The sequence below is a fragment of the Pseudotenacibaculum sp. MALMAid0570 genome, from assembly GCF_040151415.1.
Taxonomy (GTDB): Bacteria; Bacteroidota; Bacteroidia; order Flavobacteriales; family Flavobacteriaceae; genus Polaribacter.
Genome location: NZ_JBDKWF010000045.1, coordinates 230,686 through 288,356, shown reverse-complemented (window position 1 = coordinate 288,356; position 57,671 = coordinate 230,686). Strand labels below are relative to the sequence as shown.

The window sequence follows — 57,671 nt, the reverse complement described above, 5'->3', positions numbered from 1 at the left end:
GGTTTATGGAGTTATTAGAGGAAATGATCTTTCATCTTTATTTCAAGAATACTGGACTTCTCTGGTAATATTGCTAGCATATAAAATCTCATCAGAAGATTATATATGGAAAATGTTTGAAGGAAAACTTAGAATAACATTTTTTGTATTTGCAGGATTAGTGTTTTTAGGGAGGTCATATACATTAGAGCACCTATCTGTATTAGGTTATGATGCATTAGAGACAGGAAATACAACAGCTGTTTTGTCATATACAATGGCTCCTATGTTAGATTTTTGGCCTTTTCTATTTCTTCTACCTTTTTTTAACAAAGAGAAAAAAGTTAGGAATAAAATTTTAATATTCTTACCTCTAATTGTTTATTTAGGTTTTCAACTATATTTCCTTAAAAGAGCTCCATCTGCAAGAGCTATTTCTTTTTTAATATTAGCTACGGCAATAAATATGAAAATAACGGGGAACTCAAAGATTTTTATAAGACAAATATTTCTTTTAGGTACAATAGCTAGTTTGATGTTCGTTTTTACACCAGAAGCTCTTGTGAAACGTTTTCAGACTAAAGATACAGCCAGACAAGATGAAGCAGTACAAATGATTTCCCAGTTGTCGGTTTATGAATTATTAATTGGCCGTGGTTTGGGGGGAGATTATGTTGTAAATCAAGGAGGAATAGTACAATTCATAGATAATAAGGGAAAACCTGTAAGTACTAGTGTACATATTGGAGCGGTATACCCAATACTGAAAGGAGGATTTTTCTTCTTCTTTTTAGTATTATTCCATATACTATCTACAGTATATAAATCTGCTATAAGAATTAAAGAGTTGTCAAGTAGAGAATTAAGTTGTTTAGTTTTTCTAATAATATATAGTTTATTTCGATTAATTGAAGGACCTTTGACACCAGGTTCAGTTTTTGATGCTCTACTATTTGGAATGTCTTTAGGGTATCTTAACAGAAAGAGTGAAAACATTAAGCCAAACATTATTTAGTATAATGAAAATAGCAATAGATGCATCAAGGAATAGATCAGGAGGAGCAATTGTACATGCAGTAAATATATTAAAGCATTTTGACCCTATATATTATAAGAATATAAATGAAATACATTTGTGGTCGTATGACAGTTTGTTAAACAAAATTCCTGATTATCCTTGGTTGGTGAAGCATTCTCCAAAAGCATTAAATAAAAACATCACTCATCAATTGTATTGGCAGTATTATAAGTTGCCAAAAGAAATACGAAAAAATGAATGTGCATTGTTATTTAGTTTAGACGCAGGAAGTGTTTGTAGATTTAGTCCATACATAACAATGAGTAGAGACATGTTGTCTTTCGAAAAAAAAGAATTTTATCGTTATTTTTTTTCTGCTGCTTGGGTGAGATTATATCTTTTAAAATTAATCCAATTATCGTCCTTTAAAAAATCTCTAGCAACTATTTTTCTTACAGAGTATGCAAAAGATGTGATTTCGAAATATCAAAAAATCGATTATGAAACTGTAGTCATTAATCATGGTATATCTGATCAGTTTAGAATTCTAAAAAAAAACAAAACTAACTTAATTTTAGAAGAACAAATTGTTATATCTTACGTCTCTAATTCGGGTTTATATAAACATAATTGGAATGTGATAGAGGCGGTAGCGATGGTAAGAAAAAAATATAATTATAATATTCAGTTACAGCTATTAGGTGCTGAAGAAGGAGATAGAAAATCTTTGAATAAAACCTTTGCGGCTGTTGATAAGTTTGACTCAAAAAGAGAGTTTGTAACATTAACACCTAGAATAAGTCATCCACAATTGGTAGATTATTTAGAAGAAACAGATGTGTTTCTTTTTGCTTCAACCTGTGAGAACATGCCAAACACTTTAATTGAAGGGATGAGTACCGGACTTCCAATAATTACATCTAATTATGGGCCTATGCCAGAAATTGTTGAAAACGCTGCATTATTTTTTGACCCTGAGAATATAGATACAATTTCAGATGCGATTCTTAGAGTTGTAATTGATGATAAGTTAAGACTAGATAATTCAAAAAAGTCCAGCGAAATATCGAAAAACTTTTCATGGAAGAAATGTTCAAAGTTGACTTTTGATTTTTTAAATAGCAAAATAGTAAATGAAAAAAACTAGAGAATATCAAATATGTTCTAAAACAATAATGGATACAACGGATCCTAAAATTGTTTTTGATGAAAACGGAGCTTCTGATTATTACCATAATTTTCAAAATAATATCTTGCCAAATTGGCATCCGAATGAAAAAGGAAGGAAAGAGTTAATGAGAATGTCGGATAAAATAAAAAAGGAAGGAAAAGGAAAAGATTTTGACTGTATTATTGGATTAAGTGGAGGCTTAGATAGTTCTTATGTAGCTTACATAGCTAAAGAGCAAATGGGGCTTAGACCTTTATTATTTCATGTTGATGCAGGTTGGAATACCAGACAAGCAGTTAGTAATATTGAAAAATTAGTAGATGGATTAGGTTTAGATTTATATACTGAAGTTATTAATTGGGAAGAGATGAAAGATTTGCAAGTGGCATATTTTAGATCACAGACAGCAAATATGGATGATCCGCAAGATATTGCTTTTTTCTCAGCATTATATAGATTTGCTAGAAAACACAAAATAAAATATGTTCTTACTGGAGGTAATTATAGTACGGAATGCTGTAGGGAACCTGAAGAATGGGGGGCGTACCCTGGTATAGATAAAACTTTGATAAAAGATATTCATCAGAAGTTCGGAACTAGACCCTTGAAAACATTTCCTATCATAGATATTTTTAACTATAAAATTTTATACAAATATGTTTATGGTATGAAGATTTTCAAGCCTTTAGATTATGTTCCATATGTCAAAAAAGATGCAGAGAATTTGCTAAAGGAAAAATTTGAATGGGAAAGCTTTAAGCATAAACATCATGAGTCTAGATTTACAAGATTTTATGAAGATTATTGGTTGCCAAGAAAGTTTGGTGTAGAGAAAAGAAGAGCTCACTTTTCCAGTCTTATATTAACTGGCCAAATGACCAGAGATGAAGCATTAGAAAGAATCTCAAAACCAGAAATGGATGAGCAGTTTTTAAAACAAGAGTTTGAATATGTTGCTCACAAATTGGATTTAACAGTAGAAGAGTTTCAAGAATTATTTGATGGTGACAATAAGACCTTTTACGATTATAAAAATAAAAAGTGGTTAATAGATTTTGGAGCTAAAGTCATGAGAGCTCTAGGATTAGAAAGGAGATTATTTAGATGATTGCAATAGTAGATTATGGTGTAGGAAATATTAGTGCATTTGTTAATATATACCATAAGTTAAACATAGCTATAAAAATAGCTAAAGAACCTGAGGATCTTGAGGGAGTAACCAAATTGATTTTGCCAGGTGTTGGGGCCTTCGACCATGCGATGCAAGAATTGAATAATTCTGGCATGGTAGATAAGTTGAATGAATTAGTTTTGAGTAAAAAAATACCAGTAATCGGAGTTTGTGTTGGTATGCAAATGATGGCAAAAAACAGTGATGAAGGAGAATTACCCGGTTTGGGCTGGATAAATGCGGAAGTAAAGAGATTTGATGAGAAAAATATCAATTATAAAACTCATTTACCACATATGGGATGGAATGATATACATACCGTGAAAAAAAATCCAATTTTAAAAAACCTTGAAGAAGACTCTAGATTTTACTTCTTACATTCTTATTATTTTGAATGTAAGGAGCAAAAAGACTCAATAGCAGTGGCTAATTATGGTATTAATTTTACTTGTGCGATTAATCATAAAAATATTTATGGAACACAGTTTCATCCTGAAAAAAGTCACCAATTTGGAATTCAATTATTAAAAAACTTTGCGCTATTATAAATTATGCTAAGACCAAGAATTATTCCATGCTTATTAGTGCATGATAAAGGACTTGTAAAAACAGTGAAATTTAAATCTCCTAGATATGTTGGAGATCCTATTAACGCAGTTAGAATCTTTAATGAAAAGCAAGTTGATGAACTGACGGTTTTAGATATAGATGCTACAAAAGAAAATAGAGAGCCTGATTATAAAATGATTAAAAAGCTTGCCTCTGAATGTAGAATGCCCTTATGTTATGGAGGAGGAGTAAAAACAGTCGATCAAGCACAAAAAATTTTTAGCTTAGGAGTAGAGAAAATAGCAATAAGTTCTGAAGCTGTTAAGAACCCAGAATTGATTACTGAAATATCTAAAAGAGTAGGAAGTCAAAGTGTTGTTGTTGTAATAGATGTTAAGAAGAAAACATTTGGAGGTTATGAAGTTTATACCCATAATGGTAGGAAATCTACTGGGATAAATCCAGTGAAATTCACAGAAAAATTACAAGAACTTGGTGCTGGCGAATTAGTATTAAATTTTATTGATAATGATGGAGTAATGAATGGATATAATTTTAATTATGTGGAGAAAATCAGAGAGGTTACCACATTGCCTTTAACGATATTGGGAGGTGCTGGATCACTGGAACATATAGGGGAGTTAATTAATGAGTTTGGTATTATCGGAGCTTCAGCGGGAAGTCTTTTTGTTTTTAAAGGAGTCTACAAAGCAGTGCTTATTAATTATCCTTCTCAAGCCGAAAAAGATAAATTGATTAAAAATAACTTTAAGTTTTTATAAACTCGTAAAATGAAAAAATTAGAAAATGATGTTTTATTAATTACTGGAGGAACTGGTTCTTTTGGAAATGCAGTTTTAAATAAATTTTTAAAAACAAATTACTTTAAAGAAATTAGAATTTTTTCAAGAGATGAAAAAAAACAAGATGATATGAGAAATAAGCTTAAAAGTGATAAGCTAAAATTTCATATAGGAGATGTAAGAGATTTTGATTCTGTTGAGAAAGCAATGAGAGGTGTTGATTATGTATTTCACGCAGCAGCATTAAAACAAGTTCCTTCTTGTGAATTTTTCCCAATAGAAGCAGTAAAAACAAATGTTATTGGAACAGAAAATGTGCTAGAATCTGCAATTAGAAATAATGTTAAAAGCGTAGTTGTATTAAGTACAGATAAAGCAGTGTATCCTATTAATGCGATGGGAATTTCTAAGGCTATGATGGAAAAAGTATTAGTTGCTAAGTCTAGAAATGCAGGCGAAACAATTATTTCGGGAACTAGATACGGTAATGTTATGGCATCTAGAGGATCTGTAATTCCATTGTTTGTCAATCAAATAAAAGAAAAAAAGGATTTGACCCTTACCGACCCTAATATGACCCGTTTTATGATGTCTTTAGATGATGCAGTAGACTTGGTGTTGTTTGCATTTTCAAATGCTAATCCTGGAGATATTTTTGTACAAAAATCCCCTGCAGCTACGGTAGAAGTACTAGCTAAGGCTCTTTTAGACCTCTATAAAAGTAATAGCAAGCTAAAGACAATTGGCACTAGGCACGGTGAGAAATTATACGAATCATTATTAACTAGGGAAGAGAAAATAAAAGCTGAAGATATGGGGGATTATTATAGAATTCCAGCTGATAATAGAGATTTAAATTATGCTAATTATTACTCAAAAGGAGAAATAGATGTTAATAAAGTAGATGATTATCATTCCCATAACACCGAACGGCTGGATATAGAAAAGATGAAAAAACTGTTACTCAAATTAGAATTTATTACTAACGATATCTCTTAATGGGTAAAGAAATAAAAATAATAAAAGGAAAGAGTTATCAAGACGAAAGAGGGTTGTTGAAATTTTTTAATGATTTTGATATGTCGCAAATTAAACGACTATATTATACAGAGCATTTTTATGAGAATCAAGTAAGGGCATGGCAAGCTCATAAAATAGAAAAAAGATGGTTTTTTTGTACTGAAGGTAGTTTTGTTGTTAAATTGGTTTGTATAGATAATTTTTTAAAACCTTCTAACACTTTAGAAGTGTTAAGATTTGAACTTTCGGCAGATAATCCTACAATTTTATATATACCTAATGGTTACGCAAATGGTTTCAAATCAGTGATGGATAACTCTAAGCTTATGATTTTTTCTGATTTTGTTTTTGGAGTCAATAAAGATGACGATATTAGATACGATAAAAATAAATGGACAGAATGGGGAATAGAAAATTAAAAGTAGGGATTACTGGACAAGCAGGTTTTATAGGAAGACATTTATATAACTTTTTATCAACCAAAGCAGACGAAATAATTCTCATTCCATTTCAAAGAGTTTTTTTTCAAGAACCATCAAAACTTCAAATTTTTGTCTCATCTTGTGACGTTATTGTTCATATAGCGGCAATGAATAGACACGAAGATTTAAATGTAGTTTATAAGACAAATGTGGAGTTAGTGAACCGACTTATTGATGCTTGTAAAAGCATTAAATCTACTCCAAAGATTATTTTCTCTTCGTCAACCCAAGAAAATAGAGATAATTTATATGGTAAATCAAAAAGAGTAGGAAGAGAATTGTTAGAAAATTGGGCGAAAAATGAAAAAGCTCAAGTAACATCATTAATTATACCTAATGTTTTTGGTCCTTTTGGAAAGCCATTTTACAATTCTTTTATCGCTACATTTTGTCACCAAATAATTAAAGGGGAACAGCCAGAAATTATCCAAGATGGGAGAGTAGATTTAATTTATGTAAACGAATTGTCTGAAGCATTTTTTGAAGAGATAATCAAAACGAATCAAGAAAGAATAAATAGGATTGAAGTTTCTTATACTTCAAGAAAAAAAGTTTCAGAAGTACTAGAACTACTAAATAATTTTAAAACTAAATATTTAGAATTCGGGGAGATTCCAGATGTGAAATTAAATTCATTTGAGCTGAATTTATTCAATACTTTCACTAGCTTCATTGCAAAAAATTATTTCCCTAGAGAATTTGTAAAGCATATAGATAACAGAGGTAGTTTTGTTGAAATAATAAGGGCAAATTGTGCAGGTCAGTCCTCATATTCTACAACAGTACCAAACATCACAAGAGGGAATCATTATCATACTAGAAAAATTGAAAGATTCGCTGTGATAAGTGGAAAAGCTTCGATTAAACTTCGAAAAATAGATACAAATGAAGTCTTTGAGTACATTTTGGATGGAGAAAAACCAGCATATGTAGATATGCCTATTTGGTATACCCATAATATTACAAACATAGGTGATACAGAATTAATAACTTTGTTCTGGATTAATGAACCTTTTGATCCAAAAGACGCAGATACTTATTTTTTAGAGGTATAAAAATAAATAAATGAGGAAATTAAAAGTAATAACCGTAGTAGGTACTCGACCAGAAATAATTCGCTTATCTTGTGTAATGCAAGCATTAGATAATAATAAAGCTATAGATCATATTTTGGTTCACACTGGACAAAATTATGATTATGAGTTAAATGAGATATTTTTTAATGACTTAGAAATTAGAAAACCTAATTATTTTTTAGAAGCTGCTGGAAAAAATGCGACAGAAACAATAGGAAATATTTTAATTAAAATAGATCCAATTTTAGAAAAAGAAAACCCAGATGCTTTTTTAGTATTAGGAGACACAAATTCTTGTTTATGTGCCATTCCAGCTAAGAAAAGAAAAATTCCTGTTTTTCATATGGAGGCAGGAAATCGTTGTTTTGATCAAAGAGTACCTGAAGAGACCAATAGAAAAATAGTTGATCATATTTCTGATATAAATTTAACATATAGTTCTATTGCAAGAGAATACTTGTTAAGAGAAGGTTTATCACCAGATAGAGTAATAAAAACAGGAAGCCCAATGTATGAAGTTTTGAGTAAATTTAAACAAAAGATAGAGGGTTCTAATGTTCTTGATAAACTAAAATTGGAAAAGCATAAGTTTTTTGTAGTATCATCTCATAGAGAGGAAAATATAAACAACTCTGAAAATTTTAAAGGCTTTATAGATTCTTTAAATTTTATAGCTGAGAAATATGAATACCCTATTATTGTTTCTACACATCCTAGAACAAGAAATATGCTTAATGATCAAAATATAATTACTCATAAGAATATTCAATTTTTAAAACCCTTAGGTTTCTATGACTACAATGCATTACAGATAAATGCATTTGCTGTACTATCTGATTCTGGAACTATATCCGAAGAATCCTCAATCTTAAATTTTCCAGCTCTTAACATTAGAGAAACGCATGAAAGACCTGAAGCTATGGAAGAAGCTTCTGTGATGATGGTTGGATTAAAACCTGAAAGAATTCTACAAGGTCTTGTGGCTTTAGATGTTCAAAAGAAAAACCCGAAGAGGAATTTTAGAAAAGTATATGATTATTCTATGCCTAATGTTTCAGAAAAGGTTGTGAGAATTATAATTTCCTATATAGATTATGTAAATAGGGTTGTCTGGAGTAAATAGAAGGTTAGTATACTTAAATTAATAACATGAGTTTTTAGTATGAACATACTATTTTTAACTTTAGTAAAGATAAGCTCTTTAGAAGACGGTGGGATTTTTCCAGACCTTCTCCTAAAGTTTAGGCAAGAAGGGCATAACATCTACATTATTAGTCCAACTGAAAGAAGAGATAAGCTCAAAACACATATAATTGAAGAGAAAAACACTAAAATACTACGTGTAAAAACCCTCAATATTCAAAAGGCAAATTTTATAGAAAAGGGTTTGGGTATATTGGCTGTTGAAAATCAGTATTTTAAAGCTTTAAAATCATACTTTTCATCAGTAAAGTTTGATTTAGTATTGTATTCTACGCCCCCAATAACCTTTTCTAAGATTATACAATTTGTAAAGGAAAGGGATAAAGCCTATAGTTATTTGCTGTTAAAGGATATTTTTCCTCAAAATGCTGTAGACATGAAGATGATTAAAAAAGACGGAGTTTTACATAAGATGTTTCTTAAAAAAGAAAAGAGATTGTATGAAATATCTAATAAAATAGGATGTATGTCTAAAGCAAATGTAGACTTTATAATAAATCACTACCCAGAAGTTGATGTAACCAAATTGGAAATAAACCCAAATTCAATTATTCCTTCAAAAAAAGAAATAACACTTCAGGCAAAAGAATACATTAAGATTAAATATAAATTACCACTTGATAAGAAAATTTTTGTGTATGGAGGAAATTTAGGTAGACCACAAGGACTAGATTTCTTATTGAAAACTATAAGAGAGGTTAAAAATAAGGATGTTTTCTATCTCATAGTTGGTTCTGGAACAGAGTTTTCCAAAATTAAATTATTTTTTGATACTGAAAAACCGAATAATGCTAAATTGTTAAAAGGTTTGCCTAAAAAAGAATATGATGTCCTTCTTAATTCTTGCGATATAGGTCTTATATTTTTACATAGAGATTTCACAATCCCTAATTTTCCAGGAAGGTTTTTGTCTTACCTTGAAATGGGAATGCCAGTTATAGCTGCAACTGATAAAAATACTGACTTAGGAAAAGTAATTGAACAAAATAATTGTGGTTACTGGTTAGAATCGGGAGATATAGAGGCAATGAAAAATATTACGACTAAAATCTTAAGTGACAATAAAAAACTAGAAGAAATGAAAAATAATGCTTGGAGCTTATTGTTGAAAGATTATAATGTAGATAGGTCGTATAATCTTATAATGAAAGAATTTGAACATGTATAGAAAATACTTTAAAAGATTTTTTGATTTATTATTTTCTACTTTAATATTAGTAATCACCTTGCCTATTTTCATTATTGTTATGATTGTTTTAATGATAGCAAATAGAGGGACACCTTTCTTCTTTCAAGCAAGACCAGGTATTAATGAAAAAATATTTCATATCATCAAGTTCAAGACAATGAATAATAAAAAAGATGAAACAGGAAACTTATTGTCTGACGCAAAGAGACTTACCAAAATTGGGTCAATAGTAAGGAAGACCTCTTTGGATGAATTACCTCAATTGTTAAATGTTATAAAAGGGGATATGAGCATAATTGGCCCTAGACCTTTATTAATCAGGTATTTGCCTTATTATACAGAGAGAGAGAGGAAGAGACATTCTATTAGACCAGGAATTACTGGGTGGGCTCAAATCAATGGAAGAAATACTTTATGTTGGGATGAAAGGTTATCATATGATTTAGAATATGTTGAGAAAATAAGCTTTAAATTTGATCTTAAAATTACTTATGGAACTTTTTTAAAGGTGTTAACTTCTAAAAATATTATTATTGATCCAGAATCTATAATGAAAAATTTAGATGATGAAAGAAGAGTATAAGATTAGAGAAATGGTTGAAAATGACGTTCTGGCTGTGGTTGAGTTAGTTAGAAGTTCTTTTCATGGAAATTATTTGATACCATCTATTTATAGAGGTAACGGAATAGATAAATTTATTATAAATGAATTGAACAACCCCTTTTCTCCTTATAATTATACTGTAATATGTAAAGATGAACAAGTAATAGGTTATACCGAATTTAAGTTGTTCAAAGAGGATTTCACTGCTTTTTTAAATATTGTTGCAATTTGTAACGAGTTCAAAGGGAAAGGATTGGGGAGAAATATTTTTGATTACTGTAGATCTAATTTTTTTCAACAAGGTTATCAAAATATTGAACTTGATGTATACGCTACAAATGTTATTGCTTTAAAATGGTATTTAAATTATGGTTTTATTAAAACCAATTTAAAATCATTTTTAAAGCTTGAGGTAAAGAGTGAAAAGATTAATGATTCTGAAATCCTTATAAACAATTATTCACAGTACATTAGTGCAAAAAACACCTTTGGGTTTTATTTTATAGATGTTATTTTGAGAGATACCCCTTATCGATTGGGAATCATTAACAATGATCTTTTTATCAGGGGAAGATTCTATATAGATTTATTTCCTCATATAAATACCATAAAAACTAGACTAGCTCTTAAAAACATATATTTTTTAGGTGTTGAAAAACAATTTGATAATTTTATAGAGATTGATCAAATAATAAGAATGAAATTAAAATTAAAATGATTATAGAAAAAAAAGCATTGAATCAAATGCTTTACAGTAGGAAGTTGATATATACTAATTCAGCCAGGGAAGCTTGGGGAAATATAATCAATATATATAAAGAAGAAAATGCAGGAGGAAAAATATTATTACCATCCTATGTCGGTTGGTCTTCTAATGAAGGTAGTGGAATTTTTGATCCAGTTTCTAAGTCAGGGTTAGAGTATGAGTTTTATGAATTGGATGAGTGTCTTAATATTAATATTGAAGATTTAAAAAAGAAGACTAAGGAAACTGATAATCCTATGATTCTTATAGTCCATTATTTTGGTTTTATAGATACTAACTATGACCAAATAACAGACTGGTTAATTGATAATAAGGTTTTCTTTGTTGAGGATTCAGCACATGCTTGGTTGACTGATTTGCTAGGAGGAAGATGTGGGAGAAAAGGAAATTACTCGTTTTACTCTCTACATAAATTGTTGCCAATTTCTAAGGGAGGTTTTTTGGTGAAAAATACTCCGGAAGATGATATCGAAAAACAAGATGTATCAATTTTTAATTTGAACTATGATTTATTATCCATATATATTAAAAGAAGAGACAATTATAAATATTTATATGGGTTACTGAAAGAAGTAGAAGAAATAGAAATTTTGCATCATTCTCTTGAGGATGGAATTTGTCCACAAACATTTCCAATTATCATTAAAAATTATAATAGAGACAAATTATATCATGAGATGAATCAACGAAGTTATGGTGTTGTAAGTTTATATCATACAATGATAAATCCATTAAAAGCTAGTTCATCAGGTGCTTCTTTTGTTTTATCAAAAAAAATCATGAACCTACCTATACATCAAGATGTAAAAAAGGAACAACTTGATTCAATGGTATCACAGTTAAAAAGAATATTGCATGTTTAGTGTTCTCAAATTAGACACTGAAGTTGGTCAAAAGCAATATAGGCTTTTACTTAAAAAGTATTCAGTTACTGATCCATATTTATTACTTGACTATATTGAAATATTTGATAGAGGTTTTAAAAATCTAGTGTGTTTTTCTTATGAGAATAAAAACTCTAAAGTTTTTGCATTTATGCCAGGTTACTTAAGACTTATTTCAATAGGTGATATAGAAACCCCATATTTTGATTTTATTAGCCCATATGGGTATACAGGACCTTACTTTTCTGATGAAATGGATATAAATCAAAAACTAATTTTTTGGAAGAATATTAATAATTGGTATCTCAAAAACAAGGTTGTTTCTGAATTCATTAGGTTCAATTTATTCGAAAATTATACTGCTTATAATGGAGAGAGAAAACTTACTATGCTTAATATAAAAGGTAATATTATTGGAGAAGATAGTCAATGGAAAGCATTTGATAGGAAAGTAAGAAAGAATGTCAATAAAGCAAAAAGAGAAAACCTTTCTTGCAAAGTCTACTATCAAGATATAACTAAAGATAAAATTAAAGAGTTTTATGATATCTATATCGATACTATGAAACGAACCAATGCCAAAGAAGCATTTTTTTATCACTTTGAAGACTTTTATAGGTTTGTGAACGAAAATAAAAATAACTGTTGTATTTGTATTGTATATTCTGAAGATACTCCAATATCTTCTGAATTGGTATTAAAATCGAAGGACACTATTTATTCTTTTTTAGGAGGTACGAATGAAGAGTTTTTCAGTAAAAGACCTAATGATTTCTTGAAAGTAGAATTAATTAATTGGGCTCGACAACAAGGATTGAAATTTTATGTTTTAGGAGGAGGTTATGGTATGGAAGATGGTATTTTTAAATATAAGAAAGCCTTTTTCCCAAATGATATTGTTAATTTTTATACTGGTAGAAAGATAATAAATGAAAATGTTTATAACGAACTCATAAGAAAAGCGAATAAAATTAGATTGCGAAATGGTTTGGCTGAAATAAATGGAAATAATGACTCATTTTTCCCATTATACAGATGTGTGTTTTAAAGTTTATACTTTACAAATGTGAAACAGTTTTTTGATTTTTTGTTTACTACTTTATCATTATTAATACTCCTTCCAGTTTTAATTATTGTTTGGATATTATGCTCTTTAGATACAAATTCTAATGGTATATTTATGCAAGAAAGAATAGGTAAATATGGAAGGACATTTATGATCTATAAGTTTAGAACTATTTCTATAAGCAGTAATAATATTTCTGAGTTAGGCTATAAAGTTAGACAGTTTAAGTTAGATGAACTTCCTCAATTAATCAATGTGTTAAAAGGGGATATGAGTATAGTGGGGCCTAGACCTGATATACCTGGATTTGCAGATTTGTTGGAAGGTGAAAATAGATTGATTTTGGATTTAAAACCGGGTATTACTGGTCCAGCAAGCCTCAAGTACTTTGATGAAGAAAAATTATTAAAGAGTGTGGAAGATCCAGAAAAATTTAGTAAAAAAGTAATTTTTCCTGATAAAGTAAAAATTAATCTAGATTATTATTATAAGAGAAGTTTTCTAGGAGATTTAAAGATTATTCTACAAACTTTTTTAAGATATATTTCTAAGAAAACAAATTATGAAGAAAAGTAAAATATGGTTATCCTCTCCTCATATGGGAGGAGAGGAATTAAAATATATTAGAGAAGCTTTTGATACCAACTGGATAGCGCCATTAGGTCCTAACGTTTCTGGTTTTGAAAAAGACTTAGAAGAGTATAATGGTCATGGATGTAGAGTAGCTTGTTTATCATCAGGGACCGCTGCTATTCATTTAGCACTTATTTTATCTGGTGTTAAGAGAGGAGATGAAGTTTTATGTCAAAGTTTTACTTTTTCAGCAACAGCGAATCCTATTATTTATCAAGGAGCTAAACCAATTTTTATTGATAGTGAATCTGATACTTGGAATATGTGTCCAAATCATCTTGAAATAGCTATTAAAGATAAGATAGCTAAAGGAATAAAACCTAAAGCAATTATTGTGGTACATCTTTATGGAATGCCAGCTAAGATTGATAAAATACAAGAGATTTCACGAAAATACAACATAACCCTTATAGAAGATGCTGCTGAAGCGCTGGGGTCTACCTATAAAGGAAGACGTTGTGGTACCTTTGGAGACTTTGGGGTTTTATCTTTCAATGGAAATAAGATTATAACAACATCTGGAGGTGGAGCATTGGTTTGTCAAGACGAAATAGTAAAAAAGAAAGCTATATTTCTTTCTACACAAGCGAGAGATAAAGCTCCACATTATCAGCATTCAGAAATAGGTTTTAACTATAGGATGAGCAATATTTTGGCTGGTATCGGTAGAGGACAAATGGAGGTTTTAGATAAACATATTCAGTTAAGAAGAGATAATAATAAATTTTATCAAGATATCTTTTCTAATATTGAAGCAATTAATGTATTTAGAGAGCTGAATGATAATTATTTTTCTAATCATTGGTTGACTTGCATTGAGGTCAAAGAAAGTATTGGTAAAGTTAGCAAGGAAGATATTAGATTATCATTATTAGAGGAAAATATAGAATCTAGACCGCTTTGGAAACCAATGCACTTACAACCTGTTTTTCAAAAATTTGATTTTTATGGAGAAAAGGTGTCAGAAGATCTATTCAAAAAAGGATTGTGTTTACCATCAGGATCTAATTTAACAGATGAAGATCGTAAAAGAATTCAAGATGTAATCACTAAATTAATCAAGTAAGTTAATAGCTTACTTAAATCAAAAAAGTGTATTTTTGACTTTGGAAAATAATTATATGCTTAGAAATTACTTTTTGAAAATACTTAATAAGTATGCATCTAAATGGATTGTTTTATGTATTGATCTTATACTTGTAGGACTGTCATTTGTTTTCGCTTATTTTATAAGATTTAATGCAAGCTTTGATTTTGATCATTCAAATTTAATCAAGCAAATACCAGTTGTTTTAATTGTTGGATTATTTAGCTTTTTAGTAGTAGGATCTTACAAAGGGATAGTAAGGCATACGGGAACTAGAGATGCATTTAATGTATTTGCTGGTACGCTTTTGATTTCTGGTATTACATTGATATTAGTATCTGTTAATAGGGTTTTTGAAATTTATGAACTTTTTACTATTCCTATTTCCATTATAATTATTCATTATTTGGTTAACACTTTTATTTTGATTATCTCAAGATTTGTTTTTAAAGCATTCTATGAGATTATTTCAACAGACCTTAATGATATTAAAAACGTGATGATTTTTGGAGCTGGTGATTCAGGATTAATTACCTACGGAGCTTTAAATAAGGATACTAAAGAAAATTTTGAAGTAATTGGATTTATTGATGATGATGAAAATAAAATTGGAAAAAAAATTGATAGAGTTAGAGTTTATGATTTAAAATCAATTACTCATAAGTTTTTAAAAAAGTACGATTTAGATGAAGTAATTATATCTATCCAAAATTTAAAAGCTTCAAAACTATTAGAAATTACAGATTTTTTCATTGATTTAGATGTAGAAGTAAAAATTGTTCCGCCTTTATCCAGATGGATAGGTGGTGCTTTAGAAGCTAGTCAAATTAAACAGGTAAAGATTGAAGATTTGTTGAATAGGAATACAATACAAATTAACAATCCAATAGTAGAAAGAGAAGTCAAAGGGAAAACTATTTTAGTTACTGGCGCAGCGGGTTCAATTGGATCTGAGATTTCTAGACAAATTTCTAACTATAAGTATGAAAAACTTATATTGATTGATCAATCAGAGTCATCACTTTATGAGATTCAACAAGAATTAAAGAGTAAAAACTTAAGAGATACAATAGTTATTGTTGCAGACATTAGAGATTTAAAAAGTATGGAAAGGATTTTTGAAAAGCATAAACCTCAAAAAGTATTTCATGCGGCAGCATATAAACATGTTCCTTTAATGGAGAACAACCCTTATGAAGCGATTAAAACAAATATAGCTGGAACAAAAATAATAGCCGATTTATCTTTGAAATATACAGTAGATAGATTTGTTATGATTTCAACAGACAAAGCAGTAAATCCAACTAATATAATGGGAGCAACTAAGAGAATTGCAGAACTGTATATTAGTTGTTTGAATAAGCATAGTGAGAAAACAAAATTTACCACTACTAGATTTGGAAATGTATTAGGTTCAAATGGTTCAGTAATACCATTATTCAAAAAACAAATTCTAAAAGGAGGACCATTAACTTTAACACACAAAGATATAACTAGGTATTTTATGACAATACCTGAAGCTTGTAGTTTGGTTTTAGAGGCAGGTACAATGGGAGAAGGAGGAGAAATCTATATATTTGATATGGGTAAGGCAATTAAGATATATGATATTGCTAAAAAAATGATACAACTTTCAGGTTTGCGTTATCCACAAGATATAGATATTAAAATAACTGGCTTGAGACCTGGAGAAAAATTATATGAAGAATTATTAGCCACAGGAGAGAACACAAAGTCTACTTATCATGAAAAAATTATGATAGCTAATGTTAAACAAATAGATTGTTCTTTTATTAAAAGTAATATTGAGAAACTTTGCTATCAAAATAGATGTGATAACAATCATGAAACTGTTATTTTAATGAAGGAAATCGTTCCAGAGTTTATTTCTAACAATTCTATATATGAAAAATTGGACAATAAAGTTTCTTTAGATTAATTCTAATATGTATTTTCGCAAACAACAGAATTACTTTTATTAAAAAGATAAATGAGAGGAGTTATTTACTTATTACTAAGCTTAATTTTTTTAAGCTCTTGTGTGTCGAAAAAGTCTATTACATATTTTCAAAATGATAAAATAGATTTATCTAAAGCTTCTAATAGTTTTAAAACTGTTTTTAAACCTGATGATTTATTAGAAATAACAATACTTTCAGAAAACATAGAGTCTGTAAAGCCATTTAATTTGCCAGCTGCAACATTCTCTGCGGCAACAAATTTAGTAGCTGGTAATCCACAACAGCAAAGATATTTAATAAATAAGAATGGAGAAATAGATTTCCCTCTTATTGGAAAATTGAAACTAGGAGGTTTAACAAGGGAAGAAGCTATAAAGCTTTTGAATATAAAACTTAACCCTGATTATGTCAAAGATCCGACTATTAATATAAGAATAGCCAATTTCAAAGTTACTGTCTTAGGAGATGTACAAAAGCCAGGCACATATACTATACCTAGCGAAAGAATTACAATATTGGAAGCTATAGGTTTAGCAGGAGATTTGAACATTTCAGGACAAAGAAATGGAATTCTTGTTACTAGAGAAGAAGGAGATGAGAAAAAATTCTATAGGGTTGATCTCTTATCTAATAAAATTTTCACTTCGCCTGTTTATTACTTACAACAGAATGATGTTGTGTACATAGATCAGAATAAAGCAAAAGCTCAGTCTGCAGCAACTAACCAAAATACTGGATTATTTGTATCTATTGGTTCAATTTTAATCTCTTTAATTGCTGTTTTAACAAGATAATATTTATAATGCAACAACATCATAATTATACCTCTAATCATTTTGGAAGGGATACAGACACTATAAACTTTCGAGTAGAACTAGAAAAGTACTTTAAACATTGGAAATGGTTTTTACTGGGAGTTGTAATATCATTTACGATTGCATATACTTATTTAAGATACAGTACTCCTCAATTTAGTGCTACAGCATCTATCATGATAAAAGATAATAAGAAATCTGGAATTTCTCCTGAGTTAGAAGCTTTTAAAGATATGGGGATTATTGGAGTTGGTTCTTCAAATAACACTGATAATGAGATAGAAATTATAAAGTCCAGAAAGATAATAGGTAATGTAGTAGATACATTAAATTTAGGAATCTATTATTACGTTTCTGGTAGGGTAAAAGAGACTGAAATTTATGGACATTATTCTCCAATTATAATTGAATTTGAAGAAAAGGATCCGCTTTTTGATAAAAAAGACACAATATTTAACATCAAATTGATTGATGATTATAAATATGAATTTAGAAGTATAAATGATGAATTTATATCTTCTCATACATATGAAGAACTTATCAAAAGTAGTTTAGGTTCTTTTAAGATAAAGAAAAATAAACTTAAGAATAAATCTAAAGATAAATCAGTATCTATTAGAATAAGGCCTAAATTTTCTGTTGTGGCTAGTTACAGAAGTAGAATTAATGTATTTCCAGTAAATAAAAATTCTAGTGTTATAAATCTTTCTCTTGATGATCCTGTTAGAGAAAAAGCAGAAGTCGTACTTGATGAATTAGTTAGGCAATATAACCTTGATGCGATTAATGATAAAAATCAAGTTTCTGAAAAAACCAAAGAATTTATTGATGCTAGATTAAAAAAAGTAAGCTCAGATTTAATTCTTATTGATACAAATGTAGAAGAGTATAAAACGTCAAAAGATTTTACGGGTTTACCTGATGAAGCTAAATTGGTTTTTGAAGCATTAAAGGATAATAATCAAAGTGTTATAAGCATACAAACACAGCTTATTTTATCTAGAGGAATTGAAGAATCCTTGACTAAAGAGTCGAAAGAATTTGATGTACTACCCTCAAATCTAGGTTTTGAAAACGTTAACATTTCGCAATCTATAATAGAGTACAATACTTTTATCTTGAATAGAGAGAAAGCATTAGAGACAGCAGGACCTAAAAATCCTTTATTACGAGGAATAGAATCTCAAATTAAGAGCTTAAGATCAAGTTTACTGAGGAGTTTGTCAAATGTTTCTAGATCATTAGAGTTACAACTAAATGAATTTAAAAAGGAAGAAGCTAAAGTCTTGTCTAGAATTAAATCTATTCCAGCTAAAGAAAGAGGTTATATAGATATTGCGCGAGAACAGGAAATAATTGCGGGACTTTATAGCTATCTTTTAAAGAAAAAAGAAGAAACTGATATTTCGCTTGCTGTGACTGTTCCTAATGCGAAAATAATCGATAGTGCATATAGTTCTAACACCCCAGTTTGGCCAAGTAAAAAAATTATTTACCTAATCTCACTTTTTTTAGGAATAGTAATTCCATTTGTCTTTATTTACATTATTGATATTTTTGATACTAAGGTTCATAATAAACAACATATCGAATCCGAATTGTCCATTCCTTTTTTAGGAGATGTTCCTAAATCGGAAAGCAAAGAGAAAGTTGTTATTGGTCATGATGTAAGATCTAGTTCAGCAGAAGCTTTTCGATTAATTAGAACCAATTTAGATTTTATGTTAGCTAGCAATAGAAAACAAAGTAAATCTATATTCATTACTTCAACTACTAGTGGTGAAGGAAAATCATTTGTTTCTATTAACTTAGCAGCTACATTAGCATTATCAGGAAAGAAAATTCTTTTAATGGGAATGGATTTAAGAGCGCCTAAAGTAATAGAATACTTAGGTGTACAAGACAGAAAAGGGATTACTAATTATATTACTGATGATTCCTTAACATTAGAAGATATTAAGTTTAGTATTCCTCAAGTAAAAGGTCTTGATATTATAGCTTCTGGAGTTGTACCGCCGAATCCAGCAGAATTATTGATGACAAAAAGAGTTGAAAACCTATTTACAATTGTTAAACAAGAATATGATATTGTAATCGTAGATACAGCTCCTGTAAATTTAGTTACTGATACATTATTAATTGCCAAATATGCAGACATGTTTATGTATGTCGTTAGAGCTAACTATCTGGATAAGAGATTGTTAGCGGTACCTCAAGGATTGTATAATGAAAAGAGATTACCTAACATGGCTATTGTATTAAATGACACAGATCCTAAACGAAGCTATGGTTACGGATATGGAGGTTATGGCTATGGTTACGTAGTAGTTGAGAAACCTTGGTATAAAAAGATATTTAGTAGAGACTAAACTACAAGAATAAAAATTATAAGAAGAGCTTAGAATTATTTTTCATGATAGATTCTAAGCTTTTTTTGTTTTTCTCAGTAGCTAATGTTTTTAAAAGGTTAAGATGCTTGAAATGATGTGTGTCACTTCCTGTAAAATCATACATGTTAAGCTTAAGAAGCTTCTGACTGATTTGTTGTACATTTTTCCCATATTGTTCAGTCATTGATAAAAAATTTAACTGAAATAAACACCCTGCTTTTTTTAGTTTGTAATAATTCTCAAAATCATTGTGAAAGAAGTTATACCTCTCCGGATGAGCTAATATTGGTTTGTAACCTTTCAATTGAATCTCAAATAAAATCTCATATAAATTTAAAGGGGCACTGAAATAAGACATTTCTACTAGAATATAATTATCCTTTAACGTGAGAATGTCATCAGCTTCTAAAAGGTCGCTAAACCTTTCATCCATCATATATTCAGCTGCTGCAGAAATGGTTACATCATCAAGCCCTTGATTTGTTAACTCTGTTCTTACTTCTTCTAATTTAGTTTTTATTGTTTCAGAAGAATTTGGATATACATCACCTAAGACATGCGGTGTAGTTATAAAGTTTTTGATTCCATAAGATAGCATTGTTTTGATAAGCTCTATACTTTGACTTAAATCTTTAGCACCATCATCAATTCCAGGAAGTAAATGCGAATGAATATCAACAAAATTATCACCGAAAAAATCAGTAATTTCTATCTTCTTCTTTTTTAAAAAAAACATAAATGGATTTTAAGCAAAAGTACATTTTTTAAAATTATTTTTAAACGAAAACGTTTGAGTTTCTCTAGCTAGTTGTATAAGAAGATTTGTTATGATATATTTGGTTTTATAAAGAAAATTATCATGATTTTAATAGCGGATGGAGGATCTACGAAAGCCGATTGGATAGCCTTAGATACTAATAAAAAAGAGCTTTTTAGAGTACGAACCTTAGGTTTAAATCCTGCAGTTGTTGCTAAAGATGAACTAACCAATAGAATTGTAAATATGTTTCAGCTCATCAATATAAAAGATGAGGTAACAGAAATACATTTTTATGGGGCAGGATGTGGTACCCCAAAACCCATCGCTATTTTAAAGGATGTTATGCAATCTATCTTTATAAATGCTGAAATAAATATAGCTGAAGATATGTTAGCTGCTGTATATGCTGCTTCTGGAGACAAAGAAGCTTTAGTGTGTATTTTGGGAACTGGATCTAACAGTTGCTATTATGATGGAAATAAAATGCATATAAATGTAGCGTCTCTTGGATATACCTTAATGGATGAGGCTAGCGGGAATTACTTTGGCAAACAACTCATAAGGGATTATTACTATGATAAAATGCCAAAAAGAATTGCTGAAGAGTTTGAAAAGCAATATGATCTTGAAATAGATCAAGTAAAATTTAATCTCTACAGACAACCAAATCCTAATATGTATTTGGCGACTTTTGCAAAATTCATGTTTGATTTTAAAGAGGATAAATACATTAAGAAAACTATTAGAAAAGGATTTAGAGAATTTTTTAAATATCGAATATTACCCTATAAAATAAATAATGATATTCCTGTTTTCTTTATTGGATCTATTGCTTATTACTTTAGAGATATTTTAGAAAAAGTAGCAAAAAAGTATGATTTAGAAGTTACAGACGTGATTCAAAGACCTATAGATAATCTAATAGAATACCATAGAAATCACATTAATTAATAATTTCTAAAAGCCTTTCTAAAGCCATTCCTCTAGAGCCTTTTATCAAAATAAAACAATCTTTAAAAGGAGATTTTTCCAAATTTGATTTCAAATTTTCAAAGCTTTTGTATTTCTCAGCTGCACTAGTACCGTAATAGTTTTCACCTACAAAAATAAACCGATCTATTTCAAGATTTTTAGAAAGCTCAACAATGTTTTGATGTTCTTCAGCTGCATCTTTACCTAACTCAAACATATCTCCAAGAATAGCAACTTTAGAAGAATGTTTCACTTTGTTAAAGTTGTCTAATGCCGATGTTACACTTGAAGGGTTAGCATTATATGCATCCAGCAATATGGTATTACCTTGCTTTTCAATAACCTGTGATCTATTATTAGTAGGGACATAATTTTCGATAGCGGTTTTAATATTCTCTTTCGAAACATTAAAATGTTCTCCTACGGTAATGGCTGCTAGAATATTAGTAAAGTTATATTCACCAACTAAGTGAGTTTGTATAGAAATATCTTTATAGTTTATTTTTAAATAAGGATGCGAAGAAAACATTGATACTTCATCACTATTTAAGAAAACTCTAGACTGGTTGGCTGTGAGTTCAACTTGTTTTGAGTCTAGAGGGTTTACAAAAACCTTTTTATGATTCTTAGATAAATAGGTATACAATTCAGATTTTCCTTTGATTACACCCTCTATACCACCAAAACCTTCCAGATGAGCCTTACCAAAGTTGGTAATATATCCGTAATCTGGTTGTGAAATATTTGATAAAAACTCAATCTCTTTTTGATGGTTGGCACCCATTTCAACAATTCCTATTTCAGTTTTATCGGTAAACGAAAGTAACGTTAGTGGAACTCCAATATGATTATTAAGATTACCATAAGTAGCATTTACATTGTGCTGAGTTTTAAGAACAGAATAAATTAATTCCTTTGTAGTAGTTTTTCCATTACTTCCAGTAAGTCCAATAATAGGTATAGCAAGTTGTTCTCGATGATACTTTGCAAGTTCTTGTAATGCCAAAAGAACATCTCTTACTAAAAAAGTTTTTCCTTTAACAGCATACTTCTCTTCATCTATGACACAGTATTCTGCTCCGTTTTCTAAAGCCTGAGTTACAAATTTATTTCCATTGAAGTTTTCTCCTTTCAAAGCAAAGAAAATTGACCCTTTTCTTATTTTTCTTGTATCAGTATCAACAAGATAATTTTCTCTATAGAATTGATATAAGTCTTTAATTTTCATTGCTTAAATATAAAAAAAACCTCATTGAATTTATTTCCAATGAGGTTTGCTATATTATAATCTCTAGAATTAGTTTCTAGAAGGGTTTCTTGCTGTTCTCTTTTTATAGCTTAATGCTCCAACAATATCAGTTGCACATCTAAAGCCAATATAGTTAGTAGACATGTACTCAGGAAGATATCTTCTTTGAGCTGGGTCTAACCAATACTCTCTATCTTGCCATGAACCACCTTTATGAACTCTTGTCTTGTCACTAATCAAAGTGTTACGTTTTCTAGGATCATATTGATTTAGTTGACCAGTTATAGAATCTTTCTCATTAATAGGAGAGTTGTACATTCTAGGTTGTCTACTAAATTGATCATCTTCTAAATCGTAAAATCTACTTGAGTTCTTATCACCATCATTCTTATTAAGGTTAGAAGCAATTTTATAATTTCTTCTCATAAATGCATCATCTCTAGTAATAGGAACGTATTTAATTTCTCCTGGTAATTCTACTGGTACTATCTTACCATTAGGAAGCGTGTCATAAGTTGCAGTAGCTTTAGCGCTTTCTCCAATAACAACAACTTGTCCTGTAGAATCAATCATTTTTTTAGTAAAGATGTTACCTCTAAAGTAATTGAAATCATTAGCCTCAGCATCAACAATAGGCCTGTAAACATCTGCAACCCATTCAGCTACATTTCCAGACATATCATATAAACCAAAAGCATTTGGTGGATAAGACTTTACTTTAATTGGAATATCAGAACCATCATCACTCCAACCAGCTAAACCACTATAGTTACCTTGTCTTTGTTTGAAGTTAGCCAACTGATCTCCTTTATATCTAGTAGAACGATCTCTTGTATATTTTCCATTCCAAGCATATTTCTTTCTACCTCTTACATTGTTGTATTCTCTGTTTTCAGCAATAGCTTTTGCAGCATACTCCCATTCTACTTCTGTTGGTAGTCTAAATTTCTGCGTTAGAATTCCATCCATCGCAGTAACCTGTCTTCCGGTAAATGAACCTCTTGGAGGTCTAGGTTCTCCTCTTTTTCTTACTTTGTTATCTGGTAAACCTCTTTTATATACAGTAGAATCACCATCAAATAGTTTGTAAGGATCTTCTAAATATAAATCAGTATCAAAGAAATTTCTAATAGTATCATTTTCTAAGACATTACTTAATACACCTCTGTCAATTAAGTTTTTTAAGTTAACCGCACTTGTTCTCCATTTGCAATACTGTACAGCTTGTAACCAGCTAACACCAACAACAGGATAGTCTGAGTATGCAGGGTGTCTTAAATAGTTTTCAGAAAGTAGATCTGTATTTCCTAAACTTTTTCTCCAAACCAAAGTGTCTGGTAAAGCAGCATAATAAATATTCTTGTATTTTTCTTCATCTGGAGGGAATACATCTTTTGTAACTTGTAAGTACAATAAATACTCTGAATTAGTAACTTCTGCTTCATCCATATAGAATGAACGAACATGCATTTGTCTTGGAGTCGTGTTCCAGTCAAACATTACATCATCTTGTACTTGTCCCATGGTAAAAGTACCACCTTCAATAGCTACCATGCCATCTGGAGTCTTCTGACCTTGAAAAGAACTTCCTTTAATATAACTACCATATTTGGGGTCGTTAAAGTTCCATCCTGTTAAAGAAGATTTGCTCTTATTAGCTGAATTACAATTGGATAAAAGTAATGCACTGAGTAAAAGCAGGTTTATTCTAAATAAGTTTCTCATATCTTATTTCAAATATTAAGGGTTTTGTTTCAGCTTTGCAATTTACAACAAAATTGTGTTCACACAAGATGATTCGTAAATTTTTAGCTTCCTTATAAATTTCAACTATACCTTAAACGCAGATGTTTTTCGTTTATTATTAGATATCATAATTTCCTGTAAAATATATGAGTATTATTTCCGTTATTTGAGGTATGATTATGTCGAGGAAAACTACAATTATTGCTATATTTTTTCTCTTTTCAATAGCCTTGTCAGCTCAAGTAACTAACTCTGTGCTTGCGAATGGTAATTGGTTTAAATTTTCTGTAGACACAACAGGAGTTTTTAGAATAGATAGATCGCTACTGCAACAGATTGGTGTTTCTACAACGAATTTAGATCCTAGAAAAATTCATATTTATGGAAATGGAGGACAATTACTTCCAGAATTAAACTCAGATTTTAGATATCAAGACCTGCAAGAGAATGCTATTTTTATAGAAGGTGAAGACGATGGTTCTTTTGACGCCAATGATTTTATTCTATTTTATGCGAAAGGACCACACGATTGGATTGTTAATTCGAATACAGAAAACGCAAACCATCGTCAGAACATATATTCGGACAAAGCCTATTACTATATTATGGTTGATAGTAACAATGGGAAAAGAATACAACCATCTCCTGTAGTTACCGCAGCTCCCAATCTTCAAATCACAACATTTGATGACTATATTTTTTATGAAAAAGAAACAATTAATTTGTTTGCTGCTGGTAGAAGATGGGTTGGTGAAGAGTTTAGCATAGAAAATCAACAAACTTTTGAAATCCCATTTCCTAATGCGGTTTCTGGTGAAGATATAGATGTAACTGTAAGAGCTGTTGCTGTTTCTGGCTTGTCATCTAACATGCAAGTATCTGTAAACACGCAAGACCTTTTTACTTTTGCCTTTCCAGCAAATAATCCAAGTTCTTTAATTCTAGCATCCGATCAAATTAGATCTGCTACGCTGGCAAATTCTGCAACTACGATTAATGTAACCTTAGACTATAATAATGGTGGAAACCCATCCGCAAAAGCGTATTTAGATTTTATAGAAATAGTTGGTAAAAAGAATCTTATTGCGAACGATTTTCAATTTTCATTCCGAAGCTTTGAAGCAGCTAATACTACCGATGTAGTAGAGTACCAAATTCAAAACGCTACAAACATATTGCAGTTATGGGATGTGACAGATCCAATAAACGTTATGTCAGTTGAGAATACTTCTACAGGAAATTTTTCATTTAGAGCCAACGGAGGACAATTAAGAGAATATATAGTACTTAATCCTTCTGACTTTTATACGCCCGAAGCTATTTCTAGTCCTAGAGTAGAAAGTCAAAACTTGCATGCGCTTCAAGATATTAACTATTTACTGATTACTTCTCAAGAATTATCAGGGCAAGCGCAAAGATTAGCAGACTACCACGAGCAGAATTCTGGTCTAACAACCCAAGTGGTAATTGTAGAAGATATTTATAACGAATTTTCTTCGGGATCTCCAGATCTTACGGGAATTAGAGATTTTATCAAGCATGTTTATGATAATAACACAACAGCAGACAAAAAATTAAAATTTGTTTGTTTGTTTGGAGACGGATCTTATGACTATAAAGATCGTATCGCTGACAATAACAATATTGTACCTGTATATGAATCTGAGCAGAGTTATAGTTTAGCATTTTCCTATGTTACAGATGATTTCTTCGGAATGTTAGAAGATAATGAAGGAACAATGTCTCCAACGCATACCTTAGATATTGCAACAGGTAGAATTCCTGTAAGTGACGTTCAACAAGCTACAGAAGTAGTAGACAAAATATTAAATTACTATCAAGTAGAATCATTAGGTGATTGGAGAAATACTATCACTTTAGTTGCTGATGATATTGATGCAAATTCTGATATTCCTATTCAACCTGGAGTTGAAAGAATTGCAGATGATATCAAAAACAATAAACCAATCTTTAATGTTAATAAAATATATGCTGATGCTTTTGTACAGCAAAATTCGTCGGGAGGAGAACGTTATCCTGAAGTTAAGGAAGCTATAGCTACAGCCATAGAAAGAGGAACCTTGGTATTTGATTATTTTGGACATGGTGGTGAAGATGGGTTTGCAGCAGAACGATTTTTAGATGTACCTCAAGTTCAATCGTTTCAGAACGGAAATACATTACCTCTTTTTATTACAGTAACTTGTGAGTTCTCAAGATTTGACAACCCAAACAGAATAACAGCAGGAGAATTAACTTTTTGGAATCCTAATGGAGGAGCAGCTTCTATGATTTCTACCACTAGAGAAATATTTATTAGTGTAGGACAAAATTTTAATGAAGAATTGATAAGTGTTTTGTTAGAGTTCAATGGAGGCGATAATACTATAGCAGAAGGGCTTGCAGAAGCTAAAAATGGATTTTCAAACTTTCAAAAATTCTTTATTTATTATTTTGGAGATCCTGCTAAGAAGTTAGCAATTCCAGAGCCTAATGTAAGAATTACCCACATGAATGGTGTTGATATAACACAATCATTAGATACTTTGAAAGCCTTGTCAAGAGTTAATTTTGAAGGTGTAGTTACCGACAACTTAAACAATACATTAACCGATTTTAATGGGACACTTTCAACATCAGTTTTTGATAAACCCATCAATAAATCAACACTTGATAATAATAATTTTGGAATAGTAGAGACTTTCGATTCTCAAGAGAGTAAACTTTTTAGAGGTCAGGCTACTGTACAAAACGGAGCATTTAATTTTGAGTTTATTGTGCCTAGAGATGTAAGAATTGCATTTGGGAATGGAAAGTTGAGTTTTTATGCAGAAAATCAACAATTAGATAGATCAGGGTATAATAACGATATTATTGTTGGAGGGATTAATGAAAATGCACCAGATGATACTGTTGGCCCAGAAATACAACTTTTTATGAATGATGAATCCTTTATCGATGGAGGAAACACAAATACCTCACCGAATTTCATCGCTAAATTATCTGATATAAGCGGAATAAATACTTCAGTTACAGCTGTAGACCATGATATTGTTGCTATTTTAGATGGTGATGAATCCAATCCAATCATTCTTAACGATTTTTATCAAACAGAATTGGATGATTTCACCAACGGAAAAGTTACATACCGACTTAGAGATTTAAGCGTTGGACCTCATACAATAAAACTTAAGGCTTGGGACACTTATAACAACTCTTCAGAAGCCACAATAAACTTTGTTGTTGTAAGTGATAGCTCGCTAACTTTAGATAATGTTTTGAATTATCCAAATCCATTTGTAAATTACACCGAATTTTGGTTCAACCATAACAAACCGAACGAGCCCCTCGAAGTTCAGGTTCAAATTTTCACTGTCTCCGGAAAATTAATAAAAACCATTAATCAACAAGTATTTACTGCTGGTAATTTATCAAGAAGTATTACTTGGAATGGTTTAGACGATTTTGGAAATAAAATAGGAAAAGGAGTTTATGTATATAAACTAAAAGTAAAATCAACAGTAAGCAATATATCTTCAGAAAAGTATGAAAAATTAGTCATACTATAATAAATGACGATATTTGCGGTTAAGTAGTAAACTAACTATATGAAAAAACTAGGATTATTAGTAGCCATCAGCTTGTTAAGTTTTGGCGAAGTTGTAGGACAAACAAATACAACACAAACGGGAGGGATTACAACAGCAACACCATTTTTATTAATAGTGCCAGATGCTAGAGCAGGAGCAATGGGAGATGTTGGTGTTTCAACGTCGGCTGATGCAAGTTCATTATTTCACAATCCATCTAAAATTGCTTTCAGTGGAAGAGAAGTTTTAATTGGAATTAATTATTCTCCTTGGTTGAGAAACTTGACAGATGATATTTTTATTGGAAGTGCATCTTACATCAAAAGATTTAGTGAAAATGCAGCTTATGGAGTAGAGTTTCGTTATTTCTCTTTAGGTCAGGTAGATTTAACAGACAATCTAGGAAACCCTAATGGAACTATAAATCCTAATGAATTTGCACTTTCTGGAACGTATGCACTTAAGTTAAGTGAAACGTTTTCTATGGGAGTAAGTGGTCGTTATTTTAGATCAAATCTTGCCTTTACAGGAACAAATTCAACATTACAACCAATTAATTCATTTGCTGTTGATGTTTCTGGATACTATCAATCACCAGAAGAAAATTATGGAACATTTAATGGTAGATGGAGATTAGGATTTAATATTACCAATATAGGACCTAAAGTTTCTTATGTTCCAGGTGAAGAAGATTTTATTCCAACAAACCTTAAATATGGTGGTGGATTCGATTTTATTATCGATGATTATAATACTGTTAGTGTGAATACAGAATTTACCAAACTACTTGTTCCTACTCCGCAACCAGATGGTTCAGAAGCCGACCAAGGTTTTATCTCAGGAATTTTTAGCTCAATAGGAGATGCACCAGGAGGTTTTAAAGAAGAATTGAAAGAATTTACTTATGCTTTTGGAGCCGAGTATTTATACAATAATGCTTTTGCTCTAAGAACAGGTTATTTTCATGAACATGAAGATAAAGGAAATAGACAATTTTTTACACTAGGTGCTGGGTTTAAAACCAATGCTTTAAATATAGATTTGTCTTATTTAATTAACTCTTCAGACGTAAATAACCCATTAGAAAATTCACTTCGTTTTTCACTATCTTTTGATTTAGGAGAAATTTACAACGATTATTAGTATTTTAGTTTTTTCAAGAGAACAAATTCTTTATGAAAAAAATAAATATAGCTGCATCAGGTTACCTTTTTGACAGCATTGATGAACTTTCGGATGTTGATAAACATTTAATGAAAGAAGCTGTTGAGGCAACTAAAAAATCCTATTCCCCATATTCTAACTTCAAAGTAGGTGCAGCCTTACTTATGGAAGATGATTCTGTAATTATTGGGAACAATCAAGAAAATGCAGCATATCCTTCTGGAATGTGTGCAGAAAGAGTAGCTATTTGGAAAGCAGGATCTAATTTTCCTAACAAAAAGGTAAAGAAACTTGCCATAGCCGCCATTTCCACTAACAAAACAGTAGACAAACCTGTAGGCCCATGTGGAGCTTGTAGACAAACTCTTTTGGAATACGAAATTAATCAAGAAGAACCTATAGAAGTATTATTTATGGGAGAAATAGGTAAAGTAGTAAAAGCAGAATCTGTTACTTCATTATTGCCATTTTCTTTTGATAGCTCTTATTTATAATTAAGAGAATAATATTTATTCCAAATCTTATAACAAATAAGTAGATTTATGCTCTAAATGCAAAATTGAACATCGTAAAATAAGAGAACTTTAAAAGGTGTTTGCCAAGAATTTATTGTTTCTTTACCAAGATTAAAAATTTGACAATGACTTCATCAATAATTACAGGAACAGGGTCCTATATCCCTACCATCAAGAAAGAGAATGAAAAATTTTTACCACATAGATTTTTGAATGCAGATGGTACCGAAATTCCTAATCCAAATGAAATAATCATTGAAAAATTCAAATCAATTACTGGAATTGAAGAACGTAGATATGCAGATAATAAATACAATACTTCCGATTTAGGGTATTTTGCGGCAAAAGAAGCTATCAAAGATGCCAATATAGACCCAGAAGAATTAGATTATATTATTCTGGCTCACAATTTTGGTGATGTGAAATCTGCAGCCATTCAAAGTGATATTTTACCGAGTTTAGCAACACGTGTAAAATATAGATTGGGAATCAAGAACCCTAATTGTGTAGCTTATGACATTTTATTTGGTTGTCCAGGTTGGGTAGAAGGAGTAATTCAAGCCCAAGCATTCATCAAATCAGGAATAGCCAAAAAGGTCTTAGTGATTGGAGCCGAAACACTTTCAAGAGTTTTAGATAAGCATGATAGAGATTCTATGATTTATAGTGATGGAGCTGGAGCTTGTATTGTTGAAAAAGTAAAAGATAACGAAGAAAGTTCGGGGATTTTAAGTCACGCTTCACAAACTTTTACCAAAGAGGAAGCGTACTTTTTGTTTTTTGGAAACTCTTTTGACAAAAATGAACATCCTGATGTTCGTTACATTAAAATGCACGGTAGAAAAATTTATGAGTTTGCATTAAACAATGTGCCCAACGCTATGAAAACCGCCTTAGATAGAAGCGGTATTGATATTGACGATGTAAAAAAGGTATTCATTCATCAAGCCAATGAGAAAATGGATGAAGCTATTATCAAACGATTTTTTAGATTGTATAAGAAGCCAATTCCTGAAGGGGTTATGCCTATGAGCATCCATAAATTAGGAAATAGCTCAGTAGCTACTGTGCCAACTTTATTAGATTTAGTTTTGAAAGGAAACATTGAAGATCAAGAAGTAAAAAAAGGCGATGTAATCATTTTAGCATCAGTAGGAGCAGGAATGAATATCAATGCAATTGTTTACCGATATTAGTTATTTATTATCTTTTGAATCTTAATAAATCAACCTAGGTTCAAAACTTTTGAACCCCAATATTATTTGTTTTAAATTTATTAATAACAAAGCTTTCAAATCTAATTTGAAGTACTATTTTTGCACATGCAACAACACAACGTACTTATTTTAGATTTCGGATCGCAATACACGCAGTTAATTGCGAGACGAGTGAGAGAATTGAATATCTATTGTGAGATTTATCCTTACAACAATCCTCCAAAAAACATCAACGATTTTAAAGCTGTTATTTTATCAGGAAGCCCTTTTTCTGTAAGGTCTGAAGATGCGCCGCATCCAGATTTATCTGAAATTAGAGGCAAAAGACCTTTATTGGCTGTATGTTATGGAGCTCAATATTTAGCGCATTTTTCTGGAGGAGAAGTAGCTCCTTCCAATACACGAGAATACGGAAGAGCTAATTTGTCTTTTGTTAAAGAAAATGAAGATTTCTTTGCAAACATTTCCCAAGGAAGTCAAGTGTGGATGAGCCATTCCGATACCATTAAGAAATTACCTGAAGGAGCTGTTCATTTAGCAAGTACTTCTGATGTAGAAAATGCAGCTTTTAGAATTGAAGGAGAAGATACGTATGCCATTCAATTTCACCCTGAAGTTTATCATTCAACAGATGGAAAACAATTGTTAGAGAATTTTCTAGTGCATATTGCTGGAATTGGACAAGATTGGACTTCTGATTCTTTTGTTGAATCTACAGTAAATGAGTTGAAAGAAAAATTAGGTGATGATAGAGTAGTATTAGGACTTTCAGGAGGTGTAGATTCTACAGTTGCAGGGGTTTTGTTGCACAAAGCCATTGGCAAAAATCTCCATTGTATTTTTGTAAATAACGGGTTACTTAGAAAAAATGAGTTCGAAAGTGTACTTAACCAATACGAAGGAATGGGATTAAACGTTAAAGGTGTAGATGCATCGGCACGTTTTATGGATGCTTTGAAAGGAATTAGTGATCCTGAGGAAAAAAGAAAAACCATCGGACGTGTTTTTATAGAGGTTTTTGATGATGAGGCTAATCAAATTGAAAATGCAAAATGGTTAGCGCAAGGAACTATTTATCCAGATGTAATAGAATCTGTTTCTGTAAAAGGACCATCTGCCACTATTAAGAGTCATCATAATGTTGGTGGATTGCCTGATTTTATGAAGCTAAAAGTGGTAGAACCTTTACGAATGCTATTCAAAGATGAAGTAAGAAGAGTTGGAGCATCTATGGGAATTGATCCTGAATTATTAGGACGTCACCCATTTCCAGGTCCTGGATTAGCAATTAGAATTCTAGGAGATATCACTTCAGAAAAAGTTCGTATTTTGCAAGAAGTAGACGCCATTTTCATTAATGGATTAAAAGAAAACGGATTGTATAATAAGGTTTGGCAAGCTGGAGCCATTTTATTACCAGTGAACTCTGTAGGAGTTATGGGAGATGAAAGAACCTATGAAAAAGTAGTAGCTTTAAGAGCGGTAGAAAGTACAGATGGTATGACTGCCGATTGGGTGAATTTACCTTATGAGTTCTTACAGAAAACATCAAACCAAATTATCAATAAAGTTAAAGGAGTAAATAGAGTGGTTTACGACATTAGTTCAAAACCACCAGCTACAATTGAATGGGAATAAAATATGAGAGGATTTAAATTATTAGTAATTCTATGTTTTATGGTTGTTGCCACCTCATGTGCGCAACAGAAAAAATATGTATCCTATACCGTAAAAAGAGGCGAAACTATGAAACAGATCGCTAAACGTTTGGATATGAAAACAAGAGATTTACTACGATTGAATCCAGATGTGGGAAGAAGACCAGAACCTAACACGGTAATTATCATTCCTAATAAAAACTTTACAGAAAAAAATACAACTACAGATACAGATGTTATCGAAGAGAAGAATGATAGTATAGTAGTTGTGAAAGATGAAATTGACATTGATGAATTGAAAAAGAGTTTTGTAGTTCATCAAGTAAAGAATGGAGATACATTCTACAATTTAACAAGATTCTATAATGTTTCTGAGGATGAGTTAAAGGAATTAAACCCTGAACTTTCTGAAGGGTTAAAACTAGACATGATTCTCAAAATCAAACCAATTACAGATGAAGATGAAATTCTAATCTATCAAGATACCATACAAGAGAATGCTTCAGTAAGATTGGCAATGTTGTTACCTTTTAGAGCAATTGAATATGATACAATTGAAGGGAAAGATATTTTTAAGACCAATGCGCTAGCTAACATTACTACAGATTTGTATTTAGGAGCTTCAGTTGCTGTTGATTCGTTACGTAAACAAGGATTAGATGTTAACATTTCATTGTTTGACACAGGTAGAAAAAACACCAAAATAGATTCAATCCTTGGTGTTACCGACTTTGATCAATATGATGCAATTGTTGGTCCGTTATATTCTGAAGAAGTTCCTAAAGTAGCTAATAGAGCCGGAATACCTGTTGTATTCCCTGTATTTTCTAGAAATCAAGATAAGTTTAGATCCTCTAGAGTGATTAAAACTTATGCAGACAAAAATGTTCATCAAAAGGTTCTAATAGACCATGTTTTGGCAAGTTACACGAATGAGAATATTTTAATTATTGGCGATAGCACAACTACTTCTATTCGAAATAGTGATGCGATAAAGGCAATTTTACTACAGCATGATTCTATTCAAGAGGCAAAAATAATTCACCCTAATAAAGGATATATTGCAAAACACATTGTAATTAATTCATTAAAAGCTGAAGTTGGTAATTGGGTAATTCTGGCTACAGATCAAAGTGTTATTTCTTCTGATGTTATTAATAGTTTGATTAGTTTACCAACAGAGGAAGAAGAGGAGGATGAGGATGAAGATGATAAGAAGAAAAAGAAGAAAGACGATGAGCCAGAAATGCAAATTCTTCCAGAAGAGACAATTATTAAAGTTTTTGCTTGGGATAAAGCCAATAAATTCAATAAAGTAGATAATAATAAATTGGCCAAGTTAGGATTTACTTACACTAGCGATATCTTAATTGATGAAAACTCACCTGGAGTGCAGTTGTTTAATAAACAATACTTAGAAAAGAACAATGCTTTGCCTTCATATTATGCGACAAAAGGTTTTGATATTGTTTATGATACCGCAATAAGACTGGCTTCTGGAGATAACTTAAAAAGCACCTTTAAAAAAGGAATTTCGTATAGAATAGAAAGTAAGTTTGAGTATTCTAGAATGTTGTTTAGTACTTCTACAAACAATGGAATTTTCTTAATGCAGTACAACCCAGATCTTACATTAACTAGGTTAAAGTAAGATGGTTCTTGGAATTGTATTTGTGTTAATTTCTATTATTGCTTTTTATATTGTTCTCAAGACAGATTATGAAGATATTACTGTTGAATATGAACCTCGAGGTAGATTTAAAATTTATTTAGGAATTATCATTCTTTTTATTCTAGGTGTAATTTCTCTAGTAAAAAGTATAACATAAAAAAAACTCCTGACTTCTCAGGAGTTTTTTATTTCTATTAAATGAGGAGAAATTAAATTCTCTTCATTTGTTGTTTCATCATTTGCATTTGCTCTTTCAACATTCCATGCTTATCTAACTTTTTAGCCTCAGCCATTAAAGTAGTAGCTTCACGCTTACGTCTTTTCGTCATGGCAATTCCTGCCAATTGTAATTTAGCCATTGCTAAATCGTGTTTCATAGCCAATCCTAATTTTACAGCTTTTCGTAAATACTTTTCTGCTTGTGTAATATTGGTTTGAGACATCATTATACCGTGTAAGTAGTTGTAGTATCCTTCTTGTTTTCTTGTTAAGGAAGCACTAGGATTCTTAATATAGGCCAACCATTTTTGAGCACCAGCAAAGTTTTGTTTTCTTAACTGTAAAAATGCAAGTAGTATAAACTCATTTTTAAAGTATAGTAGCACAAAAATCCCCATTAAGAAAAAAATGGCGATTCCGTTTCCAATATGTCCTTGCCAAAACTCATATACCGACCATGCTAAGGACAATGCTGCTAATACTAACTTAATATTCTTGTGAAACATATTCTTTTTTTAGGAGTACAAAAGTACACTTTTCTTTTTAACTCTTATAGTGTTTTTTATGCTGAAACCACGCTATGACTCCTAATATACTTACAAAGCCAACAGAGTAATACACTGAATTAGGTGTGATAACCTGATCTCCACTTGCGTAGGAGTGTAACCCAGATAAATAGAAGTTCACTCCAAAATAAGTCATCATAATTGAAGCAAAAGCAATGATAGACCATAGATTAAAAGTATATCTACTTCTTAGGCCAGGAATCAAACGCATATGAAGTACAAAAGCATAAATCATAATAGAAATTAAGGCCCAAGTTTCTTTAGGGTCCCAACCCCAATAACGTCCCCAACTTTCATTAGCCCACATTCCACCTAAGAAATTACCAATGGTTAACATTACCAATCCGATAGTTAGTGCCATTTCGTTAATTGTAGTAATCTCTTTGATATGTAATTCTACCTTCGTCTTATTGTTTTCAGTAGTGAAAATTGTAAGAAATAAGGCTACTATACCTAGTATCATTCCTAAAGCAAAAGGACCATAACTAGCCACAATAATAGATACATGCACTAGTAGCCACCAAGAGTTAAGTACAGGTTGTAAATTTGCAATCTCAGGGTCTAACCAATTTTGATGAGCAAAGGCTAGAAATATGGAAGTTAAAAAGGCCGCTGAAGCTAATGTTAATGATGATTTCCTACCTATAATCAGTCCAAACAACATAATTGCCCAAGCAACATAGATAATAGATTCATAAGCGTTACTCCAAGGAGCATTTCCACTAATATACCATCGAGCTCCTAAACCAGCAATATGTAACAAGAACAATAGAATATTAACTCCAATAAAAAATTTAACGATATAACGGATGAGTTTTGTATTAAAGAAAATCTGTAATATGACAAAGATTAACATCAAAACACTAGCCATTCCATAATAACTTGCTAATCGTTTAAAAATAGAAGCCTTGTTGTATCTAATTTCCATCTCAATCTTATCTTCAGAAGGATACACATTGGCTCCATGTCTTTTTTGGAAATTCTTAATGATAGTTAGGATTTCATCTGCTTGTTTATAATCGTTGTTTTTCTTAGCAACTTGTAACAGCTGTAGATAGATTGGTAGAGATTGTCTAGCAAATACAGAATCTTTCCCTTTAAAAGCTGCTTTAGAAGTTTCTGGGAGAGATACCCATTTGTTATTTTCATCATTAGGAATTGGGAAAATTCTTAAAATTCCACCACCTACAGCACTATAAAATAGACCAACTCTTCTATCAATCTTTATAAGATCTTTTTCAAATTTGTTTTGTACGTTTTTCTTTTGAGCTTCAGCTACAGCTTCACGTATCTTATAAACACCTTTTGAAGTTAAAAAGTCAGATAATCTAGCGTATTTTGCATCCTTTTCTAAACCTAAAATTTCCCTTATTTGAGTGTTTCCTTTTTCTAAATAAATAAAAGGAACTTCATACCATAATATTGGATTTTCGGTAATAGAAAGTAGAATTTGACTAGGAGTCATATCTCTAAACGAATTAGTATGTGCTACTTTTCTCACCAGCTCAGAAGCAAAGGTGTGCGCTGGCTTCATTCTTCCTCCTGCATCTTGAATAACTAGTCTACTAAATTGCTCAGCATGATCTTTGTCTACCAAACTAGCATTTAAAATAGAATCTATTTGTTGATCTGTTGGTTTAACATTAGAGTGTATATCATGATTCTGAGCAAAAGAAGAGATACCTATAAAAAAACCAAATAGTAAAGTCAATGTAGCTTTCTTCTTTTCAATTTTTTTGAGCATTTTCTTCAAGTAATCAAAACGTGTACCTGGAGCAAATAACATCGAGATCATTCCAAAATATAATAGAGAATATCCAATATATGTAATTAATGTACCCCAGAAATCATGATTTACTGAAAGGTGAGTTTGTTCTACTTCGCCAGTTAAATCATAACTTGCTTGGAAAAATTTATATCCTTTATGGTCAAGAATATGATTCATGTATATTCTATAATCAAAGACATCTTTTTGATCCACTACTGTTACTTCACTTGCATAAGCTGCAGCACTTTCAGAACCTGGATATTTGTCTAATTGGAAATCGTTGAGTTTAAGACTAAAAGGAGTCTCAAGAATTTGAGAACCATAGAGCATTCTAAAGTTCAATCCATTAAGCGTTAATTGTTTTTGACCTTGTGTATTGAATTGTCCTCCGGCAATTTCTAATCTTTCGGTTTCTTCGCCAACTGTAACATCTAGCACCAAAACATCTAACTTTTCATCATTACGCTTTTTACCTCTTACAGTTTTCATCGTTCCTTTTTTCACTGGCTCTGGCACAACGAAAGGAAGTCCAGCTACATTGTATAAAGAGCGAAGTTGAAATTGTTGTACACTATCTTTTACAATAGTTCCCTTTTTTTGATCAGCCATTCTAAGCCAAGTTCCATCATTTTTTGCTTTAATTTTAAGGCTTCCATCTTGTCTGAAAATATTAACAGAAGCATTTTCTCCTGAAGCCTCAAATCCAACCAAAATTCCATGGATATTTTGTAGTGTTCCTTTTTTAATATAATGTTCATGACGAGAACCGCTACTAGATTCTACCACAAAAAGATATTCTGATCCATTTTCGTCTTCAATTAATTTCTTTTCGGCCCAAGGGATATAATCTACTAAGTTGATTGAAAAGTCTTTTCCTCTAAAGTCGTTTTCTATACTCCAATTGTTTTTTCCTCTTGCGGAAAACAATGTCTTTCTATTAATTACTTTTTGCTCTTTACTATTGTCTACTACAACATTGAGGTAAGTAGTTTCCGATAAGAATTTATTAGTTGTTTCGCCTTCATCAATTAACATCAACCCCTCATAACCAATATAACGAGTAACTCCAGCTCCAATGATAATGAACAAAAATGCCAAATGGAACATTAATACAGGCCATTTTTCTTTTTTTGTTAATCGATATCTAAAGATATTTCCGAAGAAATTAATAACAAAAAAGACCATAATAGCTTCAAACCACCAAGTGTTATAAACTAGTGCTTTTGAAGTTTGAGTACCATAATCATTTTCTATAAAAGTGGCGATTCCCATAGCTGTTGCAAAGACAATAAAAAGCACAGCCATTAAACGTGTAGAGTAAAGAATATTGAAGAGTTTTTTCATCCTAAAAAGGGCTTTAAAAAGGTATTGCAAATTTACGCATTAAACGCCAAAATGAAGACGCTTTTGTATCTTTTTAGATGCAAAAATTCCCTTTTACATGCAAAAATTCCCTGCAAATTTTACAATACAGGGAATTTCATTTTATTTCTTACGATTTGGAATAGGAGGAGGGCCATCTGGTATGATTGCTTTGTAGACTTCCTTTCCTTTCCGTTCTTTATATTCTGCTTTTATTTTTTCTACAAGTTTTGGATTTTCAAAAAGATCCAACATGGTCATAGACATTGCTTTAGAGGAATAAATCATTCCTTTATGACCAATACTCATTCCACCACAAGCTACAACAGCCCATGAGTGCCAAGGAGTATCTTTGGGAGCTGAGGTTACTCTAAGGTTGATGTTCGGAACGTTCCAACTAACATCACCAACATCAGTAGAACCACCTCCAGGGTTTTCTTTAGTTTTTTCCAAAGGTTTTATATCAGCATCCATTCCTATTTGAGGCTTGTTTGTTACTTCTTGAATCTTTTTACCAAAAGCAATTTCTTCATCTGTATATTCTATAGGACCTAACAATTCTAAATTTTGTTGCATAATTTTACCACCTTCTCTATTGACTAGTACTTCATAGATTCCTGAAATTAGAGAAACCTTGTAATCAACATTTGCAAGAATAGCAGCGCCTTTTGCCATTTCTTTTACACGCTCATACACTGGTAACATTCCAGAACGTTTGCTGTCTCTAACGCGAACCCAAATTCTTGAGTAATCCGGAACAACATTTACTACTTGCCCGCCATCTTGAATATGATAATGCATTCGTACACTAGGTCTCACATGTTCTCTATAATAATTAATTCCAGAAGCATACAATTCCAAGGCATCTGAAGCACTACGTCCGTTCCAAGGATCACCAGCAGCGTGTGCCGCTTGTCCGAAGAATTCAACTTTAAAATCAACCAGAGCCAATGAACTTTGTACATCAGATTCTGTATTTGCCGATGGATGCCAACTAATATTCACATCAACATCATCCCATAGTCCAGCATTTACCATCCATATTTTTCCGAAGAATTTTTCTTCAGATGGAGTTCCAAAGAATTTTACTGTTCCTTTAATTTTTCCGGCTTCAATTAATTCTTTAATAGCAATGGCAGCACCTAAGCTTCCTGCTCCAAATAAATTATGACCGCAACCATGACCAGCACCGCCTTCTACTAATGGAGACTTGGTAGGCTGTGCTTTTTGTGAGATTCCCGGTAGGGCATCAAACTCTCCCAAAACACTAATTACGGGAGATCCGGATCCATAAGTAGCAACAAAAGCTGTAGGCATTTCAGCTACTCCACGTTCTACTTTGAAGCCTTGTTTTTCTGCGTAGCTTGCTAAGATTTCTGCTGAATTGGTTTCTTCAAAAGCTGTTTCTGCCAGACGCCAGATTTCATCACTAATACGAATGAGTTCTTTTTTGTGCTTTTCAACAGAAGCAATTAATGCTTTTTTATTTTTTGAAAGTTTTTTCTTTTGCGCATACAATCCTACTGATACAAATAATATCAGTATAAAAGTGGTTAGTCTTTTCATTGTGTTTTTGTTGAAATTAGACCTAAAAGATACTAAGATTCTTCAACAGAGTCAATTAAAATGTTTAGCATGTCAATAGCAGCTTGTGCAATTTTTGTTCCCGGACCAAAAACTCCTACAGCTCCTGCATCAAATAAGAATTGATAATCTTGAGCGGGAATAACACCTCCAACGATGACCATAATATCTTCTCGATCATACTTTTTTAGTTCTTCAATTACCTGAGGAACTAATGTTTTGTGACCAGCTGCTAAGGACGAAATCCCTAAAATATGTACATCGTTTTCTATTGCTTGTTTGGTAGCTTCTTCGGGAGTTTGAAACAAAGGTCCAATATCTACGTCGAAACCAAGATCTGCATAACCAGTTGCTACAACCTTAGCTCCTCTATCATGACCATCTTGCCCTAGCTTTGCAATCATAATACGTGGTCTTCTTCCTTCCAATTCAGCAAATTTGTCTGCTAATTCAGAAGCTTTCTTGAAAAGTTGATCGTTCTTAATTTCTTTACTATACACGCCAGAAATGGTTTTATGAACTGCTTTGTGTCTGCCAAAAACAGATTCTAAAGCATCTGAGATTTCGCCTAATGTGGCTCTTTCTCTTGCTGCTTTTACAGCCAAATCTAATAAATTTCCGTTACCTGATTTAGCAGCTTTGGTTAAATTATGTAGTGTTTCTGAGACTTTAACGTCATCTCTTTGAGACTTGAGTGAATTTAGTCTATCTATTTGAGAGCTCCGAACTGCTTCATTATCTACTTCTAAAATATGTAAAGGATCTTCTTCTTTGAGCTGATATTTATTTACTCCTACAATTATATCTTGACCGCTATCTATTTTAGCCTGTTTTTTTGCAGCAGCTTCTTCAATACGCATTTTAGGAATGCCTTTTTCAATTGCTTTGGTCATACCACCCAACTCTTCTACCTCTTGAATTAACTCCCAAGCTTTTTTAGCTATCTCATCGGTTAATTCTTCCACATAATAACTACCAGCCCATGGGTCAACAGTTCTAGTAATTTGCGTTTCTTGTTGTATATATATTTGTGTGTTTCTAGCTATTCTAGCTGAAAAATCTGTAGGTAAAGCAATAGCTTCATCCAATGCATTAGTGTGTAAACTTTGCGTTCCTCCAAAAGCAGCAGCCATTGCTTCTATTGTAGTTCTTGCTACGTTGTTAAAGGGATCTTGCTCTGTTAAACTCCAGCCACTAGTTTGGCAGTGTGTTCTTAGTGCTAGAGATTTTGGGTTTTGTGGATTGAATTGCTTTACAATCTTTGCCCAAAGCATTCTTGCAGCTCTCATTTTGGCAATCTCTGTGAAGTGATCCATTCCTATAGCCCAAAAAAATGAAAGCCTTGGTGCGAAAGAGTCTATATCCATTCCAGCTTCCAATCCTTTTCTAATGTACTCTAAGCCATCAGCTAAAGTATAAGCTAATTCAATTTCAGGTGTTGCTCCAGCTTCTTGCATATGGTAACCTGATATAGAGATTGAATTGAACTTAGGCATATTTTGACTGGTGTACTTAAAGATATCTGCAATAATCTTCATAGAAGGTGTTGGAGGATATATATAAGTATTTCTTACCATGAACTCTTTCAAAATATCGTTTTGAATTGTCCCAGACAACTGTTCAGGACTAACACCTTGTTCTTCTGCGGCAATAATATAGAAAGCAAGAATGGGAAGTACTGCTCCATTCATAGTCATAGAAACAGACATTTTATCGAGAGGAATTCCATTGAAAAGAATTTTCATGTCTTCAACAGAATCTATAGCTACTCCTGCCTTCCCAACATCTCCTTGAACTCTGTCATGGTCTGAATCATATCCTCTATGTGTTGCTAAATCAAAAGCAACAGACAATCCTTTTTGTCCAGCTTCTAAATTTCTTCTGTAAAATGCATTGCTTTCTTCTGCTGTTGAAAAACCAGCATATTGTCTGATTGTCCAAGGCCTTCTTACATACATTGTAGAGTATGGACCTCTTAAGTTGGGTGCCTTACCAGCAACAAAACCTTCATGACTGAAGGTTTTGATAGTTTTATTTTCTGAGAAATCTAAGGTTAAATCCTGTAAATTTTTTCTACTCATTTTGTAATTTCATTAATCGGTAGAGTTTGGATCTAATGATTTTTATTTCACGCTCTCTTTGTTTGGTTAGAAACCTCACAGCTACATAATAACCTGTAGAAAAAATAACAAATATTGATAAAGTGGTTATTAAGAAATTAGCCGCGCTACCAAATACTTTGTAAGCATTTTCTAAAAATATAATTGAAATAGCGGCTATTACTATTGATAAGTAGAAAACGTGTTTCTTCATTTTCTCCTTATAGGCTTTAATCCTTTCTCTTTTTTCCGCTTGTCTTTGTTTTAATCTTTTGATCTTTTCACTGTTACCTGTCATAATAATTCCGTTTCCAATCTACGTTGTTCATAATGCTCTGAGAGCCTTCTGGGGGAAATTGGGGGAATTAAAGTTTTGGTATTATTTTGCTTCATAAAAGGATAAATTTCAAGATTACCTTTCATTCTATCCTCTTTATTGGGCAAATAATTTGTTCCTAAAAGTACAAATTTTTCTTGATTAAATAGCTCTTGCTCTTTTTTTTCGTTTTCCTGAATCTTTTTTTGGATGATTCCTTCTTTTAATTGTTTTAAAAAACCACCACCTTTTTCTATCTGTTTAAAGATCAAAAGAGCTTTTTCTGCTAGTTGTTTTGTTACACTTTCTACATAGTAAGCTCCATCAGCAATATGCTGTACTTTTTCTAAATAAGCTTCCTTTTGTAATATAAGTAATTGATTTCTTGCTATTCTTTCTCCAAATTCATTTGATTTGTGATAAAGAGTATCGTAAGAAACGTTTGCTATAGTATCTGAACCACCTAAAATTGCACTCATACATTCACTAGTAGTTCTTAGCATATTTACATTGTAATCGTAAATAGTCTTATTGCGTAAGCTAGGTTTTGTAAAAATATGTGCTCTAGAGTTTTTGACACCATATTCTTTTAATAGAGTTTGATGTAAGATTCTAAAAGCTCTTAGTTTAGCGATTTCGAAGAAGTAATTTCCTCCAACCGAAAAGCAATAATGAATTTTATTTGCTACTTCTGCTCCGTATAGCTCTATATATTCATTTGTATGAGCTAAAGCATAAGCCAACTCTTGAACAATGCTTGCTCCAGCATTTTGATATATACTTGCATCAACTGTCAAAGAGGATTCTTTGTTTTGTATAATACTTTTGAGCGTACTGATATCAGATTTTAAATTTGAAAACCAGTTACCGGTTCTGGCTAGATTGCCAATAATGTCAATTTGAAAGAATTGGTTTTTACGAGCTTCGTATAGTTTATCTATAAAAGGAGCATCTAAGAACTTAAGGTTATAATAAATTGTAACATTTTCTTTAATCCCTTTTAATAGTATTAAATGATCGAAAATAGAAGTAGCTATAAACTGAATTGAATTTGCTCCTCTTTGGAGAGCATCGATGGCTAGTTTATTTGCAATAGAGACATCGTCAACAAAAATAGATTGACAGATATTGAAACCGTCTTTTGGTAATGATATTGAAGTGTTAGTTCTATCTTCTTTTGTATAAAACGGTTTTACAACAATTCCTTCATTTGTTTTCCAGAGAAGAGTATCATTATAATCTGCACCTTTTAAATCTACCTGAATTTTTTGCTTCCAGGCAGCTGGTGATAGTTTTTCAAAATCATCAAATAAAAAAGTACTCATTATTTTTTCAGGGTATCAAATTCTATGATATATACATCTTCATTGTCTTTCTTCATAAGGTATTTTTCTCTGGCAAAACGTTCTAATTGCAACGAATCTTGCAATTGTTTGATTGTTTTTTTATCGCTCTCTATTTCTTTTTTATAAAAAGTAATTGTGTTTTTAAGATCTTTAATTTCTTTGTTAAATTCTCTATTTAAGTGAGTATTTTCATCAAAAAAGAATATCCAAATAAAGAAAACAGTTAAAATAATAATATAACTATTTGTTAGGAACTTAAAATAACGACTTTCTTTTAATTTCTTAAACCCCATATAATTATAAACGCTCGCTAATCACAGTTCGTACAATCTCAACAGCTACAGTATTGTAACGATCGTTAGGTATAATTAAATCAGCATAATTTTTTGTAGGCTCTATAAATTGTTGATGCATTGGTTTTAACGTATCTTGATAACGATTTAAAACTTCATCAATATCTCTACCTCTTTCTGATATGTCTCTTCGAACTCTTCTAATTAATCTTTCATCAGCGTCAGCATGTACAAAGATTTTGATATCAAAAAGAGAACGTAATTTCTCGCTATTAAAAATTAAAATACCTTCTATAATCACAACTTTTCTTGGATGCGTTTTTACGGTATCTTTGGTGCGATTGTGAGTGACAAAAGAATAGATTGGCTGCTCAATAATTTTACCAGCCTTTAAATCGGTAATGTGTTCAATTAATAATTCAAAATCAATAGCTCTTGGATGATCAAAATTAATTTTTGTTCTTTCTTCATAAGAAAGATCATCAGTGGCTTTGTAATAAGAGTCTTGAGAAATTACACAAACTTCATCAGCTGGAAGTTCATTGATAATTTGATTTACAACGGTTGTTTTTCCGCTTCCTGTTCCTCCGGCAATTCCAATTATAAGCATTTGTGTAATTATTGATTTGACAAATAATCGGATACAAAATTAACAAAATAATAATGGAAAGTAAATAAAAAAGAGCCCTTTCAAAGAAAGGACTCTATAGAGCCGATAGAGGGACTCGAACCCACGACCTGCTGATTACAAATCAGCTGCTCTAGCCAGCTGAGCTATATCGGCTTTTTCGGGTGCAAATATATTTTTTTCATGAAAAAATCAAAATGAAAAAATGTGTTTTTTTTATGAGGATTATCTCATTGCATTTGGTGATCCTTGTTGGTGTGATTAACAAATGAAAGCTTTGCTTTCATAAAAAAAAGCTTCTCATTCTATTAAAAAAGTAAACTTTTTACAAGAATTTAAAGCTTTTTATTTGTCGGGATGAGAGGATTCGAACCTCCGATCTCTGGTCCCCCAGACCAGCACTTTAACCGGACTAAGCTACATCCCGTAGTTTAGGACGACAAATATAGAATTCAGAGAAAGAAAAAACAAAGCTTTTAGGTTAAAGCTTCTTTATATGTTTTTAAACAACGCTCTCGTGCAAACTTATGATCCACCATTGGTTGAGGATACGTAAGTTCTTGATAATCTGGGACCCATTTTTTTACGTACTCCAAATCCTTGTCAAATTTTTGAATTTGTGTAATAGGGTTAAAGATTCTAAAATAAGGAGCAGCGTCTACACCACATCCGGCTATCCATTGCCAATTACCAATATTGCTTGCCATTTCATAATCGTGCAATTTCTCTGCAAAGTATGCTTCGCCCCAACGCCAATCTATTAGAAGATGTTTACACAAAAAACTGCCAACCAACATCCGAACACGATTGTGCATAAATCCAGTTTCATTGAGTTGACGCATACCCGCATCTACTAGTGGAAAACCAGTTTTCCCTTCAGTCCATATTTTAAATTCATTTTCATTGTTTCTCCAAACAATTCGGTCGTATTTTGGTTTAAAAGCTTTGTCTACTGTATGCGGGAAATGCCATAATATTTGCATGAAAAATTCACGCCATATCAATTCTTTTAGAAAAGTATTATTTTCTTCATTTTTAGCTTTTAAAGCAACTTTTCTAATGCTGACAGTGCCAAAGCGAAGGTGGGTGCCTAGTTTAGAGGTACTGTCTAAGGCAGGAAAATTCCTTGTGCCTTCATATTGTTGTATAAGATTAGAAGTAATTTTATAATCAACAACTGTTGAATGGTTTTTCTCGAATCCTATATCTGAAAGAGATAAGAAATGAGATGAACTCTGTTGTAAACAATTCTCAAGTAAACCTTCAGAAGGAAATTCTAAGAAAGGTTTTTGTCGATAGGCTTCTAGCCATTTTTTTGAGTAAGGTGTATATACTACATAAGGAGCCCCATCTTGTTTTACAATCTCATTTTTTTCAAAAATCACTTGATCTTTATAGGTGCTGAAGTTGATGTTTTTTGAATTGAGAAGAGTTTTTATTTCAAGATCGCGCTGTATAGCATAAGGTTCATAGTCATGGTTTGTATAAACGGTATCAATATCTAATTTTTGTAAGAGTGATTCGAATATTTTTTTAGGTTCTCCATGATATACATTCAGTCCAGATCCAACAGTTTTTAATTGTTTATTTATAGAAGTGAGTTGATTGTGAATAAAAGTAACACGAGCATCGTTCTTGGGTAATTTTTTCAAAATTGTAGAATCAAAGATGAAGATAGGAAGTACTTTTTTTCCACTTTTTAAAGCATGATATAATCCCGTGTTATCATGTAATCTTAAATCTCTACGAAACCAAAAAACTGTAATTTGATTCATGATCTTTGATATACTCCAAAAAGTTCTATTAATTTTTTCTGTCTGTAATTGAAGATTTCTTCTAGCTTTGGCTTTACAATAAAAGGATGAATCATTCTCCCTAAGAATCCTAGAGGAACTTTATAATCTATAATATCTTCCATTTCAACACCGCCATCAATTTCCTTGATAAAGTGTTTATGATGCCATAAAGCGTATGGTCCGAAGCGTTGCTCATCTACAAAATATTTTCGATCAACAACATGGGTGATTTCTGTCACCCACTTTGTTTTTATTCCCATAACTGGAGTAACAATGTATTGTATAATCTGACCAGGATACATCGGTCTGTCTGCTCCAGATAAGATATCAAAACTCATATAACTTGGAGTAATCGTTTTTAAATTAGCAGGACTAGACAAAAATGCCCAAGCTTCATCAATTGAAATTGGTAAACTTTGTTTTTTATGTAATCGGTATATCTTCATGCTAATTGTGTATTAGGATATATAGGTTTAGTGATGTAGCTATACATAGCCATATCATATAAGGAAGTAGAAAATAACTTTTTTGTTTCTGCTCTTTGAAAAAGATAAAAAAGAAATAAAAAATTAATGAGGTTAAGAGAATTAAAATCACTAGTCCACCTCCGACAAGATGTTGATTGAAGAAAACATAATTCCAGCTCACATTAAGAATGACTTGAATGATATATAGTATTGTCTTTTTTGGCTGATGATTTTCTGAAAAAAAATAAACCAAATAAATAGAGAAGCAAAGCATAATGGTTGTCCACGCAGTGCCAAATACCCAGCTTGGAGGTGTCCATGGAGCTTTGTTTAGATTAGAATACCATTCAGATTGCGGACCATTATTCATAAGTAACATTCCTAGAGCTAACCCTCCAAAGTTTACGATAAAAAATAGTATTAAAAGTTTTGCTTTTTTCAAAGAATGATTATTTAAGATGTTTTGTAATTTTAGAACTCATTGGCTTAGTCAAAGAATAATAATAATCAATTAATTCTCCATTTTCATTCACTAAGTACTTTTGGAAATTCCATTTTACAGAAGAATTTTTTTTGCCATTTTCAGACTTTTTTGTCAGCCAAGAATATAAAGGATGTTGATGTGCACCTTTTACATCAACCTTTTCTGTAATGAGAAAAGTAACCCCAAAATTAATCTCGCAAAATTGCTCTATATCTTTTGAAGAACCAGGTTCTTGTTTCCCAAACTGATTACAGGGAACGCCTATAATCATAAGTTTTTCTTGATATTGATCGTATAACTCTTGCAATCCTTTGTATTGAGGAGTAAAACCGCATTTGGAAGCAACGTTGACAAACAAAATATTCTTTCCTTGAAAATCTTTAAAGCCAATTGGTTTGCCTTGAATCGAATTAATTTTTAGTTGATATAGATTAGAATTGCTTTGCATAGTTTTGTTTTTAAATAAATAAGTCAACTTAATTCATCTTATTTGATGAACTAAGTTGACAATATCTAGGGGGAGTAATTAAGTTGAAATTATTTATGCTGCATTTAAAGGACGACCTTTTAAACGCTTTTCAATTTTTTGTTTAATGACTGTCAATCGTTTCATTAGATCCATCAGATTAGAGTCTTTACTCTCTTTATAGATTTCATTAACCCCTAAAATCAAACTTTTCACTTCTCTAGAAGCTAGAATACGATCACTAGTAGTCACAAATTTGTGCTTTCTATTTTCAAACTCCAGTGCTTTTTCTATAATATCCATTGTTTAATTGTTTATGTAGTTCAACAATTCACTTAGTTTAGAAGGAACGTTAAATTTCCCTCCATAGTATGAGGTGACCGTTGCAGATGTATCATCCTTAACACCTCTAGATGATACGCATAAATGTTTAGCGTCTATTATAACTGCTACATCTTCTGTTTCTAGTATTTTTTTTAGTTCGTTTGCAATTTGATTTGTTAATCGTTCTTGAACTTGAGGTCTTTTCGCATAATACTCAACAATACGATTTAATTTTGAAAGACCAATTACTTTTCCAGAAGAAATGTATGCTACATGAGCTTTTCCTATAATAGGTACAAAATGGTGCTCACAATTAGAATAGAATGTAATATTCTTTTCTACAAGCATTTGATTGTACTCGTATTTATTTTCAAATAAAGCAATTTTTGGTTTGTTTTTAGGGTTTAAACCAGAGAATATTTCCTCAATATACATTTTTGCAACTCGATTAGGAGTGCCTTTTAAGGAATCATCTGTTAGGTCTAATCCTAACACGTCCATTATTTGCCCAAATAAAGAAGCTATTTTTTCTTTCTTTTGATCGTCAGAAAGTGCAAAAGCTTCGGGTTTTAAAGGAGTTTCTAATCCAGTGTATAAATGATCATCTCCAATTTCGTCATAAGAAAAACCATTTAATTTAATTCCGTTTTGTTTTTTAGTTACTATTTCTAAACTCATTGTCATCTTTTTTTAGTGCTGTCTTTAATAAAAAGCAAAGCACTTGTTAGTCGTATATTTTTAGTATTTAAGAATTATACTAATTATGTCGAGAAAAAATATAAATCCTTAAATATAGGATAAATATAGTTTTGTTTAACGAAATAAAAAAATGATTAAACAAAAATTAACATTTAATTATAAAATGTTCATTTTTAAACTATTAATTAAGGTGTAATAATATACGTTTTATAAAAGTAACTCTAGTTTTCGTGCCTTAAAGCAAAATCCTAATCTTTTATTTTATACCGAAATAGAATATTCTTATGCAAAAGAAAAGAGAGTCAAAACCAGATTCATTCTTGACTCTCTGTGTCGGGGTGGCAGGATTCGAACCTGCGACCTCCTGCTCCCAAAGCAGGCGCGATGACCGGGCTACGCTACACCCCGAAAAGTGGATTGCAAAGTTACTACATTATTTCTATATTGTATAAGATTTGTGATATAAAAATAACTAAGGGTTTATGAGAGTTTTTAAGAGTTCTGTTTTAATTGTTATTGCTAGTTTTTTGATAAGTTCTTTTGCATTTGCTCAAGAATATAAACATGAAGTAATTGTAAAAGATTTGTCTAACCCTTGGGGTTTTACTTTTTTACCTGATAACTCAATGTTAATTACTGAAAAAAAAGGAGAACTTATTCATTTTAAGAATGGAAAAAAAACAAAAATAAATAGTCTCCCATCTATTGAGCAATATGGTCAAGGAGGTTTAATGGATATAGAATTGCACCCAGATTTTGCTAACAATAGATATATCTATTTTACTTACATAGCATCACATGGAAGCGGAAGAGGTTATAATACAGTGTTAATGAGAGCTATATTTAAAGATGGAAAATTAAGCGAAAAGAAAATTTTGTACAAAGCATCTCCTAATAGTACAAGAGGACAGCATTTTGGGTCTAGAATTGCCTTTGACAGAGAAGGCTATGTCTACTTTAGTATTGGAGATAGAGGAGATAGAGATGCTAATCCACAAGATGTTACTAGAGATGGAGGAAAAATTTATAGGCTTCATGATGATGGTAAAATTCCTGAAGACAATCCATTTGTAAAAAAATCAGGAGCTAAAAAAGCTATTTATAGTTTTGGTCACAGAAACCCGCAAGGAATGGAAACCAATCCTTTTACAGGTGAAATATGGACTCACGAACACGGGCCAAGAGGAGGTGATGAAATTAATATCATAGAAAAAGGAATAAACTACGGTTGGCCTAAAGCTAGTTTTGGAATCAACTATAGTGGTTCAAAATTCACAAATAACACCTCACTTCCAGGAATGAAAGACCCTCTACATCATTGGACGCCATCTATTGCACCTAGCGGAATGGCTTTTATCTCAAGTAATAATTATGGAACTTTAAAAGGAAGTTTGTTGGTTGGCTCTTTAAAATTTGAATATGTTTCTGTTTGCACTATAGAGAATGATAAAGTTATTAAAGAGGAAAAGATTCTTGAAGGATTAGGAAGAGTTCGCTCTATAGAACAAGGAAACGATGGTTTTATCTATGTAGGAATTGAAAACCTGGGGATTGTAAAACTACTACCAAAAAAATAAAAAACTATCTGCAAAGTTCCTTACAATGTAAGGATTGAATTTATTTATCTTCTAATTGCAAAAATATATACGATTTCAATCGTATAAAAATCAAAAAAAATTACATTTGTAAGCATTAAAAAATAGTACAGAATCATGTCTGAAAATACAGAAAGAATAGAATGCCTGATTATTGGTTCAGGACCTGCAGGATATACAGCAGCAATTTATGCTTCAAGAGCAGATTTAAAACCTGTAATGTATACCGGTTTACAAATGGGTGGTCAGTTAACTACTACGACGGAAGTTGATAATTTCCCAGGATATCCCAATGGGACTGATGGAACTATGATGATGGAAGATCTAAAAAAGCAAGCTGAACGTTTTGGAACTGATGTGCGTTTTGGAATGATTACTAAGGTTGAATTGTCTGATAAAGTTGGAGGAATTCATAAAGTAATTGTAGATGATTCTAAAGAAATAGAGGCAGAGTCTGTTATTATTTCTACAGGAGCAACAGCCAAATACCTTGGACTTGAAAATGAACAACGCTTAATAGGAGGTGGTGTTTCTGCTTGTGCTACTTGTGATGGATTCTTTTACAAAGGACAAGATGTTGTAGTTGTTGGAGGTGGTGATACCGCGGCAGAAGAAGCTACCTATCTAGCAAAGTTATGTAAGAAAGTAACCATGTTGGTAAGAAGAGATGAAATGAGAGCTTCTAAGGCAATGCAGCACAGAGTAATGAGTACTGAAAACTTAGAAGTACTATTCAATTCAGAATTAGATGATGTACTAGGAGAGAATGTTGTAGAAGGAGTTAGAGTTGTAAACAATGTATCCGGTGAGAAACACGATATACCTGTAATGGGAGTTTTTATAGCAATAGGTCACAAACCAAATACAGACTTATTTAAAGGAGTCATAGATATGGATGATACTGGTTATATCATCACAGAAGGAAAAAGCACCAAAACAAATATCCCTGGTGTTTTTGCAGCAGGTGATGTACAAGATAAAGAATACAGACAAGCAGTTACTGCTGCAGGAACAGGTTGCATGGCCGCTTTAGATGCTGAAAGATACTTAGGAAGCTTGAATTAAGATATAACTCAAAAGATAAAAAAAAGAGGCTGCAATTTGCAGCCTCTTTTTTTATATACTAAACGTCTATTTCATATAAGAAGTAATTTGAATAAAAAAAAATAGAACTAATTTGTAACGTTTTTAAAAAACAACAGTTTATCAGTTCAACATTAACCAACCAATACATAAAACTTGAACACATTATCTGATAATTCACTAATGCTAAAAGTAAAAAACGGAGATACTCATAAGCTTGGGCTTTTGTATGAACGTTATAAAAAAAGACTTTTCGGATTCTTTTATCAGATGAATAAAGATGCTAGCTTAAGCGAAGACCTTGTGCAAAATGTATTTGTGAAAATCTTAAAGTATAAGCATACCTATACTGAAGAAAGCAAATTTGTAGTATGGTTATTTCAAATTGCGCGAAATACAAGCTACGATAACTTTAAAAAAAATAAAAAACACGTGCATAAAGATATTGATGATATTGGTTATTCATTAAATGGGCATGATGATGTTGGTGAGGCAATTATTAAGAATGAAAACACAATCAATTTAAAAAAGGCAATCAATTTATTATCTCCTGAAAAGAAAGAATTTATCATTCTTAGCAAATTCAAAGAATTGAAATATAAAGAAGTAGGAGAAATCATGGGATGCACAGAAGGCAATGCGAGAATAAAAGTGCACAGAGCCCTTAACGAGTTAAAAGATATTTTTCTAACATTAGAAAAGAGATAACAATGAATTACAACGAGTTTAAAGAAATAATTATTGATTATTTATCAGAAAATTTAACTGAACAAAAACAGAAAGAGTTTGAACAGTTTTTGATAGATAATCCAGAGCGTCAAAAAGAATTTGAAGAGGCTAAACTGTTTTGGGATGGAGCTCAAGAAGAAATTCCTGAACCTTCATCAACGATGGATGTGAAGTTTTACACCATGCTTAATGCGGAAGAAAATAGAAAGGAAAAAGTACCTTTTCTAAAAACACTAGAGAATCTTTTATTTGGAAGTTTTTCGAAACAATTGGCTTACACATTGGCGATTTTAGTGGCGGGGTTTTTCGTTGGAAACCTTGTAGACTTTAAAAGTGACTCATCGAAAGACTCTGTTAGAATAGCTAAACAAGAAACTGAAGAAGTTCGGTCGCAATTGGTATTAACCTTATTAGATCAGCCTTCGGCAACTCAAAGACTGAAAGCGGTTAACGAAGTTATTAAATTAGATAGTGTAACAGAAACCATTATAAAAGCCTTGTTTTCTACGTTGAATAACGACTCGAACGTGAATGTACGTTTGTCTGCTATAGAAGCTTTGAAAAACTATACAAATATGCCAATAGTAAGAGAAGGGTTAGTAGCTTCTATAGTGCATCAGAAATCACCTATGGTACAAGTTGAGTTAGCCGATTTGATGGTCCTTTTACAAGAAAAGAAAGCGGTAAAATCTTTTGAAAAATTGATTAATGAGAAAGATGTAAACACAAGTGCAAAACAAAAAATGGAACAAAGTATAGAGAAAATATATTAGTTATAAAGAGTAAATAAAGTTTGATGTAAATGGCAAATCCTAGGTCGCTTTTTACAGAGATAAACAAAGTCATTCCTGCCATAGCAGGTAAACATCAAAACAAGTAAAAAATGAAACAATTAAAATTATGTAGTATTCTTCTGATGTTCGGTTGCATTTCCTTAGCATCTGCTCAGCGATATCAGAAAGAGAAAAAATTCAAGAAAGAAGAAACAATTAAGAAAGAATTACAATTCAATAGATCATCTCCAGATAATATTGTTGTTATCGACAATGTCTACGGTTCTATAGATGTTGAGGGATATAATGGGAGTACAATTCTAGTAGAAGTAATTAAAACAGTTTCTGCTGATACTAAAGAAGATTTAGCGGAAGGAATGAAAGAAATTGGAGTAAAGTCGGCAAAAAAAGATGATGCTGTTTATGTATATATGAACTCACCTTATACAAGATTCGATATAGAAACTGGAAATTATGAACATCATGAGTTTAATTTTAGTTCTCGCAGGAGTTATAAGCATCGGAAAAAACGTATGTACAGGTATCGCTTAGATTTTAAAGTAAAGGTGCCTAAAAATGCAAGTATAGACGTAAAGGCGGTGAATAAGGGAAATATTACTGTAAAAGATGTACAAGGAAAGTTATTGATTGTTCATAATATCAATGGATCTATAGATATGGATAATGTTTCTGGTCAAACAGATGTGAATGCTTTGAATAAAGACATCAATATTACCTATGCAAAGAATCCTACGAAAGAAAGTTGGTACAAATCACTAAATGGAGATATCAATGTGAAGTTTAAAGAAAATTTAAATGCCAGTATTAGCTATAAAACAATGAATGGAGGTTTTTACACAAACTTTGATGTAGAAAAAAGAACACCTGTTTTTAAGAAAACTAAAGAACGAAAAAATAGAGGAACCAAATACAGAATAAATTCAAACAAGCATTTTAAAATTGGAAATGGAGATGTACACTTACACTTCGACCAATTAAATGGAGATGCAATCGTAAAAAAATAATCAAATGAAAATTCAATATATAAAATTAACAATCGCAAGTTTACTTTTGTTAGTAGCTGTAAATCTAACAGCGCAAGAAGAAACAATCAAAGTTCCATTATCAGATCCTTCTAAGCCAGGAAAATTAAAACTGGTAATTAACAGTGGAAATATTACTGTGAAAGGATATTCAGGTAAAGAGGTAATTGTAAAAGCAACTCGTAGAGAAGGAAGGAAGCATTGGCGTAAGGATAAAGGAGGAGATAAAAAAGGTTTGAAAAGAATAGCTGTTAATGGTCTTGAATTTAGAGCAGAAGAAGATGATAATTATGTAGTTGTTGATACTAGGTATTATCAGGCAATCGACTTTGAGGTTCAAGTTCCTAAGAATTTCTCTCTCAAGTTAAGAACAGTAAACAATGGAAATATTGTAGTAGAAAATGTAAATGGAGCCATGGATGTTAGCAATACCAATGGAAGTATTACATTAACAGATGTTAGTGGATCTGTAAGCGCAGATGCTCTGAACAAAGATATTAAAGTAACTTTTGTGAAAGTAACTCCGAATGCTCCTATGGCTTTTAGCAGCTTTAATGGTGATATTGATATTACTTTTCCAAAAGACATAAAGGCGAAAGTGAAAGTAAAATCAGAAAGAGGAGAAATATATACAGACTTTGATATCAACGCAAAACCTTCTGATTCTAAAATTGCTGTTAGAAATAAATCGGGTAAAGGAAAAACGTATCAAGTAAAAGTGGAAAAATGGGTCGTAGGAACTATTAATGGAGGAGGAGCAGAAATTCTATTTAAAAATTATAATGGTGATGTGATCATCCGCTCAAAGTAAATTATTAATTTCTATAAGTAAAAAGGCTGCCATTTGGCAGCCTTTTTAGTTTTGAGTTAATAAACTCTACTAGTTCTTCATTGTATTAAAGTATTGAGTGTTTTTTAGAGATGTATGTATTTTTTACTTTAAAAGATGATTTTTTACAGTAGTTCTGATTAGAGTGAGAACAAAATTTCGAACTCAATTGAACTGTAAGCACAAGTAAAAATAAAATTGCCTTATTCATAACCTTAAATTTGCTCTAATTTTAGAATTTTCATTTTAAGTTCTCTATTCTCAGGATCAAACTCTAATGCTTTTTGAAAGGCTTTCAAAGCTTCTTTTTTCTTATTTAATGCAAATAGACTTTGTCCATAGTAATTGTATATGCGATGTGTATAGTAACCGTGATTGGGATATAACTTTAGGTTTAGCATATAGAATTTAATAGCGTCTTCATGTTTTGACTCGCTAGCGAGTTGCAATCCATATTCATTGATCAAACGCTCTGAAATTGCATATTCTGAATCTTTGTTTTTATACTCCCTCATGAGAAACTCAATGATTTCATCTGTCGATTTTTCATTTGCCAATTCAGTAATATTTTTTCTATTCAACATCAATTTTCTTAGCATCCACCAATAACGCCATTTAGGTGTACTTGTACGATTTGAAAGTCCAGCGGCAGTTAGAAGATCTCTCACAGTTTTATGTACAATCACTACTTTTCGTTTAGGAATAATTGTTATAAAATGGCCATAAGCTCCTGATGCTGTGTAGGCTCCATCGAAATCAGGATTATCATAAAACCTTTCAAAAGGCCACCACATATATGAATACCCAAGCTGTACAGGACTAGAAGAGTCAACAAAGTATCTGGAGTTTACAGTATCTTTATGGGTTACTGTTGTAGTAGTTTTTCGAATCCATTCTTTAGAAATCAATTGCTTTCCGTTCCATTCTCCTTCTTGTATCATTAATTGTCCAATCTTAGCCATATCTCGTGTTGATAGATGCATATGATGCGCTGAATATCTCGACTTTTCTTTATTTTCGTTCATTGATTGGTTTTCAATATTCCAATCTTCAAAACCTAGAGGAATGGCAAATTGCTGTTCTAATTCTTCATAAACAGTATTTCCTGATTTCTTTTCAAGAACGTACCCAGCAGCATTAAAGTCCCAGTTGTTGTAAACAAAATATTCACCAGGCTTTTTGCTACCTCTCTTCTTAATGTTGTTAGAATCATATCCATCGTTAGCGGCTGTGTGAAAAATACCCGATCTAGCGGTAATTAAATGCTCAATTGTAGCTTGTTTCTCTATGGGTAAAAGCCCATCATCCTCATCCATATCTAAACTTTCAATAGTTTCTTTTAGATTAATTGTACCATTATCTACATACTTTCCGTACAACATACTTAGAATACTCTTTCTTACCGATGCGGTATAGCTAATTTCAGAAACATCACCATATTCAAAAACAATTTTTCCGTTTTCTAAGACCATCATACTCGTAGTCTCTGACTCTTCTTTTAAATAATTTTCAAGTTCATCAAGTTGGTTTTGTGTAAAGCTAGTTGAGGAAATAGTATTGACTTTAATTAAGGCTTTTCCTTCAAAAGAAGGGCTTTTGTAGAACCAGGTTTGCGGGCTTGCATAAGAAACGAGGAGACCAGTCATAATTAAAACAATTGCTCCTACAGCGATTTGCTTGAAGAAAAACTTTTTATAGATGACTACACGATCTTCCTTTGTTTTAAGCATTAGATAAACAACCAGCATATTTGGCAGCCAACTTAACCATGCAACAATTTGATAGGCTAAAGTAAATCCTCCAAAAACGACAATTAATAAAGGTAACCAAAGACGTAGCGTAACTGCTCCAAATGTACCAGCATAACTGTACATCATGTATTTCTTATGAGCAATTACATTTCCTTTTCTAATGCTAGTATATCCGAGAATAGCAAGTATAACCCATACTACTGCTCCAATACCAAACCCTAACTTAGGTGATAAGCCTCCTGAAGCATAGAAAGCAATATACAAACCAGGTATACCACTAATAAGAACTGAAATAATATAGATCTTACCAATAAGACGATGTAGATTCATATATTTTTTTCTGAACTTTTCACTGAATTGTATCCAACCGATTAATAAAGCGATACCTCCAAAAACAATATGCAGATAAAAGCAAATCATATAAAAGTTGTTAGCTAATAGAACTGCTGGTTTTGACAAGAGTAACAGGATGGGGTTTTCTGCTAAAAAATATTTAACAGGGTGAAAACTAATGTAGACACTAAGGCCTCCAAATAAAACCCAAAGAATGATTTTTACGACTTTTTTCATGTGATTTATTTTGATTTCGACATGACCAAAATAGAAGTCAAAAAATTACTGAGGAAGAGATTCTATGAGTTAGGTATATTCAGGTGCTTTTTAGGTAAATTAAAATTGTTTAGGTATAAAACTGTTGTTTTTTGGTACGAAAATTAGAGTGATAAAAGTCGGTTTTTATAACTTTTAGAAACTGGAAGCTCTACTTGAGTAAGCAAAATAGTGGTAGAATCTTTCCAAGATTTAAAGTGTGAAGGATTGATCAAATGAGAACGATGGATTTGAATTAGGAAGTCAAATTCGTATTGCACTTTCTTTAAAGAACTTCGTATTAATTTTGTTTTTAATTGATCATTTTCTAAGAAGAAAATTTCTACATAATTCTGTGAGTTAGAAACACAAATTAGTTCCTCTTTTTTGATCTTTAAAAAATCCATTTTATTATCGCCTTTGATGATAATAAACTCATCTTTCTTAGGAATC

The 57,671-nt window shown here is 31.5% G+C and carries 52 protein-coding genes and 3 tRNA genes (2 of these 55 only partly in view); 33 read left to right on the top strand and 22 right to left on the bottom strand.

The window, feature by feature from the left end; genetic code table 11:
• The 19 genes in view from AAON49_RS04515 to AAON49_RS04425 are tightly spaced (at most 55 nt apart) and all read left to right on the top strand, a layout consistent with a single transcriptional unit that may run on beyond the window.
• Nucleotides 1–994: the 3' portion of a hypothetical protein gene (locus AAON49_RS04515; RefSeq protein WP_349552948.1), read on the top strand. 269 nt of this gene lie to the left of the window's left edge; the window shows 994 of its 1,263 coding nt (coding positions 270–1,263); its start codon lies off the left edge, out of view; it ends in the stop codon at nt 992–994.
• A 4-nt stretch (nt 995–998) separates the two neighbouring features.
• Nucleotides 999–2,144 (top strand): glycosyltransferase, encoded by a 1,146-nt coding sequence (locus AAON49_RS04510; protein ID WP_349552947.1) that lies wholly within the window; start codon nt 999–1,001, stop codon nt 2,142–2,144.
• Complete coding sequence (locus tag AAON49_RS04505; protein WP_349552946.1) at nt 2,131–3,276, top strand: N-acetyl sugar amidotransferase; 1,146 nt, start codon at nt 2,131–2,133, stop codon at nt 3,274–3,276. Before AAON49_RS04510 ends, AAON49_RS04505 begins: the two co-directional genes overlap by 14 nt.
• A complete protein-coding gene (gene hisH / locus AAON49_RS04500) occupies nt 3,273–3,887 on the top strand; it encodes an imidazole glycerol phosphate synthase subunit HisH (RefSeq protein WP_349552944.1) in 615 nt (204 codons plus the stop codon). Before AAON49_RS04505 ends, hisH begins: the two co-directional genes overlap by 4 nt.
• Nucleotides 3,888–3,890: 3 nt before the next feature.
• Nucleotides 3,891–4,670 carry an AglZ/HisF2 family acetamidino modification protein gene (locus tag AAON49_RS04495; RefSeq protein WP_349552943.1) on the top strand — a complete coding sequence of 260 codons (780 nt, stop codon included), beginning with the start codon at nt 3,891–3,893 and terminating at the stop codon, nt 4,668–4,670.
• A 9-nt stretch (nt 4,671–4,679) separates the two neighbouring features.
• Nucleotides 4,680–5,690, top strand: a complete 1,011-nt coding sequence (locus tag AAON49_RS04490) for a polysaccharide biosynthesis protein (RefSeq protein ID WP_349552942.1) — start codon at nt 4,680–4,682, stop codon at nt 5,688–5,690.
• Nucleotides 5,690–6,130, top strand: a complete 441-nt coding sequence (locus tag AAON49_RS04485; protein WP_349552941.1) for a dTDP-4-dehydrorhamnose 3,5-epimerase family protein — start codon at nt 5,690–5,692, stop codon at nt 6,128–6,130. Before AAON49_RS04490 ends, AAON49_RS04485 begins: the two co-directional genes overlap by 1 nt.
• Nucleotides 6,112–7,248: a polysaccharide biosynthesis C-terminal domain-containing protein gene (locus tag AAON49_RS04480; RefSeq protein ID WP_349552940.1), complete on the top strand. Its 1,137-nt coding sequence runs from the start codon at nt 6,112–6,114 to the stop codon at nt 7,246–7,248. The genes AAON49_RS04485 and AAON49_RS04480 overlap by 19 nt, the downstream gene beginning before the upstream one ends.
• Nucleotides 7,249–7,258: 10 nt before the next feature.
• Complete coding sequence (gene wecB / locus AAON49_RS04475; protein WP_349552939.1) at nt 7,259–8,392, top strand: non-hydrolyzing UDP-N-acetylglucosamine 2-epimerase; 1,134 nt, start codon at nt 7,259–7,261, stop codon at nt 8,390–8,392.
• Between the two features lie 39 nt (nt 8,393–8,431).
• The gene (locus tag AAON49_RS04470; RefSeq protein ID WP_349552938.1) at nt 8,432–9,640 is read left to right on the top strand and encodes a glycosyltransferase family 4 protein; all 1,209 of its coding nucleotides are present in this window, start codon (nt 8,432–8,434) and stop codon (nt 9,638–9,640) included.
• Entirely contained in the window at nt 9,633–10,244 is a 612-nt protein-coding gene (locus AAON49_RS04465) for a sugar transferase (RefSeq protein WP_349552937.1), read from the top strand. Before AAON49_RS04470 ends, AAON49_RS04465 begins: the two co-directional genes overlap by 8 nt.
• On the top strand, nt 10,228–10,983 hold the full coding sequence (locus AAON49_RS04460) for a GNAT family N-acetyltransferase (RefSeq protein WP_349552936.1): 756 nt from the start codon (nt 10,228–10,230) through the stop codon (nt 10,981–10,983). Before AAON49_RS04465 ends, AAON49_RS04460 begins: the two co-directional genes overlap by 17 nt.
• Nucleotides 10,980–11,894, top strand: a complete 915-nt coding sequence (locus tag AAON49_RS04455; protein WP_349552935.1) for a DegT/DnrJ/EryC1/StrS family aminotransferase — start codon at nt 10,980–10,982, stop codon at nt 11,892–11,894. Before AAON49_RS04460 ends, AAON49_RS04455 begins: the two co-directional genes overlap by 4 nt.
• Entirely contained in the window at nt 11,887–12,963 is a 1,077-nt protein-coding gene (locus AAON49_RS04450) for a GNAT family N-acetyltransferase (RefSeq protein ID WP_349552933.1), read from the top strand. The genes AAON49_RS04455 and AAON49_RS04450 overlap by 8 nt, the downstream gene beginning before the upstream one ends.
• Before the next feature lie 18 nt (nt 12,964–12,981).
• The gene (locus AAON49_RS04445; RefSeq protein ID WP_349552932.1) at nt 12,982–13,557 is read left to right on the top strand and encodes a sugar transferase; all 576 of its coding nucleotides are present in this window, start codon (nt 12,982–12,984) and stop codon (nt 13,555–13,557) included.
• Nucleotides 13,544–14,680: a DegT/DnrJ/EryC1/StrS family aminotransferase gene (locus AAON49_RS04440; RefSeq protein ID WP_349552931.1), complete on the top strand. Its 1,137-nt coding sequence runs from the start codon at nt 13,544–13,546 to the stop codon at nt 14,678–14,680. Before AAON49_RS04445 ends, AAON49_RS04440 begins: the two co-directional genes overlap by 14 nt.
• Before the next feature lie 55 nt (nt 14,681–14,735).
• The gene (locus tag AAON49_RS04435; RefSeq protein WP_502942901.1) at nt 14,736–16,640 is read left to right on the top strand and encodes a polysaccharide biosynthesis protein; all 1,905 of its coding nucleotides are present in this window, start codon (nt 14,736–14,738) and stop codon (nt 16,638–16,640) included.
• Between the two features lie 51 nt (nt 16,641–16,691).
• A complete protein-coding gene (locus tag AAON49_RS04430) occupies nt 16,692–17,456 on the top strand; it encodes a polysaccharide biosynthesis/export family protein (protein WP_349552929.1) in 765 nt (254 codons plus the stop codon).
• An 8-nt stretch (nt 17,457–17,464) separates the two neighbouring features.
• Nucleotides 17,465–19,846, top strand: a complete 2,382-nt coding sequence (locus tag AAON49_RS04425; RefSeq protein WP_349552927.1) for a GumC family protein — start codon at nt 17,465–17,467, stop codon at nt 19,844–19,846.
• 16 nt (nt 19,847–19,862) lie between these two features.
• Here the strand turns inward: AAON49_RS04425 and AAON49_RS04420 are convergent, their stop codons facing one another.
• On the bottom strand, nt 19,863–20,603 hold the full coding sequence (locus AAON49_RS04420) for a tyrosine-protein phosphatase (protein ID WP_349552926.1): 741 nt from the start codon (nt 20,601–20,603) through the stop codon (nt 19,863–19,865).
• Nucleotides 20,604–20,726: 123 nt separating this feature from the next.
• On the opposite strand from AAON49_RS04420, the gene AAON49_RS04415 reads away from it, so the two are divergent.
• Entirely contained in the window at nt 20,727–21,578 is an 852-nt protein-coding gene (locus AAON49_RS04415) for an N-acetylglucosamine kinase (protein ID WP_349552924.1), read from the top strand.
• Here AAON49_RS04415 and AAON49_RS04410 read toward each other — a convergent pair.
• Together AAON49_RS04410 and gldJ are read right to left on the bottom strand one after the other, a co-directional pair.
• Nucleotides 21,571–22,827, bottom strand: coding sequence for a UDP-N-acetylmuramoyl-tripeptide--D-alanyl-D-alanine ligase (locus AAON49_RS04410; protein WP_349552922.1), 1,257 nt, complete (start codon nt 22,825–22,827; stop codon nt 21,571–21,573). The genes AAON49_RS04415 and AAON49_RS04410 overlap by 8 nt on opposite strands.
• A 69-nt stretch (nt 22,828–22,896) precedes the next feature.
• Nucleotides 22,897–24,573 (bottom strand): gliding motility lipoprotein GldJ, encoded by a 1,677-nt coding sequence (gene gldJ, locus AAON49_RS04405; protein WP_349552920.1) that lies wholly within the window; start codon nt 24,571–24,573, stop codon nt 22,897–22,899.
• A 194-nt stretch (nt 24,574–24,767) separates the two neighbouring features.
• Between gldJ and porU the strand changes: the two genes are divergently transcribed.
• From porU to AAON49_RS04370, 7 genes are all read left to right on the top strand, one after another.
• On the top strand, nt 24,768–28,163 hold the full coding sequence (gene porU, locus AAON49_RS04400; protein WP_502942900.1) for a type IX secretion system sortase PorU: 3,396 nt from the start codon (nt 24,768–24,770) through the stop codon (nt 28,161–28,163).
• A gap of 39 nt (nt 28,164–28,202) precedes the next feature.
• Entirely contained in the window at nt 28,203–29,327 is a 1,125-nt protein-coding gene (gene porV, locus AAON49_RS04395) for a type IX secretion system outer membrane channel protein PorV (RefSeq protein WP_349552916.1), read from the top strand.
• 32 nt (nt 29,328–29,359) lie between these two features.
• A complete protein-coding gene (cdd, locus tag AAON49_RS04390) occupies nt 29,360–29,842 on the top strand; it encodes a cytidine deaminase (protein WP_349552915.1) in 483 nt (160 codons plus the stop codon).
• Nucleotides 29,843–29,988: 146 nt separating this feature from the next.
• The gene (locus AAON49_RS04385) at nt 29,989–31,059 is read left to right on the top strand and encodes a 3-oxoacyl-ACP synthase III family protein (protein WP_349552913.1); all 1,071 of its coding nucleotides are present in this window, start codon (nt 29,989–29,991) and stop codon (nt 31,057–31,059) included.
• Nucleotides 31,060–31,185: 126 nt separating this feature from the next.
• Nucleotides 31,186–32,718, top strand: coding sequence for a glutamine-hydrolyzing GMP synthase (gene guaA / locus AAON49_RS04380; protein ID WP_349552911.1), 1,533 nt, complete (start codon nt 31,186–31,188; stop codon nt 32,716–32,718).
• Between the two features lie 3 nt (nt 32,719–32,721).
• Nucleotides 32,722–34,389 (top strand): LysM peptidoglycan-binding domain-containing protein, encoded by a 1,668-nt coding sequence (locus AAON49_RS04375; protein ID WP_349552909.1) that lies wholly within the window; start codon nt 32,722–32,724, stop codon nt 34,387–34,389.
• Nucleotide 34,390: 1 nt separating this feature from the next.
• Nucleotides 34,391–34,567, top strand: coding sequence for a hypothetical protein (locus AAON49_RS04370; protein WP_349552907.1), 177 nt, complete (start codon nt 34,391–34,393; stop codon nt 34,565–34,567).
• A 52-nt stretch (nt 34,568–34,619) separates the two neighbouring features.
• Here AAON49_RS04370 and AAON49_RS04365 read toward each other — a convergent pair whose 3' ends face one another.
• The 17 genes from AAON49_RS04365 to AAON49_RS04285 all read right to left on the bottom strand — a co-directional run bounded on the left by AAON49_RS04365 (nt 34,620) and on the right by AAON49_RS04285 (nt 49,235).
• Nucleotides 34,620–35,135: a DUF2892 domain-containing protein gene (locus AAON49_RS04365; protein WP_349552905.1), complete on the bottom strand. Its 516-nt coding sequence runs from the start codon at nt 35,133–35,135 to the stop codon at nt 34,620–34,622.
• A gap of 37 nt (nt 35,136–35,172) precedes the next feature.
• Complete coding sequence (locus AAON49_RS04360) at nt 35,173–38,307, bottom strand: cytochrome c biogenesis protein CcsA (protein ID WP_349552903.1); 3,135 nt, start codon at nt 38,305–38,307, stop codon at nt 35,173–35,175.
• Between the two features lie 141 nt (nt 38,308–38,448).
• Nucleotides 38,449–39,891 carry an amidohydrolase gene (locus AAON49_RS04355; RefSeq protein WP_349552902.1) on the bottom strand — a complete coding sequence of 481 codons (1,443 nt, stop codon included), beginning with the start codon at nt 39,889–39,891 and terminating at the stop codon, nt 38,449–38,451.
• A 32-nt stretch (nt 39,892–39,923) separates the two neighbouring features.
• Nucleotides 39,924–41,990 carry a methylmalonyl-CoA mutase gene (gene scpA, locus AAON49_RS04350; protein WP_349552900.1) on the bottom strand — a complete coding sequence of 689 codons (2,067 nt, stop codon included), beginning with the start codon at nt 41,988–41,990 and terminating at the stop codon, nt 39,924–39,926.
• A complete protein-coding gene (locus AAON49_RS04345) occupies nt 41,983–42,306 on the bottom strand; it encodes a hypothetical protein (RefSeq protein WP_349552898.1) in 324 nt (107 codons plus the stop codon). Before AAON49_RS04345 ends, scpA begins: the two co-directional genes overlap by 8 nt.
• A complete protein-coding gene (locus AAON49_RS04340) occupies nt 42,303–43,649 on the bottom strand; it encodes a methylmalonyl-CoA mutase subunit beta (RefSeq protein ID WP_349552896.1) in 1,347 nt (448 codons plus the stop codon). Before AAON49_RS04340 ends, AAON49_RS04345 begins: the two co-directional genes overlap by 4 nt.
• Nucleotides 43,649–43,963, bottom strand: coding sequence for an FtsB family cell division protein (locus AAON49_RS04335; RefSeq protein ID WP_349552895.1), 315 nt, complete (start codon nt 43,961–43,963; stop codon nt 43,649–43,651). The genes AAON49_RS04340 and AAON49_RS04335 overlap by 1 nt, the downstream gene beginning before the upstream one ends.
• Nucleotides 43,964–43,967: 4 nt before the next feature.
• Nucleotides 43,968–44,573, bottom strand: a complete 606-nt coding sequence (gene udk / locus AAON49_RS04330) for a uridine kinase (RefSeq protein ID WP_349552894.1) — start codon at nt 44,571–44,573, stop codon at nt 43,968–43,970.
• 100 nt (nt 44,574–44,673) lie between these two features.
• Nucleotides 44,674–44,747, bottom strand: a tRNA-Thr gene (locus tag AAON49_RS04325).
• A gap of 196 nt (nt 44,748–44,943) precedes the next feature.
• Nucleotides 44,944–45,018, bottom strand: a tRNA-Pro gene (locus AAON49_RS04320).
• Between the two features lie 49 nt (nt 45,019–45,067).
• Entirely contained in the window at nt 45,068–46,369 is a 1,302-nt protein-coding gene (locus tag AAON49_RS04315; protein ID WP_349552990.1) for a cryptochrome/photolyase family protein, read from the bottom strand.
• Nucleotides 46,363–46,833, bottom strand: coding sequence for an SRPBCC family protein (locus AAON49_RS04310; protein WP_349552893.1), 471 nt, complete (start codon nt 46,831–46,833; stop codon nt 46,363–46,365). Before AAON49_RS04310 ends, AAON49_RS04315 begins: the two co-directional genes overlap by 7 nt.
• Nucleotide 46,834: 1 nt before the next feature.
• Nucleotides 46,835–47,296, bottom strand: a complete 462-nt coding sequence (locus AAON49_RS04305; protein ID WP_349552891.1) for a TspO/MBR family protein — start codon at nt 47,294–47,296, stop codon at nt 46,835–46,837.
• Between the two features lie 7 nt (nt 47,297–47,303).
• On the bottom strand, nt 47,304–47,786 hold the full coding sequence (locus tag AAON49_RS04300) for a glutathione peroxidase (RefSeq protein WP_349552890.1): 483 nt from the start codon (nt 47,784–47,786) through the stop codon (nt 47,304–47,306).
• A gap of 93 nt (nt 47,787–47,879) precedes the next feature.
• Nucleotides 47,880–48,107: a hypothetical protein gene (locus tag AAON49_RS04295; RefSeq protein ID WP_349552888.1), complete on the bottom strand. Its 228-nt coding sequence runs from the start codon at nt 48,105–48,107 to the stop codon at nt 47,880–47,882.
• A 3-nt stretch (nt 48,108–48,110) separates the two neighbouring features.
• Nucleotides 48,111–48,806, bottom strand: coding sequence for a GTP cyclohydrolase I FolE (gene folE / locus AAON49_RS04290; RefSeq protein WP_349552887.1), 696 nt, complete (start codon nt 48,804–48,806; stop codon nt 48,111–48,113).
• 354 nt (nt 48,807–49,160) lie between these two features.
• Nucleotides 49,161–49,235, bottom strand: a tRNA-Pro gene (locus AAON49_RS04285).
• Between the two features lie 74 nt (nt 49,236–49,309).
• Between AAON49_RS04285 and AAON49_RS04280 the strand changes: the two genes are divergently transcribed.
• From AAON49_RS04280 to AAON49_RS04255, 6 genes are all read left to right on the top strand, one after another.
• Entirely contained in the window at nt 49,310–50,404 is a 1,095-nt protein-coding gene (locus tag AAON49_RS04280; RefSeq protein WP_349552885.1) for a PQQ-dependent sugar dehydrogenase, read from the top strand.
• A gap of 135 nt (nt 50,405–50,539) precedes the next feature.
• Nucleotides 50,540–51,487 carry a thioredoxin-disulfide reductase gene (trxB, locus tag AAON49_RS04275; RefSeq protein ID WP_349552884.1) on the top strand — a complete coding sequence of 316 codons (948 nt, stop codon included), beginning with the start codon at nt 50,540–50,542 and terminating at the stop codon, nt 51,485–51,487.
• A gap of 174 nt (nt 51,488–51,661) precedes the next feature.
• Nucleotides 51,662–52,213 (top strand): RNA polymerase sigma factor, encoded by a 552-nt coding sequence (locus AAON49_RS04270; protein WP_349552883.1) that lies wholly within the window; start codon nt 51,662–51,664, stop codon nt 52,211–52,213.
• Between the two features lie 2 nt (nt 52,214–52,215).
• Nucleotides 52,216–53,007 (top strand): HEAT repeat domain-containing protein, encoded by a 792-nt coding sequence (locus AAON49_RS04265; protein WP_349552881.1) that lies wholly within the window; start codon nt 52,216–52,218, stop codon nt 53,005–53,007.
• Nucleotides 53,008–53,117: 110 nt separating this feature from the next.
• Complete coding sequence (locus AAON49_RS04260; RefSeq protein ID WP_349552879.1) at nt 53,118–54,032, top strand: DUF4097 family beta strand repeat-containing protein; 915 nt, start codon at nt 53,118–53,120, stop codon at nt 54,030–54,032.
• Nucleotides 54,033–54,036: 4 nt separating this feature from the next.
• Nucleotides 54,037–54,861, top strand: coding sequence for a DUF4097 family beta strand repeat-containing protein (locus tag AAON49_RS04255; RefSeq protein WP_349552878.1), 825 nt, complete (start codon nt 54,037–54,039; stop codon nt 54,859–54,861).
• Nucleotides 54,862–55,094: 233 nt separating this feature from the next.
• Here AAON49_RS04255 and AAON49_RS04250 read toward each other — a convergent pair whose 3' ends face one another.
• Nucleotides 55,095–57,200: a DUF2306 domain-containing protein gene (locus tag AAON49_RS04250; RefSeq protein ID WP_349552877.1), complete on the bottom strand. Its 2,106-nt coding sequence runs from the start codon at nt 57,198–57,200 to the stop codon at nt 55,095–55,097.
• Between the two features lie 143 nt (nt 57,201–57,343).
• On the bottom strand, nt 57,344–57,671 hold the 3' portion of the coding sequence (locus AAON49_RS04245; protein WP_349552876.1) for a LytTR family transcriptional regulator DNA-binding domain-containing protein. Its footprint extends 305 nt past the window's final position; only the last 328 of its 633 coding nucleotides appear in the window; the start codon falls outside the window, past its right edge; it ends in the stop codon at nt 57,344–57,346.

What these genes read in the sequence shown, in the direction of transcription:
- AAON49_RS04510 (WP_349552947.1), top strand. Translation starts at nt 999, where the DNA reads ATGAAAATAGCAATAGATGCATCAAGGAATAGATCAGGAGGAGCAATT.
- AAON49_RS04505 (WP_349552946.1), top strand. Translation starts at nt 2,131, where the DNA reads ATGAAAAAAACTAGAGAATATCAAATATGTTCTAAAACAATAATGGAT.
- hisH (WP_349552944.1), top strand. Translation starts at nt 3,273, where the DNA reads ATGATTGCAATAGTAGATTATGGTGTAGGAAATATTAGTGCATTTGTT.
- AAON49_RS04495 (WP_349552943.1), top strand. Translation starts at nt 3,891, where the DNA reads ATGCTAAGACCAAGAATTATTCCATGCTTATTAGTGCATGATAAAGGA.
- AAON49_RS04490 (WP_349552942.1), top strand. Translation starts at nt 4,680, where the DNA reads ATGAAAAAATTAGAAAATGATGTTTTATTAATTACTGGAGGAACTGGT.
- AAON49_RS04485 (WP_349552941.1), top strand. Translation starts at nt 5,690, where the DNA reads ATGGGTAAAGAAATAAAAATAATAAAAGGAAAGAGTTATCAAGACGAA.
- AAON49_RS04480 (WP_349552940.1), top strand. Translation starts at nt 6,112, where the DNA reads ATGGGGAATAGAAAATTAAAAGTAGGGATTACTGGACAAGCAGGTTTT.
- wecB (WP_349552939.1), top strand. Translation starts at nt 7,259, where the DNA reads ATGAGGAAATTAAAAGTAATAACCGTAGTAGGTACTCGACCAGAAATA.
- AAON49_RS04470 (WP_349552938.1), top strand. Translation starts at nt 8,432, where the DNA reads ATGAACATACTATTTTTAACTTTAGTAAAGATAAGCTCTTTAGAAGAC.
- AAON49_RS04465 (WP_349552937.1), top strand. Translation starts at nt 9,633, where the DNA reads ATGTATAGAAAATACTTTAAAAGATTTTTTGATTTATTATTTTCTACT.
- AAON49_RS04460 (WP_349552936.1), top strand. Translation starts at nt 10,228, where the DNA reads ATGAAAGAAGAGTATAAGATTAGAGAAATGGTTGAAAATGACGTTCTG.
- AAON49_RS04455 (WP_349552935.1), top strand. Translation starts at nt 10,980, where the DNA reads ATGATTATAGAAAAAAAAGCATTGAATCAAATGCTTTACAGTAGGAAG.
- AAON49_RS04450 (WP_349552933.1), top strand. Translation starts at nt 11,887, where the DNA reads ATGTTTAGTGTTCTCAAATTAGACACTGAAGTTGGTCAAAAGCAATAT.
- AAON49_RS04440 (WP_349552931.1), top strand. Translation starts at nt 13,544, where the DNA reads ATGAAGAAAAGTAAAATATGGTTATCCTCTCCTCATATGGGAGGAGAG.
- AAON49_RS04435 (WP_502942901.1), top strand. Translation starts at nt 14,736, where the DNA reads ATGCTTAGAAATTACTTTTTGAAAATACTTAATAAGTATGCATCTAAA.
- AAON49_RS04430 (WP_349552929.1), top strand. Translation starts at nt 16,692, where the DNA reads ATGAGAGGAGTTATTTACTTATTACTAAGCTTAATTTTTTTAAGCTCT.
- AAON49_RS04425 (WP_349552927.1), top strand. Translation starts at nt 17,465, where the DNA reads ATGCAACAACATCATAATTATACCTCTAATCATTTTGGAAGGGATACA.
- AAON49_RS04420 (WP_349552926.1), bottom strand. Translation starts at nt 20,603, where the DNA reads ATGTTTTTTTTAAAAAAGAAGAAGATAGAAATTACTGATTTTTTCGGT.
- AAON49_RS04415 (WP_349552924.1), top strand. Translation starts at nt 20,727, where the DNA reads ATGATTTTAATAGCGGATGGAGGATCTACGAAAGCCGATTGGATAGCC.
- AAON49_RS04410 (WP_349552922.1), bottom strand. Translation starts at nt 22,827, where the DNA reads ATGAAAATTAAAGACTTATATCAATTCTATAGAGAAAATTATCTTGTT.
- gldJ (WP_349552920.1), bottom strand. Translation starts at nt 24,573, where the DNA reads ATGAGAAACTTATTTAGAATAAACCTGCTTTTACTCAGTGCATTACTT.
- porU (WP_502942900.1), top strand. Translation starts at nt 24,768, where the DNA reads ATGATTATGTCGAGGAAAACTACAATTATTGCTATATTTTTTCTCTTT.
- porV (WP_349552916.1), top strand. Translation starts at nt 28,203, where the DNA reads ATGAAAAAACTAGGATTATTAGTAGCCATCAGCTTGTTAAGTTTTGGC.
- cdd (WP_349552915.1), top strand. Translation starts at nt 29,360, where the DNA reads ATGAAAAAAATAAATATAGCTGCATCAGGTTACCTTTTTGACAGCATT.
- AAON49_RS04385 (WP_349552913.1), top strand. Translation starts at nt 29,989, where the DNA reads ATGACTTCATCAATAATTACAGGAACAGGGTCCTATATCCCTACCATC.
- guaA (WP_349552911.1), top strand. Translation starts at nt 31,186, where the DNA reads ATGCAACAACACAACGTACTTATTTTAGATTTCGGATCGCAATACACG.
- AAON49_RS04375 (WP_349552909.1), top strand. Translation starts at nt 32,722, where the DNA reads ATGAGAGGATTTAAATTATTAGTAATTCTATGTTTTATGGTTGTTGCC.
- AAON49_RS04370 (WP_349552907.1), top strand. Translation starts at nt 34,391, where the DNA reads ATGGTTCTTGGAATTGTATTTGTGTTAATTTCTATTATTGCTTTTTAT.
- AAON49_RS04365 (WP_349552905.1), bottom strand. Translation starts at nt 35,135, where the DNA reads ATGTTTCACAAGAATATTAAGTTAGTATTAGCAGCATTGTCCTTAGCA.
- AAON49_RS04360 (WP_349552903.1), bottom strand. Translation starts at nt 38,307, where the DNA reads ATGAAAAAACTCTTCAATATTCTTTACTCTACACGTTTAATGGCTGTG.
- AAON49_RS04355 (WP_349552902.1), bottom strand. Translation starts at nt 39,891, where the DNA reads ATGAAAAGACTAACCACTTTTATACTGATATTATTTGTATCAGTAGGA.
- scpA (WP_349552900.1), bottom strand. Translation starts at nt 41,990, where the DNA reads ATGAGTAGAAAAAATTTACAGGATTTAACCTTAGATTTCTCAGAAAAT.
- AAON49_RS04345 (WP_349552898.1), bottom strand. Translation starts at nt 42,306, where the DNA reads ATGACAGGTAACAGTGAAAAGATCAAAAGATTAAAACAAAGACAAGCG.
- AAON49_RS04340 (WP_349552896.1), bottom strand. Translation starts at nt 43,649, where the DNA reads ATGAGTACTTTTTTATTTGATGATTTTGAAAAACTATCACCAGCTGCC.
- AAON49_RS04335 (WP_349552895.1), bottom strand. Translation starts at nt 43,963, where the DNA reads ATGGGGTTTAAGAAATTAAAAGAAAGTCGTTATTTTAAGTTCCTAACA.
- udk (WP_349552894.1), bottom strand. Translation starts at nt 44,573, where the DNA reads ATGCTTATAATTGGAATTGCCGGAGGAACAGGAAGCGGAAAAACAACC.
- AAON49_RS04310 (WP_349552893.1), bottom strand. Translation starts at nt 46,833, where the DNA reads ATGAAGATATACCGATTACATAAAAAACAAAGTTTACCAATTTCAATT.
- AAON49_RS04300 (WP_349552890.1), bottom strand. Translation starts at nt 47,786, where the DNA reads ATGCAAAGCAATTCTAATCTATATCAACTAAAAATTAATTCGATTCAA.
- AAON49_RS04295 (WP_349552888.1), bottom strand. Translation starts at nt 48,107, where the DNA reads ATGGATATTATAGAAAAAGCACTGGAGTTTGAAAATAGAAAGCACAAA.
- folE (WP_349552887.1), bottom strand. Translation starts at nt 48,806, where the DNA reads ATGAGTTTAGAAATAGTAACTAAAAAACAAAACGGAATTAAATTAAAT.
- AAON49_RS04280 (WP_349552885.1), top strand. Translation starts at nt 49,310, where the DNA reads ATGAGAGTTTTTAAGAGTTCTGTTTTAATTGTTATTGCTAGTTTTTTG.
- trxB (WP_349552884.1), top strand. Translation starts at nt 50,540, where the DNA reads ATGTCTGAAAATACAGAAAGAATAGAATGCCTGATTATTGGTTCAGGA.
- AAON49_RS04265 (WP_349552881.1), top strand. Translation starts at nt 52,216, where the DNA reads ATGAATTACAACGAGTTTAAAGAAATAATTATTGATTATTTATCAGAA.
- AAON49_RS04260 (WP_349552879.1), top strand. Translation starts at nt 53,118, where the DNA reads ATGAAACAATTAAAATTATGTAGTATTCTTCTGATGTTCGGTTGCATT.
- AAON49_RS04255 (WP_349552878.1), top strand. Translation starts at nt 54,037, where the DNA reads ATGAAAATTCAATATATAAAATTAACAATCGCAAGTTTACTTTTGTTA.
- AAON49_RS04250 (WP_349552877.1), bottom strand. Translation starts at nt 57,200, where the DNA reads ATGAAAAAAGTCGTAAAAATCATTCTTTGGGTTTTATTTGGAGGCCTT.